This window comes from Sinorhizobium chiapasense (assembly GCF_045277575.1).
In the GTDB taxonomy this organism is placed as follows: Bacteria; Pseudomonadota; Alphaproteobacteria; order Rhizobiales; family Rhizobiaceae; genus Ensifer; species Ensifer chiapasense_A.
This window is the reverse complement of the sequence record NZ_CP144205.1, coordinates 56,616-113,838: the sequence shown is the minus strand read 5'-3', so window position 1 is coordinate 113,838 and position 57,223 is coordinate 56,616. Positions and strand designations below refer to the sequence as shown.

The following is a 57,223-nucleotide window of genomic DNA, read 5'->3' as shown; positions in this document are numbered from 1 at the left end:
GCGGCCGAGGCCGTCATCCGCTTTCTCTGCGCGCAATTGCGCGACACGACGGAACGGCTGGAGACCATCGCGCTCTACGATCTCAACGCCCGCGTCGCGCGCTTCTTTCTCGCGACGCTTCGACAGATCCACGGCAACGAATTGCCGGAAAGCGCCAATCTCCGGCTGACCATGAGCCAGACGGACATCGCCGGTGTGCTCGGCGCGAGCCGGCCTAAGGTCAACCGCGCCATCCAGTGGCTGGAGGAGAGCGGCGCGATCAAGCGGAGCGACGGTATCATCGCCTGCAAAGTCGGCCGCCTGCAGAGCATTGCCGATCCGGAGGAGGACTAGACCGCATGGCCGCTGAGCCGCGCCGGCAATTGCGTTTCACTCCGCTTGCCGGCGGGTTCCTGACGAGCTTGCTGGTTGCCGTCGTCCTCTATCTTTTCGCCGAACCGGTGTTCGAAACGCAGCGCGAACTGTTCTTCGACAGCCTGACACAATGGATTCCCGCGCCGCAGTCGCCTGACATCGTGGTCGTCGACATCGACCGCCAGGCCAACCAATCGCGCCCCTGGGACAGGACGGCAACCGCCGAACTTCTGTCGCGGCTTGCAACGGCCGGCGCCAAGGCCGTGGCGGTCGACTTCGTCTTCAGCGCCGATTGCAACGCGACCAGCGACGGCAATACAGACCTCGCCTCCGCGCTTGGACGCGTTCCCGTCGTTCTCGGCTTTCTGATCGCCGATACGATCCAGGAGCGGCCACGGCCGGTACCGCCGCTGGCATTGAGCCGGCCCTTCACCCCACCCGAGCTCTGGTTCCTCGACGGCGCCGAAACCTCCTGTGCCGCGTTCATGGACCGTGCGAAGGCGGCAGCGGCCTCGTTTCTCGTTGGTGACGAAGACGCGCGGATCCGCCGGGTGCAGGCCTATGCCATCCTTGGCAACGACGCTTTTCCGACATTGGCGATCGAGGCGACACGACTGATGCGCGGAGCCGGCACGCCGATCCTCGGCGGCGAGCCAGCCTGGCTGCGCGTCGACGGACAGGTGATCGCGCTCGACGAAACCGGCAGCCTGCGCTTCGCCGCAAGCGCCGCGGACCGGCTCGCCGCCCGCACCGTTTCCGCCGCCGACGTTTTGTCCGGCAAGGCGGCACCGGACCGCTTCGCTGGCAAGCTCGTGCTCATCGGCAGCAGCCTGCCGAACCTCGGGGGCTTACGGCCCAGCGCCTCGATGCCGCTCGAACCCTCGGTGCAGATCCACGCGGATATCGCCAATGCAATCCTGACCGGATTCATACCAAAACGCGACGATCGACTTCCGCTCGCCGAAGCCGGCATCGCGTTTCTCGCCAGCCTCGCCGTTGCCTTCGCCGCCGCTCGCCTTCGACCGCTGGTATCGGCAACCCTTGGCCTCGGTGCGGTCGCCGCCGTCGTCACGGCAGCGGCGGTCATCTATGGCGTCAGCGGCTGGCTGATCGATGCGGTCGGCATTTCGGTCGCCCTCGCCGTCGTTCTCGCGGTGACGAGCGTCCTGCAATTTGCTCGGGTGCGGCGAGCCGAAGCGGCGGCACGGCAGAAATTCTCGCAGTACCTGCCGCAATCGGTCGTCGCCCGCTACATCGACAATCCCGGGCTTACACGCGTGGCCGGCGAGGAACGGCAGGTGACGGCACTCTTCACCGATATCGAGAGCTTTTCCTCCCTGTCGCAGAGGCTGAAGCCACGGGACCTCATTGCCTTGCTCGACATCTACTTTGCCGAGGTCAATGCGCTGGTGGCGGCACATGGGGGGATGGTCGACAAGGTGGTGGGCGATGCGGTGCACGCGTTTTTCAATGCGCCCGAGGATCTCCCCGAACATGTCGACCGGGCCATCGATTGCGCCAAGGCGATCCACGCGCTGACGGAAGAGATGCGCCGGCGTCCGCAGTTCGCGGCCAACTCTTTCGGCAGAACCCGGATCGGCGTCGAGACCGGACCGGCCGTTGTCGGTGAAGTCGGCGCCGGCGGCAAGCTCGACTACACGGCTCATGGCGACGCGATCAATCTGGCCGCGCGCCTGCAGGAGGCGAACAAGTTCCTCGGCACCGCCATCTGCGTCGGTCCCGCTGCCGCAGCGGAAAGCAAGCGGCCGCTTCGCCCCCTCGGCAGCCACGAGATCCGCGGCTTTTCGACGATGGAATTGTTCACGGTCGCGGACTGAGTCGACGGCTGGCCGCACGTCTCAGAACGGCTCCGGGAATAGCGAACCGTTTTGCGTCAATTCAACGTGTCAGGCCGACGCTGGCATAGGCTTCCTTGATACGCGGCTCGCCCCAGTTGACGGGCTCGCTCGGGGCTTCCCCACGGCGATGAAACTCCACCCCCTGCCCCGCAGCGACAATCCGGGTCACCCCGCCACGCGCGACCGAAACGCTTCCATGTTCGACGAAGACGGCAAATGCGGCTCGGCTCGGTCCGCAGAAGAATTTGGTGCCGCGCACGCCGATCATGCCGAAGGCGGTGCGGACCGCAACATCGACCTTCGGCAGACCCTCGGGCCGATCGAAGACCATGCGCCCTGTTCCGAGTTCGAGCGTGCCACCCTGACCGGCGATGAAGCTATCGACGAGCAGCTCGGTTTCGGCGCCGAGCAGCACGCGCGTGTCCGTGCCGAGGTGCAAGGTCGCGTAGCTCTCGGCATTCGTGTGCACGCGGTCGTTCTCGTAAAGCTGGCTACCGACCGTCAGCGGCTCGTCCTTTTCCGCCTGCTTCCGTCGCACATCGCCGCGGACCTCCGTTGCCTCGCCAAGTGAAGGGCTTGCCCAGGAGGTGGCGACACCGCCGCCGGCCGCCGTCAGCAACAGGCCACCAACGACAGCGCGTCGGCTCACCAGCATTTTGCGCATCGGCGCTGCCCGGTTTTCCATTGCCCCTCTCCCGTTTGAGCGTTGCGACATTCGAGGATAGCCCCGGCATTCCCGGATGCAAGCCGGCTCGCGTGCCGTGTCCCGATAATCGTCCAGCAGTTCGCCAGAGCTTTCGTTGTCGGGCTGTTACCCCCGGAACAGCCCGACCTGGCAGGCGCGGATAAGTTCACCGTCAAGAGAAGGGGAGAGCCTCATGGAAAAGCGCAGCACATCCGGTACCGGCATCATCAACGCACTGCTGCTGGCGGTCGTCAGCCTGCTGGCTGTCGCCGCGATCGCGCTTCCGTCGGCACGTGCTGCCGAGCTCTCCGCCGCCGACGTCTGCGACCGCGAGGCCGGCAGCATCTTCGACCTGCAGCGCAATCAGGCCTTCCCGGCCGTTGCCAACGAGGACATCAGGATCGGGGTCGCGCTTTCGGCCTGCCGCGAGGCCTATAACCAGAAGAGCGGCGCGCGCACCGAATTCCAACTGGCCCGTGTGCTCGACAAGGCCGGCCAGAAGGCCCAGTCACTGCGTATTCTCGGCGAAGCCGCCGAACACGGCCACGCACTGGCGATGACCAACTATGCCGTTCTCCTGGGCGAGCAGGGTGACACGACAGCCGAATTCGCGCTGAACCAGAAGGCCGCTGCTGCCGGCAATATTCTTGCCGCCTACAATCTCGGCGTTTCCTATCGTGACGGCATGGGCACGCCGGTCAACGGCAAGCTGGCGATCGAGTGGTTCGAACGGGCATCGCTCGCCGGCGACGACGTCGCCGCCTTCAACCTCGCGGTCATGCTGGACGAAGGCCAGCTGGTGCCGGAAGACAACAGCAAGGCCGCCAAATTCTACCGGTTGGCGGCCGACCGCGGCAATGTCGACGCCATGGTCAATCTCGGCCTGATGCTCGAGAACGGCGAAGGTATCGCCAAGGACATGCCGGCCGCCCGCAACCTCTTCCGCAAGGCTGCCAACGAAGGCGACGCGTTTGCCGAACGGAAGCTTGCGGAACTCGCCGGCGACGACACCTTCCAGACCGCCATGCTCGGCAAGACCAGCCGCATCAAGTAATCCAACACGCCTCCCAAGGGCCACGCGGGCCGGAGATATCAAGATCTTCGGCCCGTGTTTTCGTTTGAGAGGAGGAGATTGGGCTGCTTAGCGGATCTCGCCGGCCTGCGGCCCCCAGGTATCGGTGAGGGCAAAGCCATCGGCCAGCGGATCGAACGGATCGAGCGCCACCTGATGCAAGCCGAAGGTCCAGCCGCGGCCGGCAATCGTCGGGATGATCGCTTCGCGGCCGGCAACGGTCGTGACACCTTCGAGACCCACCTCAAATTCCGACCCGATGATCGAGCGCGACTTCAGGACGTCGCCGACCTTGACCTTGCCGCGTGCATGCAGCGTCGCAAGGTTAGCGGAGCTTCCCGTGCCGCAGGGCGAGCGGTCGACGCGGCCTGGCCACATCGTGGTGCAGGTGCGGATCGTGCCGTCGGCTTCGACATCGCGGAACATCACATAGGCGACGCCCTTGATCTCGGGGATTTCCGGATGGACGACAGGGATCGTGCGGTTGACGATATCCTTCAGGATCATGCCGGCTTCGACGATCTCGCGGGCGTTCGCCTTGTCGATCGTGGTGCCGATCTGGCCGACGTCGACCAGTGCGTAGAAGATGCCGCCGTAGCAGAGATCGAGCTTGATCTTGCCCCACTTCGGCGTGTCGACCTCGACGTCGAGCTCATGCACGAAGGACGGGACCATCGTCAGCTTCACCTTCTCGCAACGACCGTCGCGGCAGGTCGCGGTTGCCTTGACGAGACCGGAGGCCGTGTCGAGCATTACCACCGTCTCCGGCTCCTTCATCTCGATGATGCCGGATTCGAGCAGCGCGGTGGTGACGCAGATCGAATTCGAGCCGGACATGGCGTGCGCCTGGTCGGCCTGAAGAATGATGAAACCGGCATCGGCTTCCGGGCGCTTCGGCGGCACCAGCAGGTTAACCGAGCCGATCGAGCCGGAGCGCGGCTCGAGGCAGAGGAACCGGCGCAGGCTGTCGTCCACCGTGTTGATGTGGTTGAGCTGCTCGGCGATCGAGTTTCCGGGGATCTTCGGCACGCCGCCGATCGCGACCTTGCCGATTTCACCCTCGCAATGAACGTCCAGCAACTGGATCGTGCGCTTCCACCGCATGCCGTTTCTCCAACTCGCTTGCCATCGCCCCTAATGGCGATCATGGCTGATATATCAGATGCGCTTGCATTAGCGCTTTCCGGGAGCCGTCGCAAGGAAAACCGCCGGCGCGCTTGAGAGTCGCCCCGAAGTTGCCGCTTGACGCATCAAACGCCGCGCGACAGCTTGAGCCACCCGCGACGCAACCTTCTGGATCTCCATGACAAAGCTGATCATCTTCACCGACCTACACATGGTGCCCGAAGGCACGACGATCATCGGCCTCGATCCCTATCAACGCCTTGCCACCGGCATCGAACACGTCAACCGCTACCATGCGGACGCCGACCGGGTGATCTTCACCGGCGATCTCACCCACTACGCCGATCGCGCCTCCTACGAACGGCTGAAGCGGCTCATTGGTCAGGTCGTGCCGCCGGTCGCCATCACCATCGGCAACCATGACCGGCGTGAGGTTTTTCTCGACACCTTCCCCGACGCCGTGACGGACGAGAACGGTTTCGTGCAGCAGGCGATCGATTTCCCGGACTGCCGCGCCATCCTGCTCGATACGCTCTTTGCTCCGCCCTATGATTATCCGACCAGCCATGCGGGGCTGCTCTGTGCCAGACGGCTTGCCTGGCTCGACCGGCAGCTTGCCGATGCCGGCGACAAGCCGGCGCTCATCTTCATGCATCACCCGCCACACAGGACGGGCTTTGCCGGCATGGACATGATCCGGCTCGCCAATGAAGTCGAGTTCTACGATCTCGTCAAAAGGCATTCCAACGTCCGCCATATCTTCGCCGGTCACGTGCACCGCACGATCAGCGGTTCCAGCCGCGGCATTCCCTTCTCGATCTTCAAGAGCCCGGTGCACCAGCAGCCGATGCCCTTCGACGCACCCGACGCCTCCTTGTCCGTCGATGAACCGGCGGCCTATGGCATCGCCGTGGTGACCGACGATGGCGTGCTGGTCCATACCGAAGACTACGAGATCGCCCGCCGGGACGCCGCCATCGCGTGAGGGCCATTTCGGACCGCCGGCCTTCATGCTAGTTTGGCGCATGACCCAATCCACCGACGAGAGCTTCGACTGCCAAAGCTGCGGCGCCTGTTGTGCCTATTCGGCCGACTGGCCGCGCTTCTCGCTGGAGACGGACGAGGAGCTCGACCTGATCCCGGCCGAATATGTTTCCGTCGATCTCGGGGGCATGCGCTGCGAGGACGATCGTTGCTGTGCGCTCGGCGGCAAGCTCGGCGAACACGTATCGTGCAAGATCTACGCCATCCGCCCGATCGTCTGCCGCACCTGCATGCCCGGCGACGACGAGTGCCTGATGGCGCGCGAAAGGCATTTCGGCAAAGCGGCCTGATCTACAGCGCCGCGCGTCTTATCAGACGCGCAAAGGTCGCCGTAGCGCTTTGAATGGCTGGATGTTCTATCCTTAAATCGGCCAGGATTTCAGGAACCATGCAGTAAGATCATCCGGCAGTTTTGCTCACACTCCGTACTTCATGCGGCGCTGTGCCAGAGAGACGGTGAAACATTCCGCCAAACACGAAATTTGCCGGATGGATGTACGGCGGAAGGAAGCGTATTTTCCGCCCACGATCGGGGGCGCGCCGCGCCCTTGGAAACCGCTTCCCGGAGGATAGCGCTCGATGAGCCAGACACCGCTTCAGAAGACCACGACCGAGACCGGCGCGCCGCAGGCTCCCTTCGCCGAGTTCGCTCCGCCGGTGCGACCGCAGAGCACGCTTCGCCAGGCAATCACCGCAGCCTACCGTCGCCCGGAAACCGAGGCGCTGCCGGCACTCGTCGAAGCGGCGACGCTGCCTGCCGCAACCCGCCACGCAGCCGCCAAGACCGCGCGAAAGCTGATCGAGGCGCTGCGCGCCAAGCACAAGGGCTCGGGCGTCGAGGGTCTGGTGCAGGAATATTCGCTCTCGAGCCAGGAAGGCGTGGCGCTGATGTGCCTGGCCGAAGCGCTGCTGCGCATTCCGGACACGGCAACGCGTGACGCACTGATCCGCGACAAGATCGCCGACGGCGACTGGAAGTCGCATATCGGCGGCGGCCGCTCGCTGTTCGTCAACGCCGCCACCTGGGGCCTCGTCGTTACCGGCAAGCTCACCTCGACCGTCAACGACCGCAGCCTTTCCGCCGCGCTCACCCGCCTGATCGCCCGTTGCGGCGAGCCGGTCATCCGTCGCGGCGTCGACATGGCGATGCGCATGATGGGCGAACAGTTCGTGACCGGCGAGACCATCGACGAGGCGCTGCGCCGCTCGCGCGCGCTCGAACAGAAGGGCTTCCGCTACTCCTACGACATGCTCGGCGAAGCGGCGACGACGGCCGCCGACGCGGAGCGCTACTACCGCGACTACGAGACGGCGATCCACGCCATTGGCAAGGCTTCCGCCGGCCGCGGCATCTATGAAGGCCCCGGCATCTCGATCAAGCTTTCGGCGCTGCATCCGCGCTACTCCCGCGCCCAGGCCTCGCGCGTCATGAGCGAGCTGCTGCCCAAGGTGAAGGCGCTCGCCGTCATCGCCAAGAAATACGACATCGGCCTCAACATCGACGCCGAGGAAGCCGACCGCCTCGAACTCTCTCTCGACCTGCTCGAAGAACTGTGCCTCGACAAGGACCTCGCCGGCTGGAACGGCATGGGCTTCGTCGTCCAGGCCTATGGCAAGCGTTGCCCCTTTGTGCTCGACTTCATCATCGACCTGGCGCGCCGCGCCGGCCGCCGCATCATGGTGCGCCTCGTCAAGGGCGCCTATTGGGACGCCGAGATCAAGCGCGCGCAGCTCGACGGCCTCGAAGACTTCCCGGTCTTTACCCGCAAGATCTACACGGACGTCTCCTATATCGCCTGCGCCAAGAAGCTGCTGGCGGCGACCGACGTGATCTTCCCGCAGTTTGCGACCCACAATGCGCAATCGCTGGCGACGATCTACGAAATGGCCGGCAAGGACTTCAAGGTCGGCAAGTACGAGTTCCAGTGCCTGCACGGCATGGGCGAGCCGCTCTATGACGAAGTGGTCGGCAAGGGCAATCTCGACCGTCCCTGCCGGATCTACGCGCCCGTCGGCACGCACGAGACGCTGCTTGCCTATCTCGTTCGCCGCCTGCTCGAAAACGGCGCGAACTCCTCCTTCGTCAATCGCATCGCCGATCCGAAGGTCTCGGTCGACGAGCTCATCGCCGATCCGGTCGAGATCGTACGCGCCATGCCCGTCGTCGGCGCGCCGCATGACCAGATCGCGCTCCCCGACAACCTCTTCGGCGAAGCGCGCCGCAATTCCGCCGGTCTCGATCTTTCGAACGAAGCGGGCCTTATCTCGCTGACCGCAGCGCTGCAGGCCAGTGCTATCGTCGACTGGAAGGCCGTTCCCCAACTTGCAGCGGGCACCGCTTCCGGCGAAACGCGCGCCGTCGTCAACCCCGGCGACCACCGCGACGTGGTCGGCTCGGTCACCGAGGCTTCCGAGGCCGACGCCCGCCAGGCCGCGACCCTTGCCGCCAAGGCGGCCGCGAGCTGGGCTGCCGTCTCACCGTCCGAGCGCGCCGCCTGCCTCACGCGCGCTGCCGACCTGATGCAGGCGCGCATGCCGACCCTGCTCGGCCTCATCGCGCGCGAAGCCGGCAAGTCGCTGCCGAACGCCATTGCCGAAGTGCGCGAAGCGATCGACTTCCTGCGCTACTATGCCGAACAGACGCGCCGCACCCTCGGCCCGGCCCATAAGGCACTTGGGCCGATTGTCTGCATCAGCCCGTGGAACTTCCCGCTGGCGATCTTCACTGGCCAGATTGCCGCAGCGCTCGTTGCCGGCAACCCGGTGCTGGCCAAGCCCGCCGAGGAAACGCCGCTGATTGCCGCCGAAGGCGTGCGCATCCTGCACGAGGCCGGCATCCCCGCCGCCGCGCTGCAGCTGCTCCCCGGCGACGGCCGCATCGGTGCCGCGTTGGTGGCAGCACCTGAAATCGCCGGCGTGATGTTCACCGGCTCGACCGAAGTCGCGCGCCTGATCCAGGCTCAGCTTGCCGAGCGGCTTTCGCCGGCTGGCCGACCGATCCCGCTGATTGCCGAAACCGGCGGCCAGAACGCCATGATCGTCGACAGCTCGGCGCTTGCCGAACAGGTCGTCGGCGACGTCATCGCCTCGGCCTTCGACAGCGCCGGCCAGCGCTGCTCGGCGCTGCGCGTGCTTTGCCTGCAGGAAGACGTGGCCGAGCGCACGCTTTCGATGCTGAAGGGCGCGCTGCATGAGCTGAAGATCGGCCGCACCGACCGGCTGTCGGTCGATGTCGGCCCGGTCATCACCGCTGAGGCCAAGGGCATTATCGAGAAGCACATCGACGCCATGCGCGGCCTCGGCCGCAAGGTGGAGCAGATCGGCCTTGCGTCGGAGACCGAACAGGGCACCTTCGTGCCGCCGACGATCATCGAGCTCGACAAGCTCTCGGACCTGAAGCGCGAAGTCTTCGGTCCGGTGCTGCACGTCATCCGCTACCGCCGCGACGATCTCGACCGGTTGATCGACGACATCAACGCCACCGGCTACGGCCTCACCTTCGGCCTGCACACGCGCCTCGACGAGACGATCGCGCATGTGACGGCACGGGTGAAGGCGGGCAACCTCTACGTCAACCGCAACGTCATCGGCGCAGTCGTCGGCGTTCAGCCCTTCGGCGGGCGCGGCCTCTCCGGCACCGGCCCGAAGGCCGGCGGCCCGCTCTATCTCGGCCGCCTGGTCGCCACCGCACCGGTGCCGCCGCAGCACAGCTCGATTCATACCGATCCGGCTCTGCTCGACTTCGCCAAGTGGCTCGACGGCAAGGGCGCGAAAGCCGAAGCCGAAGCCGCCCGCACCGCCGGCAGCAATTCCGCGCTCGGCCTCAACTCCGAACTTCCGGGCCCGGTCGGCGAGCGCAATCTCTATGCGCTGCATCCGCGCGGCCGCGTGCTCCTGGTTCCAGCGACGGAAACCGGCCTCTACCGCCAGCTCGGCGCCGCCCTTGCCACCGGCAATACCGTCGTCGTCGATGCCGCTTCCGGCCTGCAGGCCTCGCTGAAGGACCTGCCGGCAAGCGTCGCCGCACGCCTCTCCTGGTCGAAGGACTGGGCAGCGGACGGCCCCTTCGCCGGTGCCCTCGTCGAGGGTGACGGCACACGGGTGCGCGAAGTCGGCAAGGCGATCGCAGGCCTGCCAGGACCGCTGGTTCTCGTCCAGGCGGCTTCGACCGAGGAGATCGGCAAGAACCCCGACGCCTATTGCCTGAACTGGCTGCTCGAGGAGGTCTCGACCTCGATCAACACGGCGGCTGCCGGTGGCAATGCCAGCCTGATGGCTATCGGCTGATCGAAGCCGAGGCCTCGGACAAAAAATGCCTCTCCCTCCTCAAGGGAGAGGCGATGGACGATTGGGCCACGCCGCTTGCCATGGGGATGGCCCGCACCTCTTCTCGTCATTTCTGTGCTTTCACAGAGATCTGTTAAATGCACACAAACGAGTCTCCTCAGGGCGCAGACGCGTCGGGAAAGTTCACTCCGACCCGTTCATCAGCCAAGCCCACGACCCACTCAAACCGTGGTGGCGCAATAGCCCTTAATCCGTTATCAGCAATGACAAAACGGAAGCGGCCATGTTCACCCTCAAGCGCACAGAAACGGCAAGCCAGGACGTCAAGAAGAGCCGGTTTCTGGCAATCGCAGCGCCGGTTGCCGACGAACAGGCAGCGAAGGACTTTCTCGCCTCCCACTCCGATCTAACGGCCAACCACAATTGCTGGGCTTGGCGCATCGGCCAGGCCTATCGCTTCAGCGACGACGGCGAGCCGAGCGGGACGGCCGGCAAGCCAATCCTTGCGGCGATCGACGGCCAGGAACTCGACCGGGTGGCCGTCGTGGTCACCCGCTGGTTCGGCGGCATCCTGCTCGGCAGCGGCGGTCTGGTGCGCGCCTATGGCGGCACGGCGGCGCTCTGCCTCAGGGCGGCGGAAAAGATCGAGATGATCGAAACCGTGCGCGCGACCGTCGCCGTCGATTTTTCCGACATGGCGCTGGTGAAGGCGCGGCTTCTTGCCCGCGACGTGACCATTGCCGGCGAGAGCTTCACGGACAAGGGCCCGGTCCTCACCGTCGATCTGCGCAAGGACGAGGCGGACGCGATCCTCGCGATGGTCGTCGATCTCAGCCGCGGCAAGGCCGTGGTCTCGGTGGACGATTGAGCCCGTCACCGTACGCCCAACATCACGACGCACAACAGGAGACAGCAGCATGAAGACGAGAGTTCTTGGCAAGACCGGCGCCACCATTTCCGAGATCGGCTTCGGCGCCTGGCAGATCGGCGGCTCCTGGGGCGATGTCAGCGAGGCGGACGGCAAGCGCGCGCTCCATGCCGCACTCGACGCGGGCGTCACCTTCATCGACACGGCCGACGTCTATGGCGACGGTCGGTCCGAAAAGATCATCGCGGCCGTATTGAAGGAGCGCGGCGGCGACGAGCCCTTCGTTGCGACCAAAGCCGGCCGCCGGCTCAATCCACATGTCGCGGAAGGTTATACGGGCGAAAACATCGAGGCCTTCATCGACCGCAGCCTCGCCAATCTCGGCGTCGAGACGCTCGACCTAGTGCAGCTCCATTGCCCGCCGACCGAGGTCTATTATCGCCCGGAGCTGTTCGGAGCCCTGGATCGGCTCGTCACCAAGGGCAAGATCCGCCAGTACGGTGTATCGGTCGAAAAGGTGGAGGAAGCGCTGAAGGCGATCGAATACCCTGGTGTGGCCACGGTGCAGATCATCTACAACATCTTCCGCCAGCGACCGCATGACATGTTCTTCGCCGAGGCGCAGAAGAAAAATGTCGGCGTCATCGTGCGCGTGCCGCTCGCCTCCGGGCTGCTTTCCGGCAAGATCACCCGCGAAACCGCCTTTGCTGCCGACGACCATCGCAACTTCAACCGGCACGGTGAGGCCTTCGATGTCGGCGAGACCTTTGCCGGCGTACCGTTCGAAGCGGCGCTGGAAGCTGTCGAGCAGCTCCGCCCACTGGTGCCCACGGGCGTGCCGATGGCACAGTTCGCGCTCAGCTGGATCCTCGAGCAGCAGGCAGTCTCGGTCGTCATTCCCGGCGCCCGCAACGAGGCGCAGGCGCAATCCAACGCCGCTGCCAGCGGGCTCGCCGCCATCGACGATCAAACCAAGGCCGCGATTGCCGCGGTTTACGAACGACTGGTCAAGGTTCATGTTCATCACCGCTGGTAACTGACGCCCCCGCCGACAGGCGAGTGCGATCAAGGGAGGCGCAGCCATGACTGATCCCTTCGATCTGCAACGGTTCATCGACGCCCAGGACCGCGTCCATGCCGCGGTTCTGGACGAACTCACCCGTGGCCACAAACGGACGCACTGGATGTGGTTCGTCTTCCCGCAACTTGCCGGTCTCGGCCACTCGCCGATGGCCGAGCGCTACGCGATATCGGGTCTCGAAGAAGCGTCCGCCTATCTGGCACATCCGACACTCGGCGCGAGGCTTCGGGAATGCACCGAACGCGTCAATGCGGTTGCGGGGAAATCGGCCCACGACATTTTCTCGAGCCCCGATGACATGAAATTCCGGTCATCGATGACCTTGTTCGCCGAGGTCGACGAAGCGGGAAGCCTGTTCGAGCAGGCCCTTGTACAGTATTTCGCGGGAGAGAAGGATCGGCGCACTTTGGACATCCTGGCGCAACGCCGTTGATATCCGGCGCTCAAGCCTTGGCGGGGCGCCGATTGGCGGCCGTCAGAGATTCGGTGTCGAGTTGACCAGGAAAAACAGGATCGTGAAGGCACATATCGAGAGGCCAGCGACTATCACCAGCAGTTCTTTCATCATGTAGCGATACATCCGGCACCTCCTTTCCTTCAGTGGCCTTGGTATCTCCCCGAATATAGGGAGTCATTGGGCCGATTCTCAGACACAGGCGTCAAAAGTTCGTGAAGGCGCTTCCGCTTCTTCTGATCCGGAGTCACCATCCCCCACAGGCTCCGAGACGGGTTCAACGCCTCCACGACGTATGCAAATTAAGTTATACTAATATATACTGTTTGTCACCTAACCACTTCGGAGGATTGAACAATTGCTCCTCCCGCCTTTCCGCGCGGCAGGAGAGGAGCATGCGGCCTGGAGGGGACGTCCTATGATCTTCGGCCCGCAATCAAATCCACCGGCGCGAAATTGCTGTCACTCAGGCGGGCTGGATTGAAGCGATTCGGGTACCACAGTAACGGTCTGTCCCCGACGATTGGCGAGGAGCCGCTCGGCTTCCTCGATGCCGCCTTGGAGATCGCCAACCGTCGTTATCTTGAAAAGGCTGACATCCAGATTGACGATGGTCTGAGCGATCTCCGACGAGATTCCGGTGATGATCGTCTCAGCACCCATGAGCCGGGCCGCCTCGACCGTCCGGAGGAGATAGTTTGCAACTTCGCGATTGATCCCCGCGACGCCGGTGATGTCGACCACGACCACCTGAGCGCGATACGCTCGGATTGCCTCGAGCAGCTGCCCGGTCAGCTGCTGAATGCGTCCTGTGTCGAGCGCGCCGATGATGGGGAGAAGCAGGAGCCGCTCGCGGAGCTTCATCACCGGGGTCGACAATTCCCGGATCGCTTCCTGCTGCTCGCGGATAACGCGCTCGCGCTCCTCGACGAAGCTCACTCCGACGGTGACCGAGATCCTGTTCGCGGCGGGCTCGTAGGCGTTGAGTACCTGGTTCAGTATCTGGGCGTCCTGGCCATAATTGGCGAACAGTGCGCGCGCGAGGACGTCGCGCAGGAGCAGGACGATGGAGAGCACCTCGTGGGTCTCGACGCCGCGTTCGACGATCCGCTCGGAAAGATCACGCGCGTAAGCCTGTAGCGCCTCCATGCTGCCTGTCTCGAGCGCGTCGACGTAGTTGTCGTAGACGGCGGACGCCTCGGAGACGATCTCCTCACGGCTCATTGCCTCAAGGAGGTGCGCGTCTGTGATGTAACGGACCCACTCTTCGCGCAGGGCCGCCCGGTTCTGCCGGAGGTATTCGACGAGCTCCTTTAGGAGGTCCTCGTCTTGCGCCGAGCTACGCCTTCGCACTTGGCCGGCCTCCGTCCCATCCTCTTTCATCTCATCCTCCTCGATGTCCGGGTTGCTGCGCGACCAACAGTCGACGCTCGTTATCGTTCCGGCCGGTTCGCGGTGAGTGCGCCTATGTGGTATGGTAAAAGCACTCGTCACCGTTCCGGCCCCTTCGCGGTGAATGCGCGCCCAGACGGCATCCTAGGCAAATCACGGTGTACGGAACCCGATGTTAACCTTCGATCTGCAGAGAGTCCGCGAGAAGGCCGTCTCCACCGACGTCGTCGGCTACGAAGTGGAGGACCTCCAGGGGACGATCGGCAAGGTCAACGAGACGACGGAAGCGCTCGTCCCGAGCTTCATCTCGGTCGATCTGGCCTGGTCGCTGCCCCGGAAGCGGGTAACGAGGCGGGTGATCTTGCCGGCGGCCGTCATCGAGCGGATCGATCACGCCGTCAGAAAGGTCTATGTCGATCGCCGACACAAGGAGATCAGGAACGCCCCGCCGTCCTTGAAGTCCCATGCGGACACGGACGACGGCTATCTTGACGATCTCCGTCGCCACTATGGGCCGGGGGGCGCAGGTTACCGCGCACCTCGCGACGCTTGGACGGAAGAGTTTGGGCGTGCATTCATCAGCCATCGGATCGATGCGTCCGCGCTGCGCGACAGCGGGAGACCGATGAGCGAACGTGCGCAGATGTCCGAGCAGGGCGCGCGAACCTTGCTCGTCGCTGCCGGCATCTGGGCCGCAGGCTTCGTCATTCTGACCTTCTTGGTCAGCGGATTCTCTATGAATATCGACGTCGGCGTCTGGAAAATCGTCGCGGTGATCGCCCTTGCGTTCCTGTTCGAGACCATGGACTCGTCCGCGGGCATGGGATTCGGCACGGCGCTGTCTCCGCTCCTGCTCGTGCTGGGCTTCACGCCCTTGCAAGTCGTGCCTGGTCTGCTGGCGGCGGAAGCAGCCACCGGCCTGGCTGCGGGGCTGATGCACAACGAGTTCCGCAACATCGAGCTCTCCTGGCGGCCACTCAACCAGGCGACGAAGACCGTGCTTGTGATCGCCGCGCTCGGTGGACTAGGCGCGATCGGCGCCGAGGTGCTCACCTACTACGCCTTCACGCTCTCCGAGACCTTCGTCAGGACCTATGTCGGGATTGTCGTCGTCGTGATGGCCGTCATCATCCTGACGGTTTCCTGGCGTGGGAAACAGATGCCTTATCGTCCGCGGCGCCTGCTGGTATTCGCGGCGGTCGCGGGCGTGAACAAGGGGATCGGCGCCGGCGGCTACGGACCCGTCATCACGCTCGGGGGCGTGCTCTCCGGCGTCTTCGAGAAAACCTCGGTCGCGCTGGCAACGATATCGGAGGGTATCGCCTCCACGCTCGGCACGATCACCTTCCTCGTGCTCGTCGCGCTTGGCACAGAGGTTGACTGGCGGCTTCTCCCCTGGCTCTGGGCCGGAGCGTTGCCGGCTGCCGTGATCGCACCGTACGTGGTCCGCGTGCTGCCCTCGCGGGTCTGGAGGTACGTCATTCCGGTATACGCCGTTGCTGTCGCGGCCATCCTGTTCGTCGACACGTTCGGCGGCTGACTCCTTCGCGCGACGGAAATACGTATCGCATCGGCGTTGTAAGGGCTCTTGGAACCAATCAGGCTGCCGCCGGTTGGCAGTCTGGCGCGACTGTGTGCTGGCACGCGCTGTTCTCATAGGAGACCGCTGCTATCCCCTCGGTTCGGACCACCGCTCCCGCTCGCCAGCCTCTGCCGCCACCAGACGGTGAATCGGAGGCTTTGCACCGGAGTCCTCGTCTGCTGCTGACGCTGACCGCGCTTGGCGTCGTCTATGGCGACATCGGGACGAGTCCGCTCTATGTGGTAAACCTGTGCTTTCTCGGCCCGAACGCCATCGCCGCGACAAAGGGGAATGTGCTCGGCGTTCTGTCGTTGATCGTCTGGGCGCTCCTGATCGTCATCTCGACGAAATATCTGCTCTTCGTCTTGCGTGCAGACAATCGCGGCGAAGGCGGCATCCTCGCCCTTACAGCCCTGCTCAACCCCTGGCATAGCCGAAGCGGCACAGGGAAATACGTGCTGATGCTCCTGGGCTTGTTCGGCGCGTCGTTGCTCTATGGTGATGGCACCATTACGCCGGCCATATCGGTCCTCAGTGCGATCGAAGGGCTGCAGATCGCAACACCGGCCTTCAAGCCTTATGTGGTGCCGCTCACCATCCTCATCCTGATCGTCCTGTTTTTGTTCCAACATCGCGGGACAACCGGCGTAGGCGTCGTGTTCGGGCTGATCATCATGGTCTGGTGCCTGGTGATCGGCGCTCTCGGCGTGGGTGCCATCTGGCATGTCCCGCAAGTGCTGATGGCGATCGACCCGCGTTATGCCGCCGCATTCTTCATCGACAACGACTTCGCCGGCCTGCTGATCTTCGGCATCGTGTTTCTGGTTGTGACCGGCGGTGAGGCACTTTACGCGGATATGGGTCATTTCGGCCGGCGACCGATCCAGATCGCCTGGTTCGGTCTTGTGCTGCCGGCGCTCGTGCTCAACTACATGGGCCAGGGTGCTCACCTCCTCAACGCAACAGGCGACCCGCAGAATCTCTTTTTTGAACTCGCTCCCTCCTGGGGGCTCGTCCCCCTGATCGTGCTGGCGACGCTGGCCACCATCATCGCGTCCCAGGCGATCATCTCCGGTGCCTATTCGCTGACACGTCAGGCGGTGCAGCTCGGACTCCTGCCGCACTTGACGATCGTGCAGACCTCGTCCGAGGAAATCGGTCAGATCTATGTCCCAATCGTCAACTGGCTGCTGATGACTGCGACGATCACCTTGGTGCTGGGTTTCCGTTCCTCCGGAGCGCTCGCCGGCGCCTATGGTGTCGCCATCACCACGACGATGGTCATCACCACCGTACTCGCCTATTTCGTCGCCCGCGGCTGGGGCTGGCATCCGGCGACGATTGCCGGGCTCACAGGCGGTTTTCTCCTGGTCGACCTCACCTTCTTCGCTGCGAACCTTTTCAAGATCACCGATGGAGGCTGGTATCCAATTCTCGCAGGCGTCGTCGTCTTCACATTGATGACCACCTGGCGCACGGGTCGTACACTGCTCGCGCAGCATTTACGCAGGGGCCGGTTGCCGCTCGACGACCTGTTTGAGATGGTGCGCTGCAGACGGCCGTCGCGGGTTCCCGGGACCGCTGTATTCATGACATCGGATCCTGAAAGTTCGCCGCCGATGCTGCGTCACCAACTCATGCACAATCGCGTTCTGCATCAACAGGTTGTTCTCTTCACGCTCAATGTCGAAGCTGTGCCGCGAATCCCCCCGGCCGAGCGGGTCACGGTGGAAAAGTTACAGCTCGGCTTTTATCGCGTGACCGCACGTTACGGGTTCATAGAAAATTCAGACGTTCCTGCGGTTCTACGCCAGTGCAGCGGCCAGGGGCTCAACGTCGACCTCGACAAGACCACCTACTATCTCGGCCGCGAGACACTGATCCCGAGCCCCAAGGTCGGCATGGCACTTTGGCGGGAGCATTTGTTCGCCTTCATGTCGCGGAACGCCGCACTGGCCACCGCATATTATCGCATTCCGCCCCGTCAGGTCGTCGAGATCGGTATCCAGCTGGAAATTTGAGCTTGGCCTCCTGCCGTTCCGGGCCCTTGGCCTTGTTCATCGCTGTCCTTATTTCGACAGCACTTGCCTGCCCTAAGCGCCGACCAGCCAGTGATCCGCGCTCTCGCTAGAGACGCCGTTGCCATGCAGCAGCAATGACCGCTGAAGTGCCAACTTGCGTGAAACGTGAAGCGGCTGATTTCCGTCGAACTGATTGATGGCTCACAGCGATTAGGTCAGCAAGACTGACTCAAAAGTAGCGACCAAAAAGGTAAAATATCGTCACAATCGACAGGAGAAGAAGGAATGGCGCACCCGAAGAGATTCGAACTCCTGACCCCCAGATTCGTAGTCTGGTGCTCTATCCAGCTGAGCTACGGGTGCTTTTGCCTGAAGCGGCGGAACCGCTTGCGTGAGCGGTTCTCTAAAGGGTCCTTTCGGGGATTGCAAGCGCCGTTCGGCAAAAAATTTCATTTTTACGACGATGGCCCGACTTGCTGTGGACAGTCGCGGTAACACCGATGCGGCAACGCCCTGAAAAGCAGGGCATTGCACCAGGGAAGCAGGCGCGAAAATTTATCGCGGGCGTCAGACTGTGCCGCGCCTCCGCTTCATCCTGTCTAGTGACGGAGCTTCGAGCGGAAGGCGTCGAGTGGCACCGGCCGATCGGGCAGTTCGATGCGGAACAGCGTGCCGGGTGTCGGCTTTTCGACAAGCGCGATCGTGCCGCCATGGGCGAGCACCAGCTCGCGTGCAATCGCGAGACCAAGGCCCGTGCCGCCGGAGCGCGCCGAGCCGCGGAAGGCGGCGAACAGGTTTTCCCGCGCCTTGGGCGGCATGCCGGGGCCGGTATCGTCGACCGAAATGGTGACGACGCTGCCGACCCGCATGGCGGAAACCGTAACAAGCCGCGGACGGCCGTCCTCCGGTTCGTGATTGGTCAATGCCTGCACGGCGTTGCGGCAGATATTGTGCACCACCCGGAAGAGCTGCTCGCTGTCCGCATCCACCTCGATGTCGTCCTGCATCTGGATCTGGAAATCGATGCCCGCCTGGGGATCGATCGCCAACAGTTCGGCGACATCGGAAACGAGCGGTTTCAACGCGACGAAGCGGCGATGCGGCTCGGCCTCGGTCGTTCGGCCATAGGAGAGCACTTCGCGCGTATAGCCGACGGCCCGGTCGATGGTACGCAGCAGGGTCGGGGCAAACCGCTTGACCACGGGATCGTCGACATCGGCGAGACGGTCGGAAATCAGTTGCGCGGAGGACAGGATGTTGCGCATGTCGTGGTTGATCTTCGACACCGCAAGGCCAAGCTCTGCAAGGCTCTTCTGCTGCTTCAGGGTCTTTTGCAGTTCACGCTGCATGCTGGCGAGGTGCTGACCGGCAACGGCAAGTTCGTCGCGTCCTTCCGGCGGCACGAGCACCCGACCGGGATCGGCCGGATCGTTGGAAAATTCCTGCATGTTCGCCGTCATCCGCCGGATCGGCGTGATCAGCATGCGATTGATGGCAAGGAAGATCAGCGCCGCTGTGATCAGCGAAATGATGAGCGATAGGACAAAGACGTTACGCGAGTAGACGAGCATCGCCTTGCGCAGGCTCGCATCCTTCATCAGAAGCTCGATCGTCGCGTCACTTTCGCCAAGCGGCCCATAGACACGGATCACCCGATCGCCGCCGAAGAGCAGGGTATCGAAGGCATCGCGGATAGCGCCAAAGGCGGTGGAATTGGCAACGTCGTACTCGCCCTTGATCTCGAGAGGCATGTCGGTCAGCGCGATCATGCGCGACGCGTCCTTGCGCCGGATGACGATCGCCTTCGTGCCGGTCGCCATCAACGTGTCCTTCTGCACGCTGCGCGGCAGCTCGACATTCTGCAGGCCGTCGACGACGACGGCAGCGGCGGCGGCCGTGTTCAGCCGATCCTCAAGCCAACGAATGCGCATGGTTGCGACAGATGGCGCGAAGATCAGCACCTCCGCCAGCATGACGAAGACGATGGTCAGCAGGAGCAGCTTACCGGAAAGGCCCCGGAAAAACCCCGCACTCGCCTTCAGTGACTCGCTTGCCGTTACCGGACGCGTCTCTTCCGCCATGCCTTACAAACTTCCCTGCCCGTCAACAAAAACGCCCGCGACCCCGCACAAGTGCCCGAGCCAGGGGGCTTCGCGCCAGGGCAATAATAGGAGATGGCCGCCCGTTTTCCAATCTCGGAGCAGCCGGACGGGGTGCGACATAGGTGCGGACATCCTTCAGCGCACCGTCGTTGGCAGCCGCAAAGGACCACATCCCGATCATCTCCCTCCCCGCATCGCCGACGCAAAATCTTCGGCGCGCTGCCGCCCCGCTCGGGCCTAGCTGCACAGAATCCGGATCGGTGTAAGTCACCCAGGGAACAGTGGCATCGCCAGGGGACGACGCATTGCGCGCGGCGGCGGGCACGGGCGGCGATGGAGTAGAGCGACTACTGGCATTCGGGCAGGCCAAAACAGCGAGCCCGCGGCACCGTAACAGCACCGCGGGCTCCGAACACCTGGCGAGGCATTGCCGCTCAGAACTCTTCCCAGTCATCCTTCGCGACAGCCGCAGCGGAGCTGCCGCCAAAGGCGCGGGCAACGTTGCCCATCATGCGACGCGCCGGCGATTCGACCGGGCGGGTGGTTTCGCGCGCCACGGCCACCGGCCTTGCCACGGTATTGTCCACCTTGAAGTAGGCGATCAGGTTGGCGAGGTTGTTGGCCTCGGCGGAGAGCTTGTGGGTGGCGGCATTCGCCTCCTCCACCATCGCCGCGTTCTGCTGGGTCACCTGGTCCATCTGGTTGACGGCGGTGCTGACTTCGCTCAAGCCCGTCGACTGCTCGCGCGCCGCCGTTGCGATCGAATGGATATGGTCGTTGATCTTCAGGACGCGGTCTTCGATCTCACCGAGCGCGGAACCGGTTTCCTGTACCAGCCGGACACCGGTCGCCACTTCGCTGCCGGACTTCGAGATCAGCGCCTTGATGTCCTTGGCCGCACTTGCGGCGCGCTGGGCCAGCTCGCGTACTTCTTGGGCAACGACGGCAAAGCCCTTGCCGGCATCACCGGCACGCGCCGCCTCGACGCCGGCGTTCAGTGCCAGAAGATTGGTCTGGAAGGCGATTTCGTCGATCACGTTGGTGATCTGGCCGATCTCGCTCGACGCCTGCTCGATGCGACCCATGGCATCGACGGCATTGCGCACGACTGCGGCAGACTGCGCCGCGCTATGCTTGGCCTCGTTGACCATCACGGTCGCTTCCTGCGCCCGCTCGGTCGAGCTCTTCACGGCAACGGTGATCTCGTCGAGGGCGGCCGAGGTTTCCTCGAGCGCTGCCGCCTGCTGCTCGGTGCGCTTCGACAGATCGTCGGCGGCAGCGCGGAGTTCGGACGAATTGCCGTTGATCGTGTCGGTCGTCACGCGAACCTCGCGGAGCGTCTTCTGCAGGGTCGACAGCGTCTCGTTGACGTTCTTCTGCAACTCGGCGAAAGCACCCTGGAAATGGCCGTTCATGCTCTGGGTCAGGTCGCCGCCCGCCAGGCTCGCGACGACCCGGCGGGTCTCGGCGATGCCGGCATCGACGCTGCCGACCAGTTCGTTGACGCTTGCGGCGAACCGGTTGAGGTCGTCGTTTTCATAGTCCTTGCCGATGCGCTTGGTGAAATCGCCGGCGGCCGCGGCCGCCACGACGACACCGATGCTCGACTGCAGATCGGCGCTCTTTTCACGCAGCACCGCTTCCTGCGCGTTGAGGTCACGAACGGCGAGACCGTTCTGCTTGAACACCTGAACGGCCTCAGCCATTTCGCCGATCTCGTCCTTGCGGCCGGCGAAGGGCACGTCAACAGTGAGATCGCCGCCAGCGAGCTGCTTCATCTTGCCGGTCAGCTCGAGGATCGGGCGGCTCAAGTGGTTCGTTGCGATATAGAAGGCCGCGCCGAGGCCGGCGAGCATGCCGAGGCCGGCGATACCGAGGATAACTATGACCACCGAGCGCTCGAAAGCCGCGACCTCCCCGGTGACGACTTCGAGTGTCTTCAGATTGATATCGGCGACGGAGTCGATCTGCTGCTGGAAGGCCTTGCGGTTGGCCCGGTTGGCATCGTTGTTGCCCTGCTCGCTGGCCGCCTGGGGCGAGACCTGTTCGCCGAGGCGCGCCGTTTCCGCCCGGAACGTCCTGAACTCGTTGGCGCGATTGACCAATGTATCAAACGAGGCTTGCGTGTCGGCGGGGATCAGCAGGCGCCACTCGGCAAGTAGCGTATCGATCTTGTCGAGATTGGTGCGAATGCCCTCGGCAAAGGGCTTGGCCTTTTCGACGGTCGGGGCGGCGTAGATGCCACGCGATTCCATCACCACCGTCGTCACCAGGCGGTTCAGGCGTTCCGCCTTGAAGGCACGCGCAGCGACATTTTCGTATTGCTGGAATTTCTCGTTGTACTTGGCGACCGCCACGAGCGACATTCCGGTCACCGCAACGGCCAGCAGGCTCATGATCCCGACGATCAGATAGATTTTACCGCGTATTTTCATCCCGACCTCCCACGAGGCAGCGAGAGCTGTCCGTTTATCGGACGTCTCGGCACCCCATTGCACCGGGGAGACCCTAAAATAGTCGTGGTTAATAAAGGTCGTCGCTGCCAACCGGCATTCTGGGGAGCGCCGATTAGAGTTCTGTTTACCAATCTCGGTTAGTTGCCCGCCTTTTTGCGCAACTGTCAGACGCCGCTTGCCAGGGACCCGTCACTTTTACAATGCCGCTGCCACTGAATCGCCAGCCGCAATTGACTTTCCGGGAATTTTCCTCTTATAAGCCGCGCACGTCCGGTCAAGCCCTCCTGCCCGAGAAGGCGGAGCCGTGCCCGGTAACGTAAACGCTCCTTGCTACACGCAAACCCAAGAAGGGCCGCACACCGCGGTATTAAATAAATGAAGCGTACCTACCAACCGTCCAAGCTTGTCCGCAAGCGTCGCCACGGCTTCCGTTCGCGCATGGCTACCAAGGGTGGCCAGAAGGTCCTCGCAGCCCGTCGGGCTCGTGGCCGCAAGCGTCTTTCGGCTTAAGCCGAAACTGCCCGAAACCAGTGTCCGGGCACATGACGTCAGATAAAGACAAAACGACTGTCGGGCGGCTGAAAAGCCGTCCGCAGTTTTTGGCCGTTCGGGCTGGAGAAAGCCGTAGAGGCCCGTTGTTTCTCCTCGAAGTGCTCGACCGCAACGATCCGGAAGGCGAAGCCCGCGTCGGCTTCACCGTTACTAAGAAACACGGCAATGCCGTCGAGCGAAACCGGATGCGCCGGCGCCTGAAAGAGGCGGTGCGGCTTTCCGCCGGGTTTGCAATGAAACCCGGACACGACTATGTGATTGTCGCCCGACGCGATCTCCTGAACGCCCCCTTCGATGCCTTGACCCGGGGGCTTCGCGAGCGCATCGAAAACAAGCCGAAACAGAAGCGGCCGCCGGCCGGTTCCAGGAAACCATGATGGAAAAAAACCGCAACTATTTCGTGGCGATTGGCCTGTCCGTGCTGATCCTCATTGCCTGGCAGTTCCTTTACGTCAATCCGAAGATGGAGAGGGACCGCATCGCCGCGGAACAGGCGCAGTTGGGACAACAGGCCAAGCCCCAGCCCGGTACCCAACCGGCGACATCGGGGCAGGCTCTGCCGGGCGGCGGCGCAATTCCGGGCACTGGTGAAAACCGTGACCAGGCAATTGCCAAATCGGCGCGCGTTGCGATCGACACGCCGGCCCTTTCCGGCTCCATCAACCTGACCGGTGCCCGTTTCGACGACCTCAAGCTCAAGGAATACCGCGAGACGGTCGACCCGAAGAGCCCGGTCATCACGCTCTTCAGCCCCGCCGAGACGACCGACGGCTACTTTGCCGAACTCGGTTATGTCGGCAGCGATGCGACCGGCAGCGTGCCGGGCCCGCAGACCGTCTGGACGCTTTCCGGCGGCGACAAGCTGACCGCTGCGAACCCGGTAACGCTGACCTTCACCAACGAGAAGGGCGTCACCTTCACCCGCACGATCTCGGTCGACGACCACTACATGTTCCAGGTGGTCGACAGCATCAAGAACGGCACGGCCGAGCCGCTCGCGCTGTCGTCCTATGGCCGCGTGACCCGCTTCAACAAGCCGACGACGCCGAGCGTCTACGTGCTGCATGAAGGCTTCATCGGCGTCCTCGGCGAGCACGGCCTGCAGGAACTGAAGTACGGCAAGATCGAGGACGAGAAGTCCGTCGAACCTGGCAAGGCGACCGGCGGCTGGCTCGGCATCACCGACAAATACTGGGCAGCAGCGATTGTCCCGCCGCAGGCGACCCCTTACGACACCCGCTTCACGCACTTCACCGACGGCCGCGCCCGCTACCAGAGCGATTACAAGAGCGACGCCGTCACTGTGGCTCCCGGCCAGACGTCCGAGGTAAAGAACCTCGTCTTCGCCGGTGCCAAGGAAGTTCCCGTCGTCGACAATTACGAGGTCGCTTACTCGATCCCCAATTTCGACAAGCTGATCGACTGGGGCTGGTTCTACTTCATCACCAAGCCGATGTTCAAAATGATGGATTTCTTCTTCCGTCTGTTCGGCAACTTCGGCATCGCGATCCTGATCACCACGATCGTCGTCAAGGGTCTCTTCTTCCCGCTCGCCAACAAGCAATACGCATCGATGGCGAACATGAAGAAGGTTCAGCCGAAGATGGAAGAACTGAAGAAGAAGTTCGGCGACGACCGCATGGGCCTGCAGCAGGCGATGATGCAGCTCTACAAGGAAGAGAAGATCAATCCGCTGGCGGGCTGCTGGCCGATCCTCATCCAGATCCCGGTGTTCTTCGCACTCTACAAGGTGATCTACATCACCATCGAGATGCGCCATGCGCCGTTCTTCGGCTGGATCCACGACCTCTCGGCGCCGGATCCGACGACGATCGTCAACCTCTTCGGCCTGCTGCCCTTCGACGGTCCGGCCTTCCTGCATCTCGGCGTCTGGCCTATCATCATGGGCATCACCATGTTCGTGCAGATGCGCATGAACCCGACGCCGCCGGACCCGACCCAGGCGATGCTGTTCACCTGGATGCCCGTGGTCTTCACCTTCATGCTGGCATCCTTCCCGGCCGGCCTGGTGATCTACTGGGCCTGGAACAACACGCTTTCGGTGCTGCAGCAGTCGATCATCATGAAGCGCCAGGGCGTGAAGATCGAGCTCCTGGACAACCTGAAGAGCCTGTTCACGAAGAAACCCAAACCGGCGGAATGACGCCAGCCGGCACGACAATCCCAGAGCCCCGGACCCAAGGTCCGGGGCTCTTTCGTTTTGACGCCGTCGCGCGACACGTTATGGCGTTGACGCGGGCGCGCAGGGCAGGCATCAGGCGCTATCGAAATCACTGCGCCTCGCTCCAGGACAATTTGCCATGACCGACCCGTCGGCCACCTCCGCTCCATTCGCCGCCAGCGAGAAGCTTGGCGCCGTGCTCGTCTTCGGCTCCGCCTTCTTCTGGAGTTTCGGAGGGGCGATCGCCCGGTTCCTGGAGATCCCTGACAGTTGGACGATCGTTTTCTGGCGCTGCCTCTTCGCCGGCCTCTTCCTGCTCGCCTTCATGCTGGTACGCGACGGACCGCGCGGCACGCTTGCGCTTTTCAAGGGCATGGGCTGGCCGGGGATCGCTGTCGGGCTCTGCTTCACCATTGCCTCGACCTCCTTCATCATCGCCATTTCCTATACGACCATCGCCAATGTCGTGCTGCTCGGCGCCGGCGTGCCGCTGTTTGCGGCGCTGATGAGCTGGGTGTTGTTTCGCGAACGGGTCTCGCGTTTCACCTGGGGCGCGATTACGGCCGTCATCGTCGGGGTCGCGATCATGGTGTCGGAGAGCCTGACGGGCAGCGTGTCGCCGATCGGCGATGCGCTGGCGCTGCTGATCCCCGTGGTCTTCGCCCTGGCAACCGTCATCACGCGCCGCTATCCACACGTGCGGATGACGCCGGCCACCTGCTTCGGCTGCTTCGCCGCCAGCGCCATTGCAGCAAGCCAGTCCTCCGGGCTTGCGGTGACCTCGAGCGAGCTCGCTCTGCTCTTCGTCTTCGGCGCCTTCAACCTCGGGCTCGGCATGGCGCTCTTCGTCACCGGCGCCCGGCTGGTGCCTTCGGCGCTCGCCGCCCTGCTCGGCACCGCCGAAACCGTGCTCGGCCCCGTCTGGGTTGCGATCATTCACGGCGAAGTGCCGAGCGGCCGGACGATCATCGGCGGCACCTTCATCTTTCTGGCGCTGCTTGCCTATCTCTTCAACGAGTTCCGGCGGGCGCAAACCATCCCCACACGGCCGGTCCGCACGCCGACGCCTTGACATCCACGGCCAAAACCGGGAAGCCATGAGCTTTCTCGATGAAGGACCGACCGCCGATGGCCGAAACCAGAACCAAAGACGACAAGCCGCTGTTCGGCCGGCCGTGGATTTTCATTCGCGGCGTGCCCGCCATGAAATTCCTGCCGCCGGAAGGTCCGCTGGAAATCGCCTTTGCCGGCCGCTCGAACGTCGGCAAGTCGTCACTGATCAATGCCCTGGTTGGCCACAAGGGACTGGCAAGAACTTCGAACACGCCGGGTCGCACGCAAGAGCTCAACTACTTCGTGCCCGACGGATTTTCGGGCGAGGCCAACGATCTGCCGCCGATGGCGCTCGTCGACATGCCCGGCTACGGCTATGCCCAGGCGCCGAAGGAACAGGTCGACGCCTGGACGAAGCTGGTGTTCGACTATCTGCGCGGCCGCTCGACGCTGAAGCGCGTCTATGTGCTGATCGATGCGCGCCACGGTATCAAGAAGAACGACGAGGAGGTCCTCGGCCTGCTCGACAAGGCGGCCGTCTCCTACCAGATCGTGCTCACCAAGACCGACAAGATCAAGGCCGCCGGCGTGCCGCGGCTGATCGCCGAAACGCTCGACAAGATCAAGAAGCGCCCCGCCGCCTTCCCCGAGGTGCTTTCAACCTCCTCAGAAAAGGGCGAGGGCATCGACGAGCTGCGCGCCGCGATCGGCACGGCAATCGCCCGCTAAGACGATCCCAGAAACCGTTCGAAGCGCACAGTGACGCGCGCGCTGCGCAGAGGTCAATCGACTCAAAGTCTTTGATCTCTGTCACTACCCCGACATGCAATACGCTCTATCTCTGCGTTGCGTCCGGATCGGTGGCGCGGCCAGAGATAGGAGAGACACATGTCCGAATTGATCGTTGTCGGATTCGATTCCCCTGAGGAAGCCGACAGGGTTCTGGTCCGGCTCGCCGGGCTGAAGAAGGAATACCTGATCGACCTCGAAGACGCAGTCGTCGTCGTGCGCGACACGGAAGGCAAGGTTCATCTCAAGCAGAGCCTGAACCTGACCGCAGTCGGTGCAACGTCCGGACTGCTTTCCGGTTCGATCTGGGGCGGGCTCGTCGGTCTTCTGTTCCTCAATCCGCTGGCTGGCTTTGCGATCGGCGGCGCACTCGGGGCCGGCGCCGGCGCCCTATCCGGATCGCTGACCGACTACGGCATCGACGACGAGTTCATCAAATCACTCGGCAACACCATCCCGAACAATTCCTCGGCACTGTTCATCCTCGTGCGCAAGGCCCAGCCCGAGAAGGTGCTCGCCGAATTCCCGGACCTGCGCGGCCGTGTCCTGAAGACGTCGCTTTCGCCGGAACAGGAGCAGAAGCTGCAGGCTGCGCTTTCCGGCGCGGCCGCGGTCTCGCCGCCGGCCGGGTCGTTCTGAACATCCGACGCTATGCTCCACCAGCAGGAGTGCTTAGCTGGACTTGACCGCCGGTACGAAAGCAAGCGCCAGGCCATTGATGCAATGGCGCTTGCCGGTCGGCGGTGGTCCGTCATCGAAAATATGGCCAAGGTGCCCGCCGCAGCGGCGGCAATGGCACTCCGTGCGGGTCATGAACAGAGACGTGTCCTTGCGCGTTGCCACGGCACCGGGCAGTGATTGCCAGAAGCTCGGCCAACCGGTGTCGCTGTCATACTTCGCCTCGGAAGAATAAAGTGGAAGCGCACAGCCGGCGCATTGGAAGATGCCCTTGCGCTTCTCGTGGTTGAGCGCGCTGGTGAAGGGACGCTCCGTATCCTCATGCCGCAGGATCCGGTACTGGTCGTCCGTCAGGATCGCCCGCCATTCGTCATCGGTCTTGACGATTTCGAAGGCCTGCGCCGCACTCGCTGAGGCAAAGGGCGTGAAGCCACGGATCGTCGCCGCCGCCGTGAGCACGGTACCTGCCATCAAGAGGACGCGCCGACTGATCATGGAACCTCCTTTCGGCCCCGTGCTCGAGGTCAGAACTTTCGCGCCTTGCCGACAGCGATAAATGGCCCCGTCGGCGTTCCGGTCGGCGATCCTCCCGGAGCCTCGACGCTGACGGCGAAGACCGACCCGGCGGACATTCTTTCCTGATACAGGGACGGAACGGCGATCTCGCCCTCGCCCGTCTGCGGCAGAACGCCAAGCGAGATCGGAGGATTGTTGCCGTTCACAAGCCAGAGTTCGAGGGATTTCTGCTCAGGTTGCATGGCGGCAATCGGCGTCAACTTCAGATGACCCGTGACCCGGTCGAAGCGGGCGACGAGGTCGATGGCGTTGCCCTTGCCTGATAATTCGGCCACCAGCGACGCTTTGGTCGTCGGCGCCTCGAAGAGGCCGGCCATGGAAGCACCCATCATCGCGAGCGCTGCGAGCGAAGCCAGCGCGAGGTTGCGCCACAGCACCAGCGAACTCCAGAGGCCCCGGTGCTGCCCCGCCAGTGCTGGTCTCGACTGTTCGAGAAACCGCCGCTCGCTGGCCGAGAGCATTCTGGGAGGCGGCGCAAGCGCTTCGTAGGCTTCGTCGAAGGAAGAAAGATTGCTCTGCCACCGGTCGACCATGGCGGCAAAATTGCGATCGGAGGCAAGGCGGGCCTCGACCTTGCGACGATCGTCGGCAGACAGGACGCCGAGCACATATTCCCCGGCGATCACTTCGTCGCGGCGGAAATCCCGGCCCTCTGGGGTTGGTGCAGTCATCGCTCCCTACGCTCTCGTACCTTCATGAGGCTACGCCTCAACCAAGACCGCATCGTGTCCAGCGCGTTGTGAAAACCTCCTCCACCTCCCGGTAAGCAGGACTTTCGCCGCACAGTGCCTGCAGTCCTTCAAGCTCCTCCCCGCAGGCACCGATCCGCCTGCCCCGTGCGCTCGAAAACCGCCGATTTTTCCGGATCCGCAGCAGGATCAGCCAAATTGCGGGCTTCGTCAATCGCGTTCCCTGCTGGTTTGCACCTGTCGACAAGGTAGGGCACGATGTGGCGCGTACCAGCCTTGTCATTCCGGTTTTATCTTGCTCGCCGATCATTCCATCGGTCCGGAACTTGCGCTAAACAGCAGCCGGTATATTTCGAGGGTCCGCCATGTCCGCCAATGAAAGTGAAATCCAGGCACGTCTGCTCACCCAGGCACTGCCCTACATGCAGCGTTACGAAAACAAGACGATCGTCGTCAAATATGGCGGCCACGCCATGGGCAACACCGAACTCGGTCGCGCCTTTGCCAGCGACATCGCGCTCTTGAAGCAGTCAGGCGTCAACCCGATCGTCGTGCACGGCGGCGGCCCGCAGATCGGCGCGATGCTGACGAAGATGGGCATCGAATCGAAGTTCGAAGGCGGCCTGCGCGTCACCGACGAGAAGACGGTCGAGATCGTCGAGATGGTGCTTGCCGGCTCGATCAACAAGGAGATCGTCGCGCTCATCAACCAGACAGGCGAATGGGCGATCGGCCTTTGCGGCAAGGACGGCAACATGGTCTTCGCCGAAAAGGCCCGCAAGACCATCAAGGACCCGGACTCCAACATCGAGCGCGTGCTCGATCTCGGCTTCGTCGGCGAAGTGGTCGAAGTCGACCGCACGTTGATCGACCTGCTCGCCCGCTCGGAAATGATCCCGGTCATCGCGCCGGTAGCACCGGGCCGCGACGGACACACCTACAACATCAACGCCGATACCTTCGCCGGCGCCATCGCCGGTGCGCTGAACGCCACGCGCCTTCTGTTCCTGACGGACGTTCCGGGCGTTCTCGACAAGCAGGGCAACCTGATCAAGGAGCTCTCGGTTTCCCAGGCGCACGCGCTGATCGCCGACGGCACGATCTCCGGCGGCATGATCCCGAAGGTCGAGACCTGCATCGACGCGATCAAGGCGGGCGTCCAGGGCGTCGTCATTCTCAACGGCAAGACGGCGCACTCGGTTCTGCTCGAAATCTTCACCGAGCGCGGCGCTGGCACGCTGATCGTGCCCTGATCCGCTTAAACGACTTGGTATATCCAACAAAGAAGCGGGAGAGGCTCGATGCCTTCTCCCGCTTTCCTTTTGAAGGGCGTTATCCGATCAGCCCTTGTAGACCTCTGTCGCCGCGGCTTTCAGCTTTTCCATCATCGCCCGGTAGGGGCCGGGGCCATAGCTGATGCGCGCGACGCCGGCGCGGGCGAGCGCCTTCGGATCCGGGGCAGCCGGCCGCATCATGATGTTGACCGGCAGGCTGGAGGCGGCGCAGACCTTGGCGATCAACGCTTCATCGACCAGCCACGGCACGAAGAAGCCGCTGGCGCCCGCTTCGGCATAGGCCTTGCCGCGGGCGATCGCCTCGTCGACAAGGCCGGCGTGCCGGGTCTCGTCGCTCTCCTGCAGGAAGAGATCGGTGCGGGCATTGATGAACAACGGGATACCGCGCCGGTCGGCCATTTCGCGGATGGCGCGGATGCGTGCCGCCTGCTTGTCGACCGGGTGCACGCCGCCCTTGCCGACCACCTGGTCCTCGAAATTGATGCCGATGGCACCGACGTCGAGAATACGGGAGACATTGGCGGCACCGGTCGCAGGGTCGTCGGAATAGGCTCCTTCGAAGTCGACAGTGACGGGCAGGTCGGTGGCGGCAACGATCAGCCGCGCGATCTCGGCGAGCCACACCATCGGCACTTTCTCCCCATCACCGAACCCGTGTGCAGCCGCCACCGACCAGCTTCCGGTGGCAAGCGCCTTGGCGCCGGCTTCGGCCACGGCCTTGGCGCTGCCGGCGTCCCAGATGTTGTAGAGCACCACCGGATCGCCCTTCCGGTGCAGGGCAGCAAAGGCGACCGCCTTTTCCTTCTGGTTCATCGTATTTCCTCCACGAATCCCATGAGCACGTATTCCCGGAACGCGGTGACAGCTGCCTTCCGCCCGGAATTGCGCCGTTTCACTGAATGAGAGTCTTGCCTTCGTGCTGGAGCAGCCATTGCTTCCGCCAGAGCCCGCCGCCATACCCCGTCAATGAACCGTCCGAACCGATGCAGCGGTGGCAGGGGATGACAATGGCGATCCGGTTGGAACCGTTGGCCTTGGCCACGGCACGAACGACCCGGATCGTATCGACCTCGCGGGCAATGTCACCATAGGATCGCGTTTCACCGGCGGGAATTTTTGCAAGCTGCGCCCAAACGTTGCGCTCGAAGGCGGTACCGCCGGGCGCAAGCGGCGTTTCGAAGGCTCCTGCCTGGCCAGAAAAATAGGCTTTCAATTCGCTTTCGATCTGGTCGATCGGCGCTGTCCTGCCAGGCACGATGGCCGAGCGTGTGTCTTTTTTCAGTTTCTCCAGTTCCGTTGGCAGCGCCTTGCGGTCGTGGAACTCGAGCAGGTGCAAATGCGTGGCATCGGCGACGGCCACCATGGGCCCAAGCGGCGTCTCGATCCAGTCGGAGAAGAGCAAGGCCCTACCCTGCGCCGCCGCCGGTGCGTCACCAAGCAGGTTCTGGAATGCGGCGCGAAAGCCGCTCGGCGATTCGTAACCGGCCTCGAGCTGGGCATCGATCACCCTTCCGCCGTCTGCGAGCTGGCGGGCGGCAAGCCCCAGGCGGCGATGGCGCGCGAGGTCGAGGAAGGTGATGCCGAGATTGCGCTTGAAAGCGCGCCGGACGGTCGACGGATCAAGCCCGCGGCGAACGAGATCGTCCTCGCTCCAGCGACGCTCCGGTGCCGCCTCCAGCGCCTGCAGCAGGTCCTCGACGAGCGGATCCTTGGCACCGTACGTGGCGAGCGGCCGGCAACGCTGGCACGGACGGAAGCCCGTCTCCAGGCAAGTCCCGATGGAGCCCACGAAGATCGTGTTCTCGCGCTTCGGCTTGCGGGCGGGGCAGGACAGGCGGCAGAAGACGCCTGTCGTCTTGACGCAAACGAAGGCGGCGCCTTCGTATTCGGTGCTTCGCGCAATCAGGGCGTCGTAAAGCGTTTCGTCGGAGGGAAGATCGAACAACATGCTGTCGTTCTACCATGGCTGCATCTGCTGGGGCGCCGGTTTTCGGGCGCCTATTTTCAGATCAGCACGAGTTTTCAGATCAGTACGAGCATCACGACGCCAAGCACGATCAACAGGCAGCCGAAAAGTTCGAGCCGGTTGATCCATTCGCGGAAGATGAAGAAGGACGAGGCGAAGGTGAAGAGCATTTCCACCTGAGCCACGACCTTGACGACGGCGGCCTGCTGCAGCGTCATCGCCATGAACCAGCCGAAGGAGGCGGAGGCACCGACGAAGCCGACGACGAAGGCCGGTTTCCAGGCGGCGGCGATGCGCGGTAGCTCGTCACGCTCGCGAAGCACGATCCAGATCAGCATGAGCACGGTCTGCAGCAGGATGACGAAACCGAGCGTATAGCTCGCCTGCATCATATAGTCGGGCGCCGGCAGGCTTGGCGCGAGCGCCAGTGAGGCCGAACGATAGGAAACGGCCGAAAGGCCGAAGAACGTGCCCGAGAGCAGACCGATGCCTGCCGTACGGCTGAATACCGAGGTTATCAGCGTGCGCGGGCTGAGCGTCGTGCGCGCCACCGAGATCAGCATCACGCCGATGACCGAGATGGCGATCGCCACCAGGGTCCCCTGGCTTGCCCTTTCTCCAAGGAAGATCAGGCCAAACACCGCCGCCTGCGCCGGCTCCGTACGGGAATAGGCGGTGCCGACGGCGAAGTTGCGGAAGGAGAAGAGGTGGACGAGCAGGAAGGTCGCAGCGATCTGCGCCAGCCCGCCGATGACGGCCCAGAGGAAGAAGGTGCCGTTCGGTACCGGCAGCAGGCGACCCGCCACCTGCCAGAGCAGCAACAGATAGAGGAAGGCGAAAGGCAGGCCGAAGCCGAAGCGCACGAAGGTCGCGCCTGTTGTACCCATGACGCCTTTCAGATGTTTCTGCATTGCGGAGCGGACATTCTGAAGGAATGCCGCGGCGACGGTGATGAGGACCCAGGTTTCCATGGCTGCGAGGAAGAGCAATTCAGGAGGAGCGTGAAACGGTCGTTCGCCTGAAATTACGCAATTTCAGAGCGTTGGATCACTTCACTGTTGCAAGGAAGATCGGGCCATCTAACACGCGGGTCCGGCCGTTGCCAAGAACTCCGTCTCACGGCGTTCAGTCTGCCTTTTCGGCGGCCTCCACGGGAGGATTGACCTGCTTGAAGGTGAGCGGGGGCGCTTCTTCTTCAAACGTCTTCACCCGCTGATCGTAGTGCGGCGAGATCGTGCCCAGCACGCGGTCCCAGAACGAGAAATAGTTGCCATAGTTGTAGCGGAACGCGGAATGGTGCTGATCGTGGAACGTCGTACACAACAACGGCGAAGGGTAACGCGCCGTCGATGCTGCGAAATATTCGAAGCCGCAATGCCCGAACATGCCGTTGAAATGTTCGAACAGCCGATGCCCGATGAGGATCGCGGGCGGAAACGGGATGATGAAAACGACGACGGCCGAGTAACTCTGCAAGAGGAAGTTGTCGAAGACATCCTCCGAATAGGTGCTCCAGATCGTTGGCGCGACGCTTTTGTGGTGCAGGGCATGCAGCGGATAGAGCCACTTGGTGTGCAGCAACCGGTGCATGAAATAGAACCAGGTGTCGTAGAGGAACATGCACAATACGAAGAGCGGTACTGCCGCCCACCAATTGAGGGCCCAGGGCGCCGGTGCCCAGCCCTTCTGCTGGGTGTAGAGGCCGATCGTCAGCGGCAGGCAGGCGCTGAACATCGACGCCAGGCTCTGGCGGATTTCGGCGTTGCGCGGCTTGTCGGAGCCGCGCCCCTTCTGGATTTTTCGCTCGGGATTGCGTTCGTTGAACCACGTCAGGCCGTAGCCAAGGGCAAAGTAGGTGACGACGGTGAACGTATAGAACCCGAACAGGAAAAGCAGATAGAACAGTTCGTCCGACATTGGCACCTGCATCCCCGAGCCAAAACCGCGTGCCGGAAGATGCCACGCCGTTTCGACAATTCAAAGTGGAATTCCATGCGCCGGCATTGCGGCCCGAGCAGCGATTTGCATTTTTCTCATTTGCCGCCACCTTTCCCCATGTCATAAGGCGGTCATGAAAAAGCTCGATCGCCTGCCGCACCATTCCGACTTCGCCCATGTCACCGACTGGGTGTTCGACCTCGACAACACGCTCTATCCGCACCACGTCAATCTGTTCGCGCAGATCGACCGCAACATGACGGCCTATGTGGCGCAGCTCTTGTCGCTGGACCCGGCCGATGCGAAGAAGCTGCAGAAAGACTACTACCGCGACCACGGCACGACGCTCAAAGGCCTGATGGTCAATCACGGCGTCGACCCGAACGAGTTTCTTGAGCAGGCGCATGCGATCGACTACTCGATCGTTCCGCCGGATCCGGCGCTCGGCGAAGCCATCAGGTCGCTTCCGGGCCGCAAGTTCATATTCACCAACGGCAGTGTCGCCCATGCGGAGATGACGGCACGGGCGCTCGGGATTCTCGATCATTTCGACGATATCTTCGACATCGTCGCTGCCGATTTCGTACCGAAGCCGGCGGGTGAAACCTATGACAAGTTCATGAGCCTGCACCGGGTCGATACCCGGAATGCCGCGATGTTCGAGGATCTGCCGCGCAACCTCCTGGTGCCGAAGGCGCTCGGGATGACGACGGTGCTGCTGGTGCCGCGCAATCTCGAATACACCTTTGCCGAATCCTGGGAAAAGTCGAACGACACGGACGAGCAGATCGACTACGTGACGGAAGATCTCACCGGTTTCCTGCGCCGTCTGGTCACCGATCTCTAGACCGCGGCGAGTGGAGCGGGAAGCGGGCGAAGGCCCGCAAGCACTTTCCCATCCCGCTTCGACACAATTCGGCCTCCGAAAAACCCCTTTTCGGCCAATGACTTAAATTACAAAAGTTTAACTGGTGCAGCGCACGCCTCCGGCTATCCTTTCGATCAGGACAACCCGATCGAAAGGAAGCATGATGTCGAAGAAGACCCTGATCCTCGGTGTGACCGCGCTGGCTATAGCCGTCACCGGAATGGCCGCCCCTTCCTTTGCAGCGCGCGAAAAGATGACGCCGGAACAGCGGGCCGAGCGCATGATCCAGCGGCTCGACGGCAACAAAGACCAGAAGGTTTCGCTTGCCGAGTTCCAGGCGCATGTCGCCACCAACTTCAAAACCTTCGACGCCAACGGTGATGGCCAGATCAGCGCCGACGAGATGAAGGCAAAGCGCGAAGCCTTCCGCGAGGCGCGCAAAGCCTGGCGCGAGGCCAAGGACAAGAGCGGCACGGAGCGCGAAACGGCCCTTGCGAAGCTTAAGGAAGTTCACCCCGCCATGCTGCCGGGTCTGCGACCGAAAGCCTTCAAGCGTGTCGACACCGACGGCAACGGCTCCCTGAGCACCAGCGAAGTTTCAAGCGCCGCCGAGGCCATGTTCAAGCGCCGTGACAAGAACGGCGACGGTGTCATCGACGCCGCAGACTTCACCAGAAAGATCTGAGCCCGGATGACGACGCCCTCTCCTGCCCGGTAGAGCGTGTCGTCTGCGTGGCGCCTCCCCCTCGCATCGGACGCGATTGCCAGGGGGAGGCGTGAACTCCGGATCCTCCCAAACGACAATGCCGTGCACCAGCTATGGAGCACGGCATTGTCGTTTCAACTGACGAAGATGAGGCCGACCGGGAGCGGGATGCTCTAAATTAGCGTCGTCCGTTCGCCATCGGCACCGACTTCGGATCGACGGTTTCATAGAAGCGGGAAATGATCTCCCAGGCCTCTTCCGCCGTTTCGACGAAATGCACCAGATCAATGTCATTGGGTGCGATCGTGCCGAACTCGGCAAGCGCCTCGAAATTGATGATCGAACGCCAGAACTTTTCGCCGAAGAGAACGAGCGGCACCAGCGCGAGGCGCCCGGTCTGCATCAGCGTCATCGTTTCAAAGAGTTCATCGAGCGTACCGAAACCACCGGGGAAGACGGTGACGGCCTTGGCGCGCAAGAGGAAATGCATCTTGCGGATGGCGAAGTAGTGGAAGTTGAAAGACAGTTCCGGCGTCACGAAGCGGTTCGGCGCCTGCTCGTGCGGCAGCACGATGTTGAGGCCGATCGACGGTGCACCGACATCGTCGGCGCCGCGGTTGCCCGCCTCCATCACGCCCGGTCCACCGCCTGTGACGATCACATATTCCTTGTAGTGCAGCTTGGCCGAATGCTCGGAGCAAATCCGTGCGAACTTGCGCGCTTCTTCGTAATAGACCGAGGCGGCTTCGAGGTTCTTGCGCTGCCTCTCGTTCTTTGCCGCCCAGGCGTCGCCGCCGGGCTCGGGAATGCGGGCGCCGCCGAACATCACAACGGTCGAGTTGATGCCGCGTTCTTCCAGCATCATTTCGGTCTTCAACAATTCGAGTTGCAGCCGCACCGGACGCAATTCCTCGCGGCAAAGGAAATCGTCGTCGATATAGGCGAGACGATAGGAGGGCGAGGCCGACTGTGGCGTGACCGGAACCGTCAGCACTCGCTGCCGGCTCTGCGAGCTGTCGGCCAGTGGATCCCAGACCCCGTCCTTGCGGCGCAGGGCGCGCTTCTTCATGCGTGCCATCGTGTCGTCTTTCCCGTCGCGTTCCGGACAATCGGCATCTCGTCCAGACGCGTCCTATCCTCATTTCTCGATCATGAAGGCCGTATGCGCATTTCCTGGATCGGATCCGGAAATGGCGCAGCAGACCAAGGCGCTGCCGCGGCCCTTGCGCATCTCGCACAGGTGCGCGGCGCTGTAGTGCCGGAGTCGCCCGACTTTGCCAAGCCCTCGCGGCCCAAGGGACCTGAAAAGCCCTTCAACTTTTCAGGATCACGCTCCGAAGGGCCGCGCGTTCTTCCGCACACGCCAAGGTCGCGCGACGCCTACTGCATGTTTCCTTTAATCGTAGCCGATTAAAGGACAAAAACATGCAGCAACTCAAAGTGCTACAGCGACCTTTTGCGCGTCTGATAAGACGCGCGGCGCTGTAGACCTGCTGCATTATTTTGTCCTCAAATCGATTCCGATTTAAGGAATTATGCAGTAGAGCTTTCGCAGGATAACCGCCGAACTTTAAGGAATTCCGATGACCAACCACGACCTCGCCTCCCTGTCGCAGACGATCGAGACCGCCTTTGAAGACCGCGATTCCGTGAACACCGCTACGCGCGGCCCGGTGCGCGATGCCGTCGAGACGGCGCTCAACCTGCTCGACAGTGGCAAGGCCCGTGTCGCTCAGCGCGGCGAGGATGGCGTGTGGACGGTCAATCAATGGCTGAAGAAAGCGGTGCTCCTGTCCTTCCGCCTCAACCCGATGGAGATCGTCAAGGGTGGCCCGGGCCAGTCCGTCTGGTGGGACAAGGTACCGTCGAAGTTCGACGGCTGGAGCGTCAACGAGTTCGAGAAGGCCGGCTTCCGCGCCGTTCCGAATTGCGTCGTACGCCGCTCGGCCTATATCGCCCCCAATGCGATCCTGATGCCCTCCTTCGTCAACCTCGGCGCCTATGTCGGTGAAGGCACGATGGTCGATACCTGGGCGACCGTCGGCTCCTGTGCCCAGATCGGCAAGAACGTGCATCTTTCGGGCGGCGTCGGCATTGGCGGCGTTCTGGAGCCGATGCAGGCCGGCCCGACGATCATCGAGGATAATTGCTTCATCGGCGCCCGCTCGGAAGTCGTCGAAGGCTGCATCGTGCGTGAGGGTTCCGTTCTCGGCATGGGTGTCTTCATCGGTAAGTCGACCAAGATCGTCGACCGCGCCACCGGCGAAGTGACCTACGGCGAGGTTCCCCCTTACTCCGTCGTCGTTGCCGGTTCGATGCCGTCAGGCTCAACCATGGCCAACGGCCAGCCGGCGCCCAACCTCTATTGCGCTGTCATCGTCAAGCGCGTCGACGAGAAGACCCGCTCGAAGACCGGCATCAACGAACTGCTTCGAGACTGATGCGATGACACCGGAGGGGCCACAGCCGAGCATGACCTGGCTGTTCTTCAGCCCCTCCGGTCGCATCGGTCGCCTGCCCTTCTTTCTATCGTGGCTGTTCTGGTTCCTGATCGGCGGTTTTGTCGTCGCCAGGATGGTCGCCAACGAAGAACACGAGACGGCGCTGGCCCTTTGGACGCTGGCATTCGTCGTCTCGGCTCTCGTTTCGCTGCCGTCGATCGCCATGCTGGCGATCAAGCGCCTGCACGATATCGGCTACCCTGGCCCGCTGTCGCTTTGCCTCTTCATTCCTGTCCTGAGCCCCGTGGTTTTCATTGCTCTTTGCCTGTGGCCGGGAGAGCCGGGACCGAATGAGTTCGGCGTCCATAGCGACGAACCCGGCCCCTGACCGTTCGCCCCTGTACAAGAACCGCGCGACCGCGTATGTAGCGCGCCATGACAGGCCCGCGACGTGTTGGCCGCGGCAATTGGCGCCCGTGACGATCCGATCGTCCAGGGCATGACGACCGAAATCCGAAAGACAAGATATGATTGAGTTCGAAGGGATCGCGCCTGCGATCGCCGAGGCGTTGGCAAAACGCGGTTACAACGAATTGACGCCCGTTCAAAAGGCGATGCGCGATCCGGAACTCGCCGACAGGGACGCACTCGTCTCGGCGCAGACCGGCTCCGGCAAGACGGTCGCCTTCGGCCTGGCGCTGGCGCCGACCTTGCTCGGCGACGAGCGCCGCTTCGGCCCGGCCGCCGCACCGCTGGCGCTGGCGATCGCGCCGACGCGCGAACTGGCGCTGCAGGTCAAGCGCGAGCTCGAATGGCTCTACGGTGAGACCGGCGCGACCATCGCTTCCTGCGTCGGCGGCATGGACATGCGCACCGAGAAGCGGGCGCTGGAGCGCGGCGCGCACATTGTCGTCGGCACCCCCGGACGTCTCTGCGACCATATCCGCCGCAACTCGCTCGACATTTCGTCGCTCCGCGCCATCGTGCTCGACGAGGCCGACGAGATGCTCGACCTCGGTTTCCGCGAGGATCTCGAATTCATCCTCGAGGAATCGCCTGACGATCGTCGCACCCTGATGTTCTCGGCAACCGTGCCGAAATCGATCGCCACGCTTGCCAAGAACTACCAGCGCGATGCCGTGCGCATCAGCACCGCTTCGGAACAGAAGCAGCATGTCGATATCGAGTATCGCGCCCTGACGGTGGCGCCGAACGATCGTGAAAACGCGATCATCAACGTGCTGCGCTACTACGAGGCCAGAAACGCGATCGTCTTCTGTTCGACGCGCGCCGCGGTCAACCATCTGACCGCCCGCTTCAACAACCGCGGCTTCTCGGTCGTGGCGCTCTCGGGCGAACTCAGCCAGAACGAGCGCACCCATGCCCTGCAGGCCATGCGCGACGGCCGCGCCCGCGTCTGCATCGCCACCGACGTCGCCGCCCGCGGCATCGACCTGCCGGGCCTGGAACTGGTCATTCACGCGGATCTCCCGACCAACTCCGAGACGCTGCTTCACCGCAGCGGCCGCACCGGACGCGCGGGCCAGAAGGGCGTCAGCGCACTGATCGTGCCAGTCAACCAGCGCCGCAAGGCCGAGCGGCTGCTCGACGGCGGCCGGATTACCGCGACCTGGGCGCGGCCACCGTCGGCCGACGAAGTCAGCCAGCGTGACGACGAGCGCCTGCTTGCCGATACGAGCTTTGTCGAGCCGATCCGCGAAGACGAACAGGCGATCGTGGCGGCTTTGCTCGAGCGGCACGGCGCCGAACAGATGGCCGCCGCCTTCGTGCGCCAGTTCCGCTCGGGACGTTCGGCCCCGGAGGACCTGGTCGAGGTCGCCGTTGGCGACAGCCGCGCCAAGCCGCGCCGGGACGAACGCACCGGACCGCGTGAGGATTTCGGCGCCGAGCGCGCCGATTTCAGCGACGGTAGCTGGTTCTCGCTGTCGGTCGGCCGCAAGCAGAGTGCCGAGCCGCGCTGGCTGATCCCGATGCTCTGCCGTCATGGCAAGCTGACCAAGCGCGACATCGGCGCCATCCGCATGCAGCAGGAAGAGACCTTCGTCGAGATGACGGCCGAAGGCGCCGAGCGCTTCCTGTCGGCGATCGGCAAGGACAAGACGCTGGAAAAGGGCATCCGCGTGAAGCCGCTGGCGGGTGCGCCCGATCTTTCGCAGCAGCGTCAGGAAAAGCCGGTCTTCGCCAAGAAGCGCCCGCGCCCAGAGGACGGCCCGCGCGACGAGCGCAAGGACTTCAAGCCGAAGCGCAAGTTCGAAAAAAAGGCCGGCTATACCGACGGTCCGGCCTATACCGAAGATCGCCCGCCGGCAAAGGCTGCCGATAAGCCCTGGAGCAACAAGAAGAAGGACAAGCCGCAAGGCGGCAAGGACGGCGGCTTCAAGCCCAAGGCCAAATCCAAGGGCAACGCCAAGAACCGCCAGGGCTAGAGCGGGATGAGGAAAGTGTGTCGGTTTTCCGCCCGCATCCCGCTCCAACTTATTAGAATCGATCACATTGATGGTTTTGGGTCGACCCGACCCAAAATCATCGTGATCTAAGCCGACGCGACAGAGTTCACAGCCAGTCAAAAAGCGCCGCGAGCCGATCGCGGCGCTTTTTTCGTGGATAGGGTTCTGAGCGATGTTGGCTCAGGCTTCCAGGAAGCGCAGGCCGGCGACGGCGACGATGATCATCGCGATACAGGTGATGCGCATCCAGGAGACCGGGTCGCCGAAGAGCACGATGCCGAGCACTGTGATGCCGACCGAACCGATGCCGGTCCAGGCGGCATAGGCCGTGCCTGCTGGCAGGTCACGCATCGCAATCGTCAGGAGATAGACGCTGCCGAGAGCAGCGGCGATGCCGATGGCGCTCGGCACCAGCTTGGTCCAGCCCTCCGCATATTTCAGTGCCAAGCCCATGACGATCTCGATGAGGCTCGCCGCTATCAGAATGATCCATGCCATGTTCGTCTCCGTTTGGAATTCTCACATGACGAACAAGCTGGTAGCATAGGCACCGAATGACAATTACGCACCTTTTGGTAACTATGGAAAATCACGACAAGCCAGCGCCCGTGACCTCCGTCCCCGACGTCTTCGATCCGACCTGTTCGTCACGCCATGCACTGGAACTGATCGCCGGCAAGTGGCCGATGCTGATCCTTTCGGCGCTCGAAGGCGGGCCGATGCGCAATGCCGCGCTGATGCGGAGGCTCGGCGATATTTCGCAGAAGATGCTGACGCAGACGCTGAAGGAGCTGGAGCGCAACGGCCTCGTCATTCGCGAGGACAAGAAGACCGTGCCGCCGCATGTGGAATACAGCCTGAGCCCGGTCGGCCGGTCGCTCAGCGAAACGCTGCTGGTGCTCGATCGCTGGGCGGAGACACACTTCGGCGCGCTGGACGCGGCACGTGAACACTACGACGCCAAACGCGGCGGGTGAGGCTCACCCCGCGTCGAGCTGCGACTGGGCGACGACCTTTACCACCCAGTCGGCAAAGACGCGCAGCCGGCTGCTCAAGTGCCGGTTCGGTGGATAGACAAGGTAGATCGGCTCCGGATCGATCTGCCAATCAGTGAGCACCGGGATCATCGTGCCGGCATGCAGATCGTCGCGCACCATGAAGAGGGGCACTTGGATGACACCCAATCCGGCGCGCGCGGCGGCGAGATAGGTCGTCGCCTCGTTGGCCGCGACGCTGTAACGGCCCTGGATCTCCATCTCTTCGTTCCCGCGGCGGAAATGGTAGGGCATCTGCTGGCCGGTCTTCGGCATGAAATAACCGACGACGGAGCAATTCTTTGCGAGGTCGGAAGGATGCTGTGGCATTGCGTGGCGCTTCAGATATTCCGGCGAGGCGCAGGTGACGAATTTCATCTCCGTAATGCGCCGAGCGATCAGTGACTGGTCCGTCAGAGCACCGCCCCGGATGGCGCAATCGACGTTCTCCGCGAGATAGTCGACCGTCCGGTCGGAAACACCGAGATCGATCTGGATGTCCGGATACTTGCGATTGAACTCAGGAAGTGCTGGGACGATGATCAGATTGGCGAAGGCACCCGCCGTCTCGACACGCAATCGCCCCTTCGGCAAGCTCTGGGCGCTGGAAAGGCTGCCGTCGAGTTCATCGAGGTCGGTCAAAAGGCGTGCCGCCCGCTCGTAGTAGAGCGCACCGTCCGGCGTCACCAGCACGCGGCGGGTGGTGCGGTTCAGGAGCTTCGTGCGCAGATGCGCCTCCAGCCCCTGGATGAGATTGGTCAGCGTTGCCTTGGGCATGCTGAGCGACGCGGAAGCGCGCGTGAAGTTCCCGGTTTCGACAACCCGGAGAAACGCGCGCATGGCCGTGAGCTGGTCCATTTTCAAGAGCCGAAATTGTTCGAGAATACGAATAGTGTAATCAGATAGAAGAGACTATTCCAGACGGCAGACAATGATATGCTCCCATCGTGGTGTGTTGTCGCCACATGTGGGTTGGCCTCTGGCCGAAGGCAAGAGAGATGGGCGAACTGTTCAAAGTGGAGACGATGCAGACCGGCCAAGGCTGCTGCACGGCACGCGTCTACCGCGGCGAAGCTTTGCTCAATCCGCCGCCGGTCGTGTTGCACCTGCACGGCGGCTCCTTCGTCGGCGGAACGATCGCCGCCGGCGAGCGCGTCGCCGAGGCGCTCGCGGCGGCTGGAGCGGTGGTGATCTCTCCGGAATATTCCGCGGCCTGCCTCAATCCATTTCCCGCGGCGCTCGACGTCGCCTACGCCATGCTGTCGTCGATGCGCTCGCGCTGCCCGCAGTTCGCGCACAAGAAGTCGTCGCTGTTCGTGGCCGGCGAAGAGGCAGGCGGCAATGTTGCCGCCGGCGCCGCGCTGATGGCGCGTGACCAGTATCTGACCGATCTCAAGGGCCAGATCCTGCTGTCGCCGATGCTCGACCCTTGCCTGGCGACGGAATCGTTCCGGCAATACTGTCCGCAGTCCTCGGCGCAATCGATCGCCGACGGCTGGCAGCGTTACCTCGGGCAAAGCGGTGGCTTCACCCATCCTTACGCCGCGCCGGCCCACTGCACGCGGCTTGCCGGCCTCGTACCTTCGCTGATCGTGACCAGCGAAGAGTGTCCGATGCGCGACGAGGCTGAAGCCTATGCCGAGCGTCTGCGCAGGGCAGGCGTGATGGTTGAGTCCCATGTCCTGCCCGGACGAGCCGGATGGTTGCCGCAGAGCGCGGCTTCCGGCGAAGGCTGGCCGGCACAGCAGCAAGAAATTACCGGCATTTTCTCTCGCTTCTTCCAGAAGACGGGGGCAAAGCCGGCGGAAATGACGGTGCGTTAGACAAGGGCGGCGGTCACCCAGCCCATTCCCTTGATCTGACATCGAAAGCAAAGCGCCGGCTCCCAACCGGCAAGGAGAGAAAAGATGACATCGACAGTGACCCGTCGGGCCCTCTGGGGCGCCGGCCTGAGTATCCTTTTGTCTGTCGCCGGCGGTGGTGCCGTCATGCTCGGCTTGCCGCAGCATTTCGAGGCCGACGCCGCCACCGAGACCGCCGCGGCGCCACCTCCGGCCGTGCCGGTTTCGGTGGCGCGGGCGCAGTCCAAGCGCATCACCACCTGGGAAGAATTCTCAGGCCGGCTCGAAGCGATCGAGCGCGTCGAGGTTCGCCCGCGCGTCGGCGGCGCCGTCCTCAAGGCGCACTTCCGCGAAGGCGCGCTCGTCAAACAGGGCGATCTCCTGGTGACGATCGATCCGGAGCCCTATGCGGCGGCCGTCGAACGGGCGAAGGCCCAGGTCGAAGCAGCCGAAGCGCGCGTCGCACTTGCCAAGATCGAACTCGAGCGCGGCCGCAAGCTGGTGACCACCAGCGCCATTCCGCAGAGCGGCGTCGACCAACGCGCCAGCGCCTATGACGAAGCCCAGGCAGAGGTACGCTCGGCCAAGGCGGCTCTGCGCACCGCCGAACTCGACCTGCAATATACCGAGGTGCGCGCGCCGATCTCCGGCCGCGTCGGCCGGCTCGACGTGACTGCCGGCAACCTGGTCGCCGCCGGTTCCGCCTCGCCCGTGCTGACGACGCTCGTCTCGGTCGACCCGATCTATGCGAGCTTCAACGCCAGCGAAGAGGTCGTCACGACGGCGCTCGCCAAGCTCGCGGCTTCGGCCGGCGGCAACGCGATCGAACGCCTTCCGGTCCAGGTCGGCACCGCCGCCGACGAGGGCACGCCGATCACCGGCCATATCCAGCTCATCAACAACGAGGTGGATGCGGCAACCGGTACGATCCGGGTACGCGCGGCGCTCGAAAACGCCGACGGCAAGCTGATCCCCGGACAGTTCGTCCGCATCCGCATCGGCGAGCCGGACCCCGAGGAAAAGCTCGTGATCAGCGACCGCGCCATCGGCTCCGACCAGGACAAGAAGTTCGTCTTCGTCGTCGGCACCGACAACAAGGTCGAGTATCGCCAGGTGAAACTCGGCCCGAATTCCGACGGTCTGCGCATCGTCGAAAGCGGCCTGAAGTCCGGCGAGAACATCGTCATCAACGGCCTGCAGCGGGTCCGCCCCGGCGTCGTCGTGGCGCCGCAGCAGGTCGAGGAAACGACCGCCTCGATCGCCAAATGATTTAGTCGACCCTTCGCCTGGTGCGAAGGGTCCGCCAACCCAGGCATCACTCAGCAGACATGGCCGCGCGGCGAGGATTTTGCCGCGGAAGCCCGAGGTCTGCCCGAACGCGTCCCAAGGGGGATATTATGAATTTCTCACGCTTCTTCGTCGACCGCCCGGTCTTCGCGGGCGTTCTTTCGGTCCTGATCTTCGTGGCCGGCCTGATCGGCATGACCGGTCTGCCGATCTCGGAATATCCCGAAGTCGTGCCGCCGCAGATCGTCGTGCGTGCGCAATATCCGGGCGCCAACCCGGCGGTCATCGCCGAAACGGTGGCAACCCCGCTAGAAGAACAGATCAACGGCGTCGAAGGCATGCTCTACATGCAGAGCCAGGCGACGGCCGACGGCCTGATGACGCTCACCGTCACCTTCGAGCTCGGCACCGATCCGGACCAGGCCCAGCAGCTCGTGCAGAACCGCGTCTCGCAGGCCGAGCCGCGACTGCCCGAGGAGGTGCGCCGCCTCGGCGTCACCACCGTCAAGAGCTCGCCCGACCTAACCCTGGTGGTGCACCTGATCTCGCCGAACGGGCAATATGACATCAACTATCTGCGCAACTACGGTGTGTTGAACGTCAAGGATCGGCTGGCCCGCATCGAAGGCGTCGGCCAGGTCCAGATCTTCGGCGGCGGCGACTATTCGATGCGCGTCTGGATCGACCCGCAGAAGGCCGCCGAACGCGGCCTGGCGGCGAGCGACATCGCCAATGCGGTGCGCGGCCAGAACGTCCAGGCGGCGGCCGGTGTCATCGGCGCCTCGCCGTCCGTTCCGGGCCTCGACCTGCAGCTTTCAGTCAACGCGCAAGGCCGCCTGCAGACCCCTGAGGATTTCGCCAACATCGTCGTCAAGTCCGGCGCCAATGGCGAAGTCACCCGCCTCGGTGACGTCGCCCGCGTCGAGATGGGTGCCGCCGATTATTCGCTGCGCTCGTTGCTCGACAACAAGCCGGCCGTCGGCATGGGCATTTTCCAGGCACCGGGCTCGAACGCGATCCAGATCTCGGAAAACGTGCACAAGGCCATGGCCGAGCTGAAGCTCACCATGCCCGAAGGCGTCGACTACGAGATCGTCTACGACACCACGCAGTTCGTGCGCGCCTCGATCGAGTCGGTCATCCACACGCTGCTCGAAGCGATCGCTCTCGTCGTCATCGTCGTCATCGTCTTCCTGCAGACCTGGCGCGCCTCGATCATCCCGCTCGTCGCCGTGCCGGTGTCGATCGTCGGCACCTTCGCGGTGATGTATGTCTTCGGCTTCTCGATCAACGCGCTCAGCCTCTTCGGCCTGGTGCTGGCGATCGGCATCGTCGTCGACGACGCGATCGTCGTGGTGGAAAACGTCGAACGCAACATCGAGCAGGGCCTGTCGCCGGTTCAGGCGACCTATCGCGCCATGCAGGAAGTCTCCGGTCCGATCATCGCCATCGCGCTGGTGCTCGTCGCCGTCTTCGTGCCGCTCGCCTTCATCACCGGCCTCACCGGCCAGTTCTACCGCCAGTTCGCGCTGACGATCGCGATCTCGACCGTCATCTCGGCGCTCAACTCGCTGACGCTGTCTCCGGCGCTGGCCGCCCTTCTGCTCAAGGACCATCATGCGCCGAAGGACTGGCTGACGCGGGCGATGGACAAGCTCTTCGGCTGGTTCTTCCGCGGCTTCAATCGCTTCTTCGGGGCGAGCTCGGAAGCCTATGGCCGCGGCGTCGGCCGGATCCTGACGCGCAAGTCGCTTATCATGGTCGTCTATGTCGTGCTGCTCGGCGTCACCTTCACGCTGTTCCGCGCCATCCCCGGCGGCTTCGTGCCGGCCCAGGACAAGCAGTACCTGATCGGCTTCGCCCAGCTTCCGGATGCCGCGACGCTCGACCGGTCGGAGGACGTGATCAAGCGCATGAGCGAGATTGCGCTGAAGCACCCGGGCGTCGAGAACGCCATCGCCTTCCCGGGCCTGTCGATCAACGGCTTCACCAACTCGTCGAACTCCGGCATCGTCTTCGTCGCCCTGAAACCCTTCGAGGAACGCAAGACGCCTGAGCTCTCAGGCGGCGCGATCGCCATGCAGCTCAACCAGGAATTCGGCGCGATCCAGGATGCCTTCATCGCCATGTTCCCGCCGCCGCCCGTCCAGGGTCTCGGCACGACCGGCGGCTTCAAGCTGCAGATCGAGGACAAGAACGGTCTCGGCTACCAGGCACTCGACGAGGCGGCCAAGGCTTTCCTCGCCAAGGCCCATCAGACGCCGGAACTGGCCGGGCTCTATTCGAGCTACCAGATCAACGTGCCGCAGCTCTATGCCGACCTCGACCGCGTCAAGGCGCGCCAGCTCGGCGTGGCGGTCACCGACGTCTTCGAGACGCTGCAGATCTATCTGGGCTCGCTCTACGTCAACGACTTCAACGCCTTCGGCCGCACCTACAGCGTGCGCATCCAGGCGGACGCCAACTACCGCAGCCATGCCGACGACATCGGCAAGCTGAAGGTCCGTTCGCAGTCCGGCGAGATGATCCCGCTGTCGGCGCTCTTGAAGGTCGAGCAGACGGTCGGCGCCGAGCGGGCGATCCGCTACAACGGCTTCCTGTCCGCCGACATCAACGGCGGCCCGGCACCGGGCTTCTCCTCCGGCCAGGCACAGGCTGCCATCGAAAAGATCGCAGCCGAAACGCTGCCGCCAGGCATCGGCTTCGAATGGACCGACCTGACCTACCAGCAGATCCTGGCCGGCAACTCCGGCATCCTGGTTTTCCCGCTGGCGCTGCTGCTCGTCTATCTCGTGCTCGCTGCCCAGTATGAAAGCCTGACGCTGCCGATCTCGATCATCCTGATCGTACCGATGGGCATCATGGCGGCGCTGGTGGGCGTCTGGCTGACGGGCGGCGACAACAATGTCTTCACCCAGATCGGTCTGATCGTGCTGGTCGGCCTGTCGGCGAAGAACGCCATCCTGATCGTCGAGTTCGCCCGCGAACTGGAACTGTCGGGCAGCACGCCGGTCAAGGCTGCGATCGAGGCGAGCCGGCTGCGTCTCCGCCCGATCCTGATGACCTCGATGGCCTTCATCATGGGCGTGGTGCCGCTGGTGACGTCCACCGGCGCCGGTGCGGAAATGCGCTCGGCCATGGGTGTCGCGGTCTTTGCCGGCATGATCGGCGTCACCGCCTTCGGCATCTTCATGACCCCGGTCTTCTACGTGCTGATCCGCAAGCTCACCGGCGAGCGGCCGCTGAAGCACGCCGGAGCCCATATCGAAGCGCCGCATCTCGCGCCCGGCGAGTAAGGCCCCTCCCCTCCTTTCGCGATCTTCAGGCGGCCGGATCACTCCGGCCCGTCGAAGCTGCGGCGCTGCGCCTCCGCCCAGGCGCGGCGCCGTTTTGCGTCCCGCATGACGGTTCCCATCCCACGTGACAGTTCCTTGGCGATCGGATAAACCAGCAGCCTCCATTCCTTTGGCCCAGCGGCCATGCAGACGGCATAGCGTTAGATGACCTCCACCGATCCGATCGCCAATCTCGCCACTCTCATTCTCTGCCCCTCGGTCACCCCGGCCGAAGGCGGAGCGCTTTCCGCCCTCGAAGCCATGCTGAAGCCGCTCGGCTTTGCGGTCGATCGCGTCGTGGCCAAGGATGTCGGCACGCCCGATATCGAGAACCTCTATGCGCGGCTCGGAACCGAAGGCCCGCATCTGATGTTCGCCGGCCATACGGATGTGGTTCCGGTCGGCGACGAAGCCGCCTGGAGCCATGGGCCATTTTCGGCCGAGATCGCCGGCGGCGAGATGTACGGCCGCGGCGCCGTCGACATGAAGGGCGGTATCGCCTGCTTCGTCGCGGCGATCGCCCGCCACATCGAAAAGCACGGGCTCCCGAAGGGCTCGGTCTCCTTCCTCATCACCGGCGACGAAGAAGGCCCGGCGATCAACGGAACCACCAAGCTTTTGCAATGGGCGGCTGAGAAGGGCGAGCGCTGGGATGCCTGCCTGGTCGGCGAACCGACCAACCCGGAGAGCCTCGGCGACATGATCAAGATCGGCCGGCGCGGCTCGCTCTCCGGCCGCATCACCGTCAACGGCGTGCAGGGACATGCCGCCTATCCGCATCTCGCCGACAATCCGGTGCGCGGCATCCTGCAACTGACGCAGGCGCTGATGGATCCGCCCTTCGACAACGGCACCGAGAGTTTTCAGGCATCGAACCTGGAAGTAACCACGATCGACGTCGGCAACGGCGCCGTCAACGTCATTCCGGCCAAGGCGTCGGCTGCCTTCAACATCCGTTTCAACGACACCTGGACCGCCGAAAGCCTGATGGCGGAAATCGTCGCCCGGCTCGACCGAGCGGCCGCTGCCGGCAGCCTGCGGCCGGATCGTGCGCCCGTCCGCTACGAGATCACCTGGGCCGAGCGGCCGAGCCACGTGTTCCTGACGCGCAACAACGCATTGATCGATTCGCTTTCCGGTGCGGTCGAGGCGGTGACCGGCCGGCAGCCGAAGCTGTCGACGACGGGCGGCACCTCGGATGCGCGTTTCATCAAGGACTATTGCCCGGTGGTCGAATTCGGCCTGGTCGGCCAGACCATGCACATGGTCGACGAGCGCGTCGCCGTCGCCGACCTTGAAACCCTGACCAATATCTACGAGACCTTCATCAACAGCTGGTTCGGTCATGCCGCTGCTTGACGAGGTGCTTGCCTATATCAAGGGCCTCTGGCTCTTGACGCAGGGCAACGAGGAGGGCTTCCGCTGGCTCGACTTCAGCGAGAGCGGCCTCTGGCGATCATTCACGTCGATGCTCTGGTGCCTGCCGGCGATTGCCGTCACCTGGGCGTCCTGGCGGCTTTATTATCTCTCGGCGATGCCCGCCGGCACGACCATTGGCGCCGGCTTTATCCTCAAACTGCTCGTCGTCGATCTCGTCAGTTGGCTGCTGCCGCTGGTGCTGATCGCCATTTTGTCGCGCCCGCTCGGTTTTGCCGGGGCCGTCGTGCCGATCGTCGTCACCACCAATTGGCTCTCCGTGCCGCTTTCCTATGCGATGGCGATGCCGGCGGCGATACGGCTCACCATTCCCGGCAGCCAGGGCCTGACGAGCCTGATCTGGCTGACGCTGCTCGTCGTCAGCGTCGCCGTGCTCTTCCGGCTTTTGCGCATGGTGACGGGTAACCAGACCCTGCTGGCCTCGGCGCTGACCGCCCTCTTCCTGCTGCCCTCGATGATGATCGGCGATCTCTTGCAGCGCTTCTTCGGCCTGGTCCCGAGCTAAAGCCTCGGGATCAATAATCCACCTGAAGGAAATAAAGCCCCTCGGACGGGGCTACGGGGCCGCAGGCCTTGCGGTCGCGCGCTTCGAGCGCCGCCTGCAGATCGTCCGGCGTCCACTTGCCCTCGCCCACCAGCTTCAGCGAGCCGGCGAAGGAGCGGATCTGGTTGTGCAGGAAGCTCTGCGCCGTCGCGCGGATCTCGATGACGCCGCCGACGAGCGCAACGTCGAGCCGGTCGAGCGTGCGCACCGGGCTCGTCGCCTGGCAATGGGCGGAGCGGAAGGTGGTGAAATCGTGATGGCCGACGAGGCGCTGCGCGCCCTCGTGCATCGCCACGTGGTCGAGCGGCTTCGGCACCCACCAGGCGCGCCTGGCTTCGAGCGCCAGCGGCGCCGGCCGTGAGATGATCCGGTAGAGATAGTGTCGGCGCAGCGCCGAGAAGCGCGCGTCGAACTCCGGCGACACTTCTTCGGCTTCCAGGATCGCCACCCGCTCGCCTGCAAGCCCCAGATGCGCGTTCAGCGCGTTGCGCAGCGTATAGGGTTTCCATGGCCGCGTGAGATCGACGTGCATGACCTGGCCGCTGGCGTGCACGCCGGAATCGGTACGGCCCGCGCCGCGGATCGAGACGGTCTCGCCGGTCAAGGACAGGATCGCCTTTTCGATCGCCCCTTGCACGGATTGGCCGTTGTCCTGCCGCTGCCAGCCGACATAGTCCGAGCCGTCATATTCGACGGTCAGCTTGAACCGCGGCATCAGCCGACCCTCGTAGCGGCGGCCACCGGCGTTCCACGCAGGAAGTCGGCGGCGCCGAGCGCCTTGCCGCCGGCGCGCTGCAGGCGCGTAAGCCGCACCGCGGCTTCGCCGCAGGCGATCGTGAGGTTGTCGTCGAGCACCATGCCGGGCTCGCCGGAGCCTGAGGCCGGTTCCGAGTTCAGCACCTTGATGCGTTCCGGCTTGCCGGCGATCTCGAGCTCGAACCAGGCGCCCGGGAAGGGCGACAGGCCGCGGATATGGTCGTGCACCGCGCGGGCGGGACGAGCGAAGTCGATGCGGGTTTCGGCCTTGTTGATCTTCTGGGCGTAGACGACGCCCTGTTCGGCTTGCGCCGTCAGCGGCAGATCGCCGGCCGCGAGCTTCGCCATCGCCTCCCGCATCAGGGTAGCGCCGACCAGCATCAGCCGGTCGTGCAACTCGCCCGCCGTCATCGTCTCGCCGATCTGGACCGCCTTGGTCAGCGCGACCGGGCCGGTATCCAGCCCCTTGTCCATCTTCATCACCATCATGCCGGTCTCGTGATCGCCGGCCATGATGGCGCGCTGGATGGGCGCCGCACCCCGCCAGCGCGGCAGGAGCGAGGCGTGGCCGTTGTAGCAACCGTATTTGGTGCCGGTGAGAATCGCCTCCGGCAAAAGCAGGCCATAGGCGACGACCACGGCGACATCGGCGTCGAAGTCGCGGAAGGTCTGGCGGTCGGCCTCGTCTTTGAAGTTGACCGGCGTCAGCACGGGAACGCCGAGAAGCTCTGCCGCCTGATGTACCGGCGATTTCTGCAAATCGAGCCCGCGGCGACCGCCCGGTCGCGGCGGCTGCGTGTAGACGGCGACGATCTCATGGCCGGCTTCGGCGAGTGCTGCCAGCGTCGGCACCGAAAACTCGGGCGTGCCCATGAAGATGATGCGAAGCGACAAGGCGGTGAACTCCGTCCTCTCAGTTCAAATTGCGCAATTCCGGACGGAAAACCGTTTCACACTTTTCCTGGAATTGCTCCAGAGATTCAGGCCCCTTCAAACGGGTTTCCCGCCTGCAAATCAAGCCCTCGGCGCGATATGTCTCGGCCGCTGACCGTTCGGCGGCTCAGATCGCCTTCGCGCCGCGGGTCTTGGCGGCCTTGGTAAACTTGCGGATCACCATGTCGCGCTTGAGCTTGGAAATATGATCGATGAACAGCACGCCGTTCAAGTGATCGATCTCGTGCTGCAGGCAGGTGGCGAGCAGGCCATCGGCCTCGATCGTCTGCTCCTTGCCGTCACGGTCGAGATGCTTGACGGTGATCGAAGCCGGACGCTCGACCTCGGCGTAATAATCCGGGATCGACAGGCAGCCTTCCTCGTAAACCGAGCGCGCATCGGACGAAGCGACGATCTCGGGGTTGATGAAGACCAACGGGGTCTTCTCCTCGCCCTCCTTCGATACGTCGAGCACCAGCATGCGCTTGGCGACGCCGATCTGGATCGCGGCAAGGCCGATACCGGGGGCGTCGTACATGGTTTCGAGCATGTCATCGGCCAGACGGCGGATGTCCGCGTCAATGGTTTCGATCGGCGTGGAAACCTGCCGAAGCACAGGATCGGGAAGGATGATAAGCGGCTTGATCGTCATGCTGCTCCCATAGCCGATCTTTCCATCGGCGCGCAAGGAAATTGCCTTGCTACCTGCGCCACCCGCTCGCGCTTCGCCGGGCGTTAACCGCCCCGCGCAAATGTTCTCGTTTTGATCTACACTTCACGAGAGAATCTGTTAGGTTTGGCGCATGGAACCTGCGCCCCTCCCCCTTGCCCAACCGCTATTTTTCGTCGGCACCTTGCCGATCACCTTGGGTCATCTCGCGATTGCCGCCGGGCTTGTGGTCATCGTCGCCGGCCTGATGGCGCTTGCGCGGCGGCGGGACACCCACGACGAGGAGCGGCAGGAACAGATGGCGATGCTGCTTGCGGCGCAAACGGAGATGCAAGGACGCGTAGCCGCCATGGCCGAGGTTTTCGGCGCCCGGCAGGCAGAGCTCAACCAGACGCTCAGTCAGCGCATCGACGGCATGACGCACCGCATCGGCGCTTCTATCACCGAGCAAACCAAGGCGACGCACGAAAACCTCAGGCGACTGCAAGAGCGCCTCGCGGTCATCGACACCGCCCAGAACAACATCCAGTCGCTGGCCAAGGACATGGCCGGATTGCAGGCGATCCTTTCAAACAAGCAAACGCGCGGCGCCTTTGGCCAATCGCGCATGGAAGCGATCATCGCCGACGGGCTGCCGATGGGTGCCTTTGAATTCCAGACGACGTTGTCCAACGGCGCGCGGCCCGACTGCACCATCCGCATGCCGAATGGCCAGCCGCCGCTCGTCATCGATGCCAAGTTTCCGCTGGAAGCCTGGAATGCGATGCGCGATGCAGAAACCCCGGAGCGTCGCCAGCAGATCGCCCAGCTCTTCCGCCGCGACATGGAAACGCATGTACGCGATATAGCCAGCAAATATCTGATATCCGGAGAAACGCAGGACACCGCCTTTCTCTTCGTGCCGTCGGAATCGATCTTCGCCGACATCCACGAGCACTTCGAAGCCATCGTGCAGAAGGCGCATCGCCAGCGGGTCGTCATCGTCTCGCCATCGCTGCTGCTGCTCTCGATCCAGGTGATCCAGGCGATCCTCAAGGATGCGCGCATGCGTGAGCAGGCGCATCTGATCCAGGGCGAAGTCGCCAGGTTGATGGAGGATCTGAGCCGCCTTGACGAGCGCGTGCGCAAGCTTCAGGGCCACTTCGCCATGAGCCAGAAGGATGTCGAGGACATCCTGGTTTCCTCCAGCAAGTTGACGCGCCGCGGCGCGAAGATCGAGGCGCTCGAGCTCGAGGCCGAGGGCGGCACGCGAGAAACAAGCGGTGAGCGCGCCACGGTCGACAATCGCGTCGGGCAATTGCGCCTGCGGGTGGTTGACGAGGACTGACGCAGTCGGGCACTCTCCGGCCCACTTTGCCAGCCAACAGGATGTTCACATGATCACTGTTTTTGGGTCCATCAACATGGACCTGATCGCCACCACCGCACGCCTTCCAAAGCCCGGCGAAACCGTCGCCGGAACGGGCTTCTCGACCGCGGCCGGCGGCAAGGGCGCCAATCAGGCGCTTGCCGCACGACGCGCCGGCGCGACGGTGCGGATGGCGGGCGCAGTTGGCGCCGACAGTTTCGCCGACGGTGCACTGGAACTGCTGAAGGGCGCCGGCACCGACCTGTCGCTGACCAAGACGGTAAACGAGCCGACCGGCACCGCGCACATCCTCGTCGGTGGCGACGGTGAAAACGTCATCGTGGTCGTCGCCAGCGCCAATGCGACGGTCGACGGGGCCGATGCGGTGAAGGCCGTCGACGGCATGACGCCCGGCGACACTCTGATGCTACAGCTCGAAATTCCGGCGGCATCGGTCGAAAAGGCGCTCACCGCAGCCAAACAGAAAGGCGTGCGTTCGGTCATCAACATCGCCCCGCTGACGCCGGAGGCAGCCCACCTCGGCCGCATGGCCGATGTCGTGATTGCCAACGAGACCGAGTTCGAACTGCTCGCCGGCCGGAGCGGTATCAGCAGTGCCGAGCGTGAAGATGCGATGAAAGCGCTTCATGCCGAAACGGGACAGACGGTCATTGTCACGCTCGGCGCCGAAGGAGTCGTGGCTGTGCATGAAGGTGAGATCCAGCGAGCCAAGGGCCTGAAGATCGAGCCGGTCGACACGGTCGGCGCCGGCGACACCTTCTGCGGCTACCTCGCCGCCAGCCTAGACGCCGGCATCGCTTTCCCCGACGCGCTGCGCCGTGCGGCCGTTGCCGGTTCGCTCGCCTGCCTGAAGCGCGGCGCACAGCCCTCGATCCCGCTTGCTTCGGAAGTGGCGGCGCGCCTTTAGTTCGCGATGGGTTTGAGCCGGATCGGCCAAACACGCAAAACGCAAACGCTCCGCAAAATGGAGCCGAGCGCGGGCGGAAATCTGCCCGCGCTTTTTCTTTGTCGCGCTCTCACGTTACGTTGTTTTCGCCCTCGAAGTCACCGCCTTCGCAATCCGGACAGCCGATGTCGCGGAGATAAAACTTCGCGCGCAATTTTATCAAAGCTACAGGTAAAACAGCGTCCGCGTTGGCCCTATCTTAAGATTCTCCAGTCTATTCAGGACCCTGAGAGAGCCGGCTCGAAATGATCCGGTCGCCTCCAACATGCCGGTCGGCATCTGACGCTCCATGATGGAGTTCACCCCCATTGCGAAATGCGTCCGCCGCAGGTGAGAGCCTGCGGACCTCCCAGCACGTGAGGATTTCATGTTCAAGTTCCAAGCCAAATCGCTGGCGACCAAACTGATCGCGGTGACAGGCGGCACGATCGCACTTGTCCTGCTTGCCTCGAATTTCGTTCTCATCTCCCAGACCCAGGATCGCGTCGAAACGCTGGTCCTCGAACAGGCGAGCGGTGAAGCCCGGGCAATCGCCTCGGACATCGCCGGCGACGTCGGCGAGCTTGCAAGCGCTGCCCGCTCGATGGCCGGTATTCTCGGCCGCGCGCATGCCGAAAAGTCGCTGGAGCGCACCGGGGTGATCAACATTCTCAGGGCGAACCTGGAACAGAACCCCTTCGCCTTCGGAAGCTGGTTCGCAGAGGAGCCCAAGGCCTTTGACGGTCGCCAGGAGGACGTTGTCAACAACAAGGAACTGGGCGGCAACGACCAGGGCATCTTCACGCCCTACTGGTCGAAGAGCCGCACCAATGAAATCCAATACTCCACCTTCGGTGCCGACTACGCGGCCGAGTGGTACAAGCTCGCGGCTAAGAGCGGCAAGGGCGCAATCACCCAGCCCTACACCGCACAGGACACCGACGTTCCGACCGCAATGAGCTCGATCGCCTACCCGGTCATGTCCGGCGGCAAGCTGCTCGGGGTTACCGGCGTCGACATTTCGCTCGCCTCGCTGGCCGACGGCCTCGCGAAGCTGAAGCCCTTCGAAACCGGGCGCGTCTACCTTCTGTCGCAGAGCGGCAAGTGGCTGGTCGCGCCGATCCCGGAGCTCCTGCTCAAGCAGTATGACGGCGAAGGCAACGACGTGGTCGCGAACGCGCTCGCCTCGGGCAAGCCCGGCATCATCTCCAACCTCACCTATGATGGCAACGAGCCCTTCGACCGTCTCGTCTATCCGTTCGCCCTGTCTGGCGTGAACACCAACTGGGTCGTGCTCGTCGACGTGCCGCGCACGGCGATCAATGCGCCAGTCAAGGACCAGACCTATATGATGATCGTCGGCGGCCTCGTCGTGCTCGGCGCCGTGCTTCTCGGTCTCTATCTCGCCGTCCGCGGTTTTGTGCAGAAGCCCCTCGCCGCGCTCGTCAAGGATGTGAACAGCCTCAGCCACGGCGATTATAGCAAGGCGATCGCCGGCCAGGATCGCTCCGACGAAACCGGCGAAGTGGCCAAGGCGCTCGAAGGTTTCCGTCACCAGCTCGCCGATACCAAGCGCCTCGAAGGCGAAGCCCGCCACGAGCGCGAGCAGGCCGAGCATGAACGCAACCGCTCGGAAACCGAGCGCGCCGAAAGCAGCGCGCTGCAGCGCGACATCGTCGCCCGCCTTGGCAAGGGCTTGTCGCATCTGTCGTCGGGTGATCTCGCCTTCCGCATCACCGATGAGTTCCCGGGCGAATACGCCCAGCTCAAGCGCGACTTCAACGCGACGATGGAAAGCCTCGAAGAGACGATCCGCACGGTCAACCATTCGGTCGTCAACATCGGCAACGGCACGAGCGAAATCAGCAGCGCCGCCAATGATCTGTCGCACCGCACCGAACAGCAGGCGGCGAGCCTCGAAGAAACCGCGGCAGCCCTCGACGAGCTGACCTCGCAGGTCAATGCCAGCGCCGAAAACGCCAAGGTTGCCGCCAAGTCGGTGGAAGTCGCCAGCGGCGACGCCGAACAGTCCGGCGAAGTGGTGCAGAAGGCGATTGCCGCCATGCAGGGCATCGAGCAATCCTCGCACGAGGTCAGCCGCATCATCGGCGTCATCGACGAGATCGCGTTCCAGACCAACCTCCTGGCGCTGAATGCCGGCGTCGAAGCGGCCCGCGCCGGCGAAGCCGGCAAGGGTTTTGCCGTCGTCGCCCAGGAAGTACGCGAGCTCGCCCAGCGTTCCGCCAATGCCGCCAAGGAGATCAAGACGCTGATCAACACCTCGGCCGGCCAGGTGCGCGAAGGCGTCGAGCTCGTCGGCAAGGCGGGCGGTGCGCTCGAGAAGATCGCCGAGCAGGTGGTACAGATCAACGGCCTCATCCGCCAGATCTCGAGCTCGGCCTCCGAGCAGGCCGTCGGCCTCAAGGAGATCAACTCGGCCGTCAACCAGATGGATCAGGTGACGCAGCAGAACGCCGCCATGGTCGAAGAAACGACGGCGGCCGGCATG

49 protein-coding genes, 1 tRNA gene and 1 pseudogene (2 of these 51 only partly in view) are annotated in these 57,223 nt (G+C 63.5%); 33 read left to right on the top strand and 18 right to left on the bottom strand.

Annotated features, from left to right (window positions below):
• Together QM996_RS00525 and QM996_RS00520 are read left to right on the top strand one after the other, a co-directional pair.
• A protein-coding gene (locus QM996_RS00525) for a Crp/Fnr family transcriptional regulator (RefSeq protein ID WP_429811120.1) crosses the window boundary here: on the top strand, positions 1-333 show its 3' end. The gene continues 372 nt to the left of window position 1, outside the view; 333 of the gene's 705 nt are visible here — the last part of the coding sequence; the start codon falls outside the window, past its left edge; it ends in the stop codon at positions 331-333.
• 5 nt (positions 334-338) lie between these two features.
• Complete coding sequence (locus tag QM996_RS00520) at positions 339-2,192, top strand: CHASE2 domain-containing protein (protein WP_500268835.1); 1,854 nt, start codon at positions 339-341, stop codon at positions 2,190-2,192.
• 61 nt (positions 2,193-2,253) lie between these two features.
• On the opposite strand, the gene QM996_RS00515 is transcribed toward QM996_RS00520, so the two are convergent.
• A complete protein-coding gene (locus QM996_RS00515; RefSeq protein ID WP_500270361.1) occupies positions 2,254-2,877 on the bottom strand; it encodes a FecR family protein in 624 nt (207 codons plus the stop codon).
• Positions 2,878-3,091: 214 nt separating this feature from the next.
• Between QM996_RS00515 and QM996_RS00510 the strand changes: the two are divergent.
• Positions 3,092-3,637: pseudogene (locus tag QM996_RS00510) on the top strand (SEL1-like repeat protein); the annotation flags it as partial.
• Positions 3,614-3,952, top strand: a complete 339-nt coding sequence (locus tag QM996_RS00505) for a tetratricopeptide repeat protein (RefSeq protein ID WP_500270360.1) — start codon at positions 3,614-3,616, stop codon at positions 3,950-3,952. The pseudogene QM996_RS00510 and the gene QM996_RS00505, both read left to right, overlap by 24 nt.
• Positions 3,953-4,039: 87 nt before the next feature.
• Here QM996_RS00505 and QM996_RS00500 read toward each other — a convergent pair whose 3' ends face one another.
• Complete coding sequence (locus QM996_RS00500; RefSeq protein WP_034797259.1) at positions 4,040-5,074, bottom strand: proline racemase family protein; 1,035 nt, start codon at positions 5,072-5,074, stop codon at positions 4,040-4,042.
• A gap of 199 nt (positions 5,075-5,273) precedes the next feature.
• Between QM996_RS00500 and spdA the strand changes: the two genes are divergently transcribed.
• The 6 genes from spdA to QM996_RS00470 all read left to right on the top strand — a co-directional run bounded on the left by spdA (position 5,274) and on the right by QM996_RS00470 (position 12,808).
• The gene (gene spdA, locus QM996_RS00495; protein ID WP_500268834.1) at positions 5,274-6,080 is read left to right on the top strand and encodes a phosphodiesterase; all 807 of its coding nucleotides are present in this window, start codon (positions 5,274-5,276) and stop codon (positions 6,078-6,080) included.
• A gap of 40 nt (positions 6,081-6,120) precedes the next feature.
• Entirely contained in the window at positions 6,121-6,429 is a 309-nt protein-coding gene (locus QM996_RS00490; RefSeq protein ID WP_500268833.1) for a YkgJ family cysteine cluster protein, read from the top strand.
• A 289-nt stretch (positions 6,430-6,718) separates the two neighbouring features.
• On the top strand, positions 6,719-10,426 hold the full coding sequence (putA, locus tag QM996_RS00485; protein ID WP_500268832.1) for a bifunctional proline dehydrogenase/L-glutamate gamma-semialdehyde dehydrogenase PutA: 3,708 nt from the start codon (positions 6,719-6,721) through the stop codon (positions 10,424-10,426).
• Between the two features lie 283 nt (positions 10,427-10,709).
• Entirely contained in the window at positions 10,710-11,294 is a 585-nt protein-coding gene (locus QM996_RS00480; RefSeq protein ID WP_500268831.1) for an IMPACT family protein, read from the top strand.
• 49 nt (positions 11,295-11,343) lie between these two features.
• Complete coding sequence (locus QM996_RS00475) at positions 11,344-12,330, top strand: aldo/keto reductase (protein WP_500268830.1); 987 nt, start codon at positions 11,344-11,346, stop codon at positions 12,328-12,330.
• 46 nt (positions 12,331-12,376) lie between these two features.
• The gene (locus QM996_RS00470; RefSeq protein WP_500268829.1) at positions 12,377-12,808 is read left to right on the top strand and encodes a DUF1810 domain-containing protein; all 432 of its coding nucleotides are present in this window, start codon (positions 12,377-12,379) and stop codon (positions 12,806-12,808) included.
• A 483-nt stretch (positions 12,809-13,291) separates the two neighbouring features.
• On the opposite strand, the gene QM996_RS00465 is transcribed toward QM996_RS00470, so the two are convergent.
• Positions 13,292-14,212, bottom strand: a complete 921-nt coding sequence (locus QM996_RS00465) for an STAS domain-containing protein (protein WP_500268828.1) — start codon at positions 14,210-14,212, stop codon at positions 13,292-13,294.
• A 181-nt stretch (positions 14,213-14,393) separates the two neighbouring features.
• Here QM996_RS00465 and QM996_RS00460 point away from each other — a divergent pair, with 181 nt between their 5' ends.
• Both QM996_RS00460 and QM996_RS00455 read left to right on the top strand, forming a co-directional pair.
• Positions 14,394-15,761: a sulfite exporter TauE/SafE family protein gene (locus QM996_RS00460; protein ID WP_500268827.1), complete on the top strand. Its 1,368-nt coding sequence runs from the start codon at positions 14,394-14,396 to the stop codon at positions 15,759-15,761.
• Positions 15,762-15,961: 200 nt separating this feature from the next.
• Positions 15,962-17,824, top strand: coding sequence for a potassium transporter Kup (locus tag QM996_RS00455; RefSeq protein ID WP_500268826.1), 1,863 nt, complete (start codon positions 15,962-15,964; stop codon positions 17,822-17,824).
• A gap of 286 nt (positions 17,825-18,110) precedes the next feature.
• Here the strand turns inward: QM996_RS00455 and QM996_RS00450 are convergent.
• From QM996_RS00450 to QM996_RS00440, 3 genes are all read right to left on the bottom strand, one after another.
• A tRNA-Arg gene (locus QM996_RS00450) sits at positions 18,111-18,187 on the bottom strand.
• Between the two features lie 236 nt (positions 18,188-18,423).
• On the bottom strand, positions 18,424-19,905 hold the full coding sequence (locus QM996_RS00445; protein WP_500268825.1) for an ATP-binding protein: 1,482 nt from the start codon (positions 19,903-19,905) through the stop codon (positions 18,424-18,426).
• Positions 19,906-20,360: 455 nt separating this feature from the next.
• On the bottom strand, positions 20,361-22,361 hold the full coding sequence (locus tag QM996_RS00440; RefSeq protein ID WP_500268824.1) for a HAMP domain-containing methyl-accepting chemotaxis protein: 2,001 nt from the start codon (positions 22,359-22,361) through the stop codon (positions 20,361-20,363).
• 396 nt (positions 22,362-22,757) lie between these two features.
• Here QM996_RS00440 and rpmH point away from each other — a divergent pair, with 396 nt between their 5' ends.
• From rpmH to QM996_RS00410, 6 genes are all read left to right on the top strand, one after another.
• Entirely contained in the window at positions 22,758-22,892 is a 135-nt protein-coding gene (gene rpmH / locus QM996_RS00435) for a 50S ribosomal protein L34 (protein ID WP_077962533.1), read from the top strand.
• Between the two features lie 20 nt (positions 22,893-22,912).
• A complete protein-coding gene (rnpA, locus tag QM996_RS00430; RefSeq protein WP_173515399.1) occupies positions 22,913-23,311 on the top strand; it encodes a ribonuclease P protein component in 399 nt (132 codons plus the stop codon).
• The gene (gene yidC, locus QM996_RS00425; protein WP_500270359.1) at positions 23,311-25,098 is read left to right on the top strand and encodes a membrane protein insertase YidC; all 1,788 of its coding nucleotides are present in this window, start codon (positions 23,311-23,313) and stop codon (positions 25,096-25,098) included. Before rnpA ends, yidC begins: the two co-directional genes overlap by 1 nt.
• A gap of 157 nt (positions 25,099-25,255) precedes the next feature.
• Positions 25,256-26,188, top strand: a complete 933-nt coding sequence (locus QM996_RS00420) for a DMT family transporter (protein WP_500268823.1) — start codon at positions 25,256-25,258, stop codon at positions 26,186-26,188.
• Positions 26,189-26,244: 56 nt separating this feature from the next.
• Positions 26,245-26,898, top strand: a complete 654-nt coding sequence (yihA, locus tag QM996_RS00415; RefSeq protein ID WP_500268822.1) for a GTP-binding protein — start codon at positions 26,245-26,247, stop codon at positions 26,896-26,898.
• A 159-nt stretch (positions 26,899-27,057) separates the two neighbouring features.
• Positions 27,058-27,597 carry a DUF1269 domain-containing protein gene (locus QM996_RS00410; protein ID WP_500268821.1) on the top strand — a complete coding sequence of 180 codons (540 nt, stop codon included), beginning with the start codon at positions 27,058-27,060 and terminating at the stop codon, positions 27,595-27,597.
• 33 nt (positions 27,598-27,630) lie between these two features.
• Here the strand turns inward: QM996_RS00410 and msrB are convergent, their stop codons facing one another.
• Complete coding sequence (gene msrB, locus QM996_RS00405) at positions 27,631-28,131, bottom strand: peptide-methionine (R)-S-oxide reductase (protein ID WP_500268820.1); 501 nt, start codon at positions 28,129-28,131, stop codon at positions 27,631-27,633.
• Positions 28,132-28,160: 29 nt separating this feature from the next.
• Positions 28,161-28,883, bottom strand: a complete 723-nt coding sequence (locus QM996_RS00400) for an anti-sigma factor (RefSeq protein ID WP_500268819.1) — start codon at positions 28,881-28,883, stop codon at positions 28,161-28,163.
• 383 nt (positions 28,884-29,266) lie between these two features.
• Between QM996_RS00400 and argB the strand changes: the two genes are divergently transcribed.
• Positions 29,267-30,154, top strand: a complete 888-nt coding sequence (gene argB / locus QM996_RS00395; RefSeq protein ID WP_429811089.1) for an acetylglutamate kinase — start codon at positions 29,267-29,269, stop codon at positions 30,152-30,154.
• 87 nt (positions 30,155-30,241) lie between these two features.
• Here the strand turns inward: argB and QM996_RS00390 are convergent, their stop codons facing one another.
• From QM996_RS00390 to QM996_RS00375, 4 genes are all read right to left on the bottom strand, one after another.
• The gene (locus QM996_RS00390) at positions 30,242-31,009 is read right to left on the bottom strand and encodes an isocitrate lyase/PEP mutase family protein (protein WP_500268818.1); all 768 of its coding nucleotides are present in this window, start codon (positions 31,007-31,009) and stop codon (positions 30,242-30,244) included.
• A gap of 79 nt (positions 31,010-31,088) precedes the next feature.
• Positions 31,089-32,144 (bottom strand): bifunctional transcriptional activator/DNA repair enzyme AdaA, encoded by a 1,056-nt coding sequence (locus tag QM996_RS00385; protein ID WP_500268817.1) that lies wholly within the window; start codon positions 32,142-32,144, stop codon positions 31,089-31,091.
• Positions 32,145-32,218: 74 nt separating this feature from the next.
• Positions 32,219-33,133, bottom strand: coding sequence for a DMT family transporter (locus tag QM996_RS00380; RefSeq protein ID WP_500268816.1), 915 nt, complete (start codon positions 33,131-33,133; stop codon positions 32,219-32,221).
• A gap of 154 nt (positions 33,134-33,287) precedes the next feature.
• The gene (locus QM996_RS00375) at positions 33,288-34,079 is read right to left on the bottom strand and encodes a sterol desaturase family protein (RefSeq protein ID WP_500268815.1); all 792 of its coding nucleotides are present in this window, start codon (positions 34,077-34,079) and stop codon (positions 33,288-33,290) included.
• A 154-nt stretch (positions 34,080-34,233) separates the two neighbouring features.
• Here QM996_RS00375 and QM996_RS00370 point away from each other — a divergent pair, with 154 nt between their 5' ends.
• Positions 34,234-34,947 (top strand): HAD family hydrolase, encoded by a 714-nt coding sequence (locus QM996_RS00370; protein WP_500268814.1) that lies wholly within the window; start codon positions 34,234-34,236, stop codon positions 34,945-34,947.
• 181 nt (positions 34,948-35,128) lie between these two features.
• Positions 35,129-35,653, top strand: a complete 525-nt coding sequence (locus QM996_RS00365) for an EF-hand domain-containing protein (RefSeq protein ID WP_500268813.1) — start codon at positions 35,129-35,131, stop codon at positions 35,651-35,653.
• 199 nt (positions 35,654-35,852) lie between these two features.
• Here QM996_RS00365 and QM996_RS00360 read toward each other — a convergent pair whose 3' ends face one another.
• The gene (locus QM996_RS00360; RefSeq protein ID WP_500268812.1) at positions 35,853-36,752 is read right to left on the bottom strand and encodes an LOG family protein; all 900 of its coding nucleotides are present in this window, start codon (positions 36,750-36,752) and stop codon (positions 35,853-35,855) included.
• A gap of 505 nt (positions 36,753-37,257) precedes the next feature.
• Here QM996_RS00360 and dapD point away from each other — a divergent pair.
• From dapD to QM996_RS00345, 3 genes are all read left to right on the top strand, one after another.
• Positions 37,258-38,115 carry a 2,3,4,5-tetrahydropyridine-2,6-dicarboxylate N-succinyltransferase gene (gene dapD, locus QM996_RS00355; protein ID WP_173515384.1) on the top strand — a complete coding sequence of 286 codons (858 nt, stop codon included), beginning with the start codon at positions 37,258-37,260 and terminating at the stop codon, positions 38,113-38,115.
• 4 nt (positions 38,116-38,119) lie between these two features.
• Complete coding sequence (locus QM996_RS00350) at positions 38,120-38,503, top strand: DUF805 domain-containing protein (protein ID WP_500268811.1); 384 nt, start codon at positions 38,120-38,122, stop codon at positions 38,501-38,503.
• Positions 38,504-38,642: 139 nt separating this feature from the next.
• Positions 38,643-40,562, top strand: coding sequence for a DEAD/DEAH box helicase (locus QM996_RS00345; protein WP_500268810.1), 1,920 nt, complete (start codon positions 38,643-38,645; stop codon positions 40,560-40,562).
• Positions 40,563-40,763: 201 nt separating this feature from the next.
• Here the strand turns inward: QM996_RS00345 and QM996_RS00340 are convergent, their stop codons facing one another.
• The gene (locus QM996_RS00340) at positions 40,764-41,081 is read right to left on the bottom strand and encodes a DMT family transporter (RefSeq protein ID WP_429811071.1); all 318 of its coding nucleotides are present in this window, start codon (positions 41,079-41,081) and stop codon (positions 40,764-40,766) included.
• 56 nt (positions 41,082-41,137) lie between these two features.
• On the opposite strand from QM996_RS00340, the gene QM996_RS00335 reads away from it, so the two are divergent.
• Positions 41,138-41,560 (top strand): winged helix-turn-helix transcriptional regulator, encoded by a 423-nt coding sequence (locus QM996_RS00335; RefSeq protein ID WP_500268809.1) that lies wholly within the window; start codon positions 41,138-41,140, stop codon positions 41,558-41,560.
• Between the two features lie 3 nt (positions 41,561-41,563).
• Here the strand turns inward: QM996_RS00335 and QM996_RS00330 are convergent, their stop codons facing one another.
• Complete coding sequence (locus tag QM996_RS00330) at positions 41,564-42,475, bottom strand: LysR family transcriptional regulator (RefSeq protein ID WP_500268808.1); 912 nt, start codon at positions 42,473-42,475, stop codon at positions 41,564-41,566.
• Between the two features lie 140 nt (positions 42,476-42,615).
• On the opposite strand from QM996_RS00330, the gene QM996_RS00325 reads away from it, so the two are divergent.
• The 5 genes from QM996_RS00325 to QM996_RS00305 all read left to right on the top strand — a co-directional run bounded on the left by QM996_RS00325 (position 42,616) and on the right by QM996_RS00305 (position 50,022).
• Entirely contained in the window at positions 42,616-43,440 is an 825-nt protein-coding gene (locus tag QM996_RS00325; RefSeq protein ID WP_500268807.1) for an alpha/beta hydrolase family protein, read from the top strand.
• An 84-nt stretch (positions 43,441-43,524) separates the two neighbouring features.
• Complete coding sequence (locus tag QM996_RS00320) at positions 43,525-44,727, top strand: efflux RND transporter periplasmic adaptor subunit (RefSeq protein WP_500268806.1); 1,203 nt, start codon at positions 43,525-43,527, stop codon at positions 44,725-44,727.
• Positions 44,728-44,855: 128 nt separating this feature from the next.
• On the top strand, positions 44,856-48,041 hold the full coding sequence (locus QM996_RS00315) for an efflux RND transporter permease subunit (RefSeq protein WP_500268805.1): 3,186 nt from the start codon (positions 44,856-44,858) through the stop codon (positions 48,039-48,041).
• Positions 48,042-48,245: 204 nt separating this feature from the next.
• Positions 48,246-49,439 (top strand): succinyl-diaminopimelate desuccinylase, encoded by a 1,194-nt coding sequence (dapE, locus tag QM996_RS00310; protein ID WP_500268804.1) that lies wholly within the window; start codon positions 48,246-48,248, stop codon positions 49,437-49,439.
• Positions 49,426-50,022 (top strand): hypothetical protein, encoded by a 597-nt coding sequence (locus tag QM996_RS00305; protein WP_500268803.1) that lies wholly within the window; start codon positions 49,426-49,428, stop codon positions 50,020-50,022. Before dapE ends, QM996_RS00305 begins: the two co-directional genes overlap by 14 nt.
• 10 nt (positions 50,023-50,032) lie before the next feature.
• Here QM996_RS00305 and truA read toward each other — a convergent pair whose 3' ends face one another.
• The 3 genes from truA to def form a co-directional block, all read right to left on the bottom strand.
• Positions 50,033-50,776 (bottom strand): tRNA pseudouridine synthase A, encoded by a 744-nt coding sequence (gene truA / locus QM996_RS00300; RefSeq protein ID WP_500268802.1) that lies wholly within the window; start codon positions 50,774-50,776, stop codon positions 50,033-50,035.
• A complete protein-coding gene (fmt, locus tag QM996_RS00295; protein WP_500268801.1) occupies positions 50,776-51,711 on the bottom strand; it encodes a methionyl-tRNA formyltransferase in 936 nt (311 codons plus the stop codon). The genes truA and fmt overlap by 1 nt, the downstream gene beginning before the upstream one ends.
• Positions 51,712-51,877: 166 nt before the next feature.
• Entirely contained in the window at positions 51,878-52,402 is a 525-nt protein-coding gene (def, locus tag QM996_RS00290; RefSeq protein ID WP_173515372.1) for a peptide deformylase, read from the bottom strand.
• A gap of 151 nt (positions 52,403-52,553) precedes the next feature.
• Here def and QM996_RS00285 point away from each other — a divergent pair, with 151 nt between their 5' ends.
• The 3 genes from QM996_RS00285 to QM996_RS00275 form a co-directional block, all read left to right on the top strand.
• Positions 52,554-53,747, top strand: coding sequence for a DNA recombination protein RmuC (locus QM996_RS00285; RefSeq protein ID WP_500268800.1), 1,194 nt, complete (start codon positions 52,554-52,556; stop codon positions 53,745-53,747).
• 49 nt (positions 53,748-53,796) lie between these two features.
• Positions 53,797-54,696, top strand: coding sequence for a ribokinase (locus tag QM996_RS00280; protein WP_500268799.1), 900 nt, complete (start codon positions 53,797-53,799; stop codon positions 54,694-54,696).
• A 406-nt stretch (positions 54,697-55,102) separates the two neighbouring features.
• Positions 55,103-57,223, top strand: the 5' portion of a protein-coding gene (locus tag QM996_RS00275) for a methyl-accepting chemotaxis protein (protein WP_500268798.1). It continues 276 nt past the right edge of the window; only the first 2,121 of its 2,397 coding nucleotides appear in the window; it begins with the start codon at positions 55,103-55,105; the stop codon falls past the right edge of the window.

Excerpts from the sequence above, each read along its gene's own strand:
- QM996_RS00445 (WP_500268825.1), bottom strand. The coding sequence starts at position 19,905 with ATGGCGGAAGAGACGCGTCCGGTAACGGCAAGCGAGTCACTGAAGGCG.
- msrB (WP_500268820.1), bottom strand. The coding sequence starts at position 28,131 with ATGATCAGTCGGCGCGTCCTCTTGATGGCAGGTACCGTGCTCACGGCG.
- putA (WP_500268832.1), top strand. The coding sequence starts at position 6,719 with ATGAGCCAGACACCGCTTCAGAAGACCACGACCGAGACCGGCGCGCCG.
- QM996_RS00490 (WP_500268833.1), top strand. The coding sequence starts at position 6,121 with ATGACCCAATCCACCGACGAGAGCTTCGACTGCCAAAGCTGCGGCGCC.
- QM996_RS00470 (WP_500268829.1), top strand. The coding sequence starts at position 12,377 with ATGACTGATCCCTTCGATCTGCAACGGTTCATCGACGCCCAGGACCGC.
- yidC (WP_500270359.1), top strand. The coding sequence starts at position 23,311 with ATGGAAAAAAACCGCAACTATTTCGTGGCGATTGGCCTGTCCGTGCTG.
- QM996_RS00380 (WP_500268816.1), bottom strand. The coding sequence starts at position 33,133 with ATGGAAACCTGGGTCCTCATCACCGTCGCCGCGGCATTCCTTCAGAAT.
- QM996_RS00350 (WP_500268811.1), top strand. The coding sequence starts at position 38,120 with ATGACACCGGAGGGGCCACAGCCGAGCATGACCTGGCTGTTCTTCAGC.
- QM996_RS00410 (WP_500268821.1), top strand. The coding sequence starts at position 27,058 with ATGTCCGAATTGATCGTTGTCGGATTCGATTCCCCTGAGGAAGCCGAC.
- QM996_RS00325 (WP_500268807.1), top strand. The coding sequence starts at position 42,616 with ATGGGCGAACTGTTCAAAGTGGAGACGATGCAGACCGGCCAAGGCTGC.
- QM996_RS00315 (WP_500268805.1), top strand. The coding sequence starts at position 44,856 with ATGAATTTCTCACGCTTCTTCGTCGACCGCCCGGTCTTCGCGGGCGTT.
- QM996_RS00375 (WP_500268815.1), bottom strand. The coding sequence starts at position 34,079 with ATGTCGGACGAACTGTTCTATCTGCTTTTCCTGTTCGGGTTCTATACG.
- QM996_RS00390 (WP_500268818.1), bottom strand. The coding sequence starts at position 31,009 with ATGAACCAGAAGGAAAAGGCGGTCGCCTTTGCTGCCCTGCACCGGAAG.
- QM996_RS00400 (WP_500268819.1), bottom strand. The coding sequence starts at position 28,883 with ATGACTGCACCAACCCCAGAGGGCCGGGATTTCCGCCGCGACGAAGTG.
- QM996_RS00345 (WP_500268810.1), top strand. The coding sequence starts at position 38,643 with ATGATTGAGTTCGAAGGGATCGCGCCTGCGATCGCCGAGGCGTTGGCA.
- QM996_RS00360 (WP_500268812.1), bottom strand. The coding sequence starts at position 36,752 with ATGGCACGCATGAAGAAGCGCGCCCTGCGCCGCAAGGACGGGGTCTGG.
- QM996_RS00305 (WP_500268803.1), top strand. The coding sequence starts at position 49,426 with ATGCCGCTGCTTGACGAGGTGCTTGCCTATATCAAGGGCCTCTGGCTC.
- QM996_RS00465 (WP_500268828.1), bottom strand. The coding sequence starts at position 14,212 with ATGAAAGAGGATGGGACGGAGGCCGGCCAAGTGCGAAGGCGTAGCTCG.
- QM996_RS00480 (WP_500268831.1), top strand. The coding sequence starts at position 10,710 with ATGTTCACCCTCAAGCGCACAGAAACGGCAAGCCAGGACGTCAAGAAG.
- rpmH (WP_077962533.1), top strand. The coding sequence starts at position 22,758 with ATGAAGCGTACCTACCAACCGTCCAAGCTTGTCCGCAAGCGTCGCCAC.
- QM996_RS00420 (WP_500268823.1), top strand. The coding sequence starts at position 25,256 with ATGACCGACCCGTCGGCCACCTCCGCTCCATTCGCCGCCAGCGAGAAG.
- dapE (WP_500268804.1), top strand. The coding sequence starts at position 48,246 with ATGACCTCCACCGATCCGATCGCCAATCTCGCCACTCTCATTCTCTGC.
- QM996_RS00330 (WP_500268808.1), bottom strand. The coding sequence starts at position 42,475 with ATGGACCAGCTCACGGCCATGCGCGCGTTTCTCCGGGTTGTCGAAACC.
- truA (WP_500268802.1), bottom strand. The coding sequence starts at position 50,776 with ATGCCGCGGTTCAAGCTGACCGTCGAATATGACGGCTCGGACTATGTC.
- spdA (WP_500268834.1), top strand. The coding sequence starts at position 5,274 with ATGACAAAGCTGATCATCTTCACCGACCTACACATGGTGCCCGAAGGC.
- QM996_RS00460 (WP_500268827.1), top strand. The coding sequence starts at position 14,394 with ATGTTAACCTTCGATCTGCAGAGAGTCCGCGAGAAGGCCGTCTCCACC.
- QM996_RS00280 (WP_500268799.1), top strand. The coding sequence starts at position 53,797 with ATGATCACTGTTTTTGGGTCCATCAACATGGACCTGATCGCCACCACC.
- QM996_RS00385 (WP_500268817.1), bottom strand. The coding sequence starts at position 32,144 with ATGTTGTTCGATCTTCCCTCCGACGAAACGCTTTACGACGCCCTGATT.
- argB (WP_429811089.1), top strand. The coding sequence starts at position 29,267 with ATGTCCGCCAATGAAAGTGAAATCCAGGCACGTCTGCTCACCCAGGCA.
- def (WP_173515372.1), bottom strand. The coding sequence starts at position 52,402 with ATGACGATCAAGCCGCTTATCATCCTTCCCGATCCTGTGCTTCGGCAG.
- yihA (WP_500268822.1), top strand. The coding sequence starts at position 26,245 with ATGGCCGAAACCAGAACCAAAGACGACAAGCCGCTGTTCGGCCGGCCG.
- QM996_RS00335 (WP_500268809.1), top strand. The coding sequence starts at position 41,138 with ATGACAATTACGCACCTTTTGGTAACTATGGAAAATCACGACAAGCCA.
- QM996_RS00370 (WP_500268814.1), top strand. The coding sequence starts at position 34,234 with ATGAAAAAGCTCGATCGCCTGCCGCACCATTCCGACTTCGCCCATGTC.
- QM996_RS00475 (WP_500268830.1), top strand. The coding sequence starts at position 11,344 with ATGAAGACGAGAGTTCTTGGCAAGACCGGCGCCACCATTTCCGAGATC.
- QM996_RS00365 (WP_500268813.1), top strand. The coding sequence starts at position 35,129 with ATGATGTCGAAGAAGACCCTGATCCTCGGTGTGACCGCGCTGGCTATA.
- QM996_RS00515 (WP_500270361.1), bottom strand. The coding sequence starts at position 2,877 with ATGCGCAAAATGCTGGTGAGCCGACGCGCTGTCGTTGGTGGCCTGTTG.
- QM996_RS00520 (WP_500268835.1), top strand. The coding sequence starts at position 339 with ATGGCCGCTGAGCCGCGCCGGCAATTGCGTTTCACTCCGCTTGCCGGC.
- QM996_RS00500 (WP_034797259.1), bottom strand. The coding sequence starts at position 5,074 with ATGCGGTGGAAGCGCACGATCCAGTTGCTGGACGTTCATTGCGAGGGT.
- dapD (WP_173515384.1), top strand. The coding sequence starts at position 37,258 with ATGACCAACCACGACCTCGCCTCCCTGTCGCAGACGATCGAGACCGCC.
- QM996_RS00340 (WP_429811071.1), bottom strand. The coding sequence starts at position 41,081 with ATGGCATGGATCATTCTGATAGCGGCGAGCCTCATCGAGATCGTCATG.
- QM996_RS00285 (WP_500268800.1), top strand. The coding sequence starts at position 52,554 with ATGGAACCTGCGCCCCTCCCCCTTGCCCAACCGCTATTTTTCGTCGGC.
- QM996_RS00320 (WP_500268806.1), top strand. The coding sequence starts at position 43,525 with ATGACATCGACAGTGACCCGTCGGGCCCTCTGGGGCGCCGGCCTGAGT.
- QM996_RS00440 (WP_500268824.1), bottom strand. The coding sequence starts at position 22,361 with ATGAAAATACGCGGTAAAATCTATCTGATCGTCGGGATCATGAGCCTG.